This window comes from Haloquadratum walsbyi J07HQW2 (assembly GCF_000415985.1).
In the GTDB taxonomy this organism is placed as follows: domain Archaea; phylum Halobacteriota; class Halobacteria; order Halobacteriales; family Haloferacaceae; genus Haloquadratum; species Haloquadratum walsbyi_B.
This window is the reverse complement of the sequence record NZ_KE356561.1, coordinates 1,773,843-1,831,513: the sequence shown is the minus strand read 5'-3', so window position 1 is coordinate 1,831,513 and position 57,671 is coordinate 1,773,843. Positions and strand designations below refer to the sequence as shown.

The window sequence follows — 57,671 nt, the reverse complement described above, 5'->3', positions numbered from 1 at the left end:
GGCACCAAATGTCTCTCCTGATTCATAACCCATCCCGACAATAACGGGCACATCTCTCAATGCCGGCTCGCGCAGACGCTCACAAGATACATAAAAGCAGTCCATATCGACGTGAAGGATAACCCGACTTGATGTATCTTCGGAAGTATCAGTACCAGGAAGTGTCTTACCGCGCATTCGAAATCCGAGTCAGATGTCGAATGATATCTTTTCTCAGCATCTATATTATATGATTTGCTTTACTGCTCAACGAGATATTCAATATACGATATGATACTTCAATAAAACTATCGTCATCTTAGGATATCGACGGCAATGTCATTGATATTTTCTCATGGAATAATATGAGAATATCACCACAGGCATAATCACTCACAACAGCCCAAGTGCCTATCATTCAGTTCTAATATCCAGCTATCTACGCACATATCGATACATTTGCTTTCATACTCGGACGATTACTGATCACGGAATATCTTAGATTAAACCGTGCGACGACCGGTAGCATCATACTTCCACCGAAACCATCGACCGTATGGACATCAGTATCTCACGCTCACGCATCCATGGACGAATTCGTGCACCTCCATCAAAAAGTTATACGCATCGAGCTATCCTTGCCGCAGGATACGGTGAGCATGCAGTTATTACCGATCCACTGATTAGCGCAGATACACGAGCAACAATACGCGCAGTTGAAGCATTTGGTGGAACTGTGGACCATGTGGATGAAGATCGCATTGAGATTACTGGGTTCAATGGACGCCCACAGACCCCAACGGATATTCTCAACTGCGAAAATTCAGGAACAACAACACGACTCGTTGCTGCTTGTGGTGCGCTTGCAGATGGATTATGTGTCCTCACCGGTGATGCATCGCTTCGGTCGCGTCCACATGGTCCATTGCTTGAGGCTATTGAGACACTCAATGGACGCGGAGAGTCAACCCGACGGAATGGACAAGCGCCAATCGTCGTCGGTGATGCGCTCCAGGGTGGTGTGGTTACTATCCCTGGTGATATCTCATCACAGTATATTACTGCGTTATTGATGGCAGGCGCTGTGACCGAGGATGGTATCAAAATCACTCTCAAGACCGAATTAAAATCCGCTCCATACGTCGATATTACGATTGAACTGCTGTCAGCATTTGATATCACCGTTAACCGGACCAGTGATGGATTTGCGGTCCCTGGCGGGCAGTCATATGTGCTAGCTGACGGCAACTATGCGGTTCCCGGTGATTTCTCATCAATTTCATATCTGATCGCCGCTGGTGCTGTCGCCGCCACAGCTGATAATACTGTGATTATCGAAGGAGCTCACCCAAGTGCACAGGGTGATAGTGCGATTGTCGAGATTGTTCAATCAATGGGTGGACAGGTAACGTGGGATCATGATGCTGGTGAACTCACCGTCCCAGCAGCGTCATTGAATGGAACTAAAATTGATGTTGGCGATACGCCTGATCTTCTTCCAACGGTCGCAACACTTGGTGCTATTGCTGATGGCGACACCGTAATTGAAAATTGCGAACACGTTCGATATAAGGAAACAGACCGTGTGAGCGCGATGGCAACTGAACTCGACGCGATGGGTGCCTCGATAACCGAAGAGCATGCCCGATTAATTATCCATGGTGGTGACACAACGCTTACTGGAACCCGTGTTGACGGGCATAGAGACCACCGCATTGTCATGGCACTGGCAATTGCTGCACTCGTTGCAGAGGGTGAAACAACAATTACTGGTGGTGAACACGTTGACGTATCATTTCCGTCATTTTTTGAATCACTATCAACTCTTGGAGCGAGCATCCAAACAGAACAATAAGGTCAATTAAACCGGGTTATTCCCCTGGTGATGAGGTTATGATTGATGTAGTTGAAGAGATAATGTGACTGAGAGAGCTTTAATAATGGTTTCAGAGAAATTCTCAGCGCTCACATCCGATCTCAGGATGGGTCACTCAGTCAGTATCTCCAATGTATATATGCCCGGAAATCAAATTATCACATAATGAATGGCAATCAATTTGGCCGTATGTTTCAGGTCACGACGTATGGTGAAAGCCATGGTGATGCGATGGGTGTGACCGTCTCTGGCTGCCCGGCTGGGCTTGAGCTCGAAGAAGCAGACATTCAAGCTGAGCTCGATCGTCGAAAGCCAGGACAGTCGATGATTACTACTTCGCGAGGTGAGCCCGATGCAGTCGAGATCAATTCTGGCGTGCAGGATGGATATACGACGGGAACACCAATCGGGATGGTTATTGAGAACAAAGACGCCCGATCTGGAAAATATGAACCATATGTCACCGCTCCCCGACCAAGCCACGGTGACTTTACATACTCAGCAAAATTCGGAACACGAAACTGGGGTGGCGGCGGTCGTTCATCAGCACGTGAGACGGTTAATTGGGTCGCTGCTGGTGCAATCGCACAAAAAATCCTCACGACATATGGGGTGGATGTAAAGGCTCACGTTAACCAAATCGGAGATATCAAAGCACCACCAGTAACGTTCGAGGAGATGATTGAAAACACCGAAGAAAGCGAGGTTCGGTGTGCACACCCAGAGACCGCTGAGATGATGCGTGAACAGATAGATGAGTATCAAACCGAGGGTGACTCAATTGGTGGGTCGATTTACTTTGAAGCTCGTGGTGTCCCAGCAGGACTTGGTGCACCTCGATTTGATTCTCTTTCTTCTCGTCTTGGCAAAGCGATGTTTTCGATTCCAGCAACCACAAGTGTCGAATATGGTCTTGGACACGAAGCACGCGAATGGCGAGGGTCAGACCGGAATGAAGATTGGGAATTTGACGATGATGGTAACCCAATACCGGAAGGAAACACACATGGAGGATTACAGGGTGGGATCACCACTGGACAACCAATATACGGTGAGGCAACATGGCATGCGCCGACATCAATCCCAAAGGAACAACAAACCGTCGACTGGGAAACGGGCGAGAAAAAAGACATTCAGGTTGTGGGGCGTCATGACCCTGTACTCCCACCACGGGCAGTCCCAGTTGTTGAAGCAATATTGAATATTACTATCCTTGATTTCATGCTTCTTGATGGTCGGATCAATCCTGATCGACTTGATGATAACCCAGGGCAATATGAAACTGAATATCATCCATCAAGTCCTCAAAATAACTAGCTCTATTCTAACTCTCTAGATTATTATATTTCGAACGGTAGCTGAGAGACTTCTGTAAGGATAAGCCTATACTATACACAATAATTACGGCATTACAATATGGTATAAAAACTAAAATTGAATCAATCATTGTCTGTTGATTCCATCATTATTTTTCCTTGGTAATGTATAGCAAAGCCTTTAATCGATTCATACTCGAATATTAACTACTGGTCCATGCGGGCCGTGAGCTTAAATTATGACTGACGACGAACTCATCTGGCGAATCGCAGGTGGCTCCGGCGATGGAATCGCCTCGACAAGTCAGAATTTCGCGAAGGCCCTGATGCGCGCAGGGTTACATGTATTCACACACCGTCACTATCCGTCACGTATCCGCGGTGGTCACACGTATACAGAAGTACGAGTCTCTGCGGACTCTGTGACATCACGTGGTGATGGATATAATTTCCTGTTGGCACTCGGCGATTCATTCGCTCGAAATCCACAGGAAGATGCATATTATGGCGTAGAAGAAGTCAAGCCTCTCTCAGAAAATCTTGATGATCTCCACGAAGGTGGTGTCATCGTGTATGACACAGGGTTGCTTGACGCCGATGATATCCCTAATTTTGAGGAACGCGTTGAAGCAAACAATTGGCATGTTTATGATGTAAACCTCCGAGAGATTGCCCGTGAGCACGGGCGCGAAGTAATGCGTAATACAGCCGGTGTTGCAATCACATGTGCAATTGCTGATATCGACCCGGGAATTATCAAAGATATGATGGCTGATGCGATGCCTGAGAAGATCTTTGAGCCAAATATGGATGTCTTCGATGACGCATATGAGACCGTTGACTCAGAATTTGATGCTGACGTTCCTGATATCACAGTCCCAACAGGAAGTCATGATGAAGAACAGGTTCTTGTTTCGGGGTCAGACGCAATCGCATACGGTGCTATTGACGAGGGCTGTCGGTTCATCTCTGGATACCCAATGACACCGTGGACAGAAGTTTTCACCATTATGTCACAGAACCTTCCAGAGATTGGAGGTGTCTCAGAGCAGGTTGAAGACGAAATTGCTGCGGCAGCACTTGCAATTGGTGCATCACACGCTGGAGTCAAAGCAATGTCAGGGTCCTCTGGTGGTGGCTTTGCATTGATGTCTGAACCGCTTGGACTTGCTGAGATGACTGAAACACCGGTCGTGCTCATCGAAGCGATGCGAGCTGGTCCGTCCACAGGAATGCCGACAAAACCAGAACAAGGTGATCTTGAACACGTCTTATACACCTCACAGGGAGACTCACATCGTATTGTTTTCGCTCCTGCTGACTCTGAGGAAGCATACCACCAGACGCGGCGTGCATTCCAAATTGCATATGAGTATCAGATTCCTTCAATTATTCTTTATGATCAAAAAAATGGTGGTGAACTGCAGAATCTCGATGCCACTGTCTTTGATGAGGAACCAAACCCAGATCTTGGATCAACGCTTACAGAGGCAGAATTAGAGGATGCACCTCACGATCCGTCTGGGAAATATAATCGCTTCCAGCATGCCGGCGAAAACGGAGTTAGTCCACGATCACTACCTGGACAGGAGGGTGGTCGATACCTTGCGACAGGGAATGAACACATGCCTGCAGGTCATATTTCAGAGGATCCAGATAATCGAGTTAACCAAGTCGACCGTCGAATGGAGAAACTCGAAGCGATTCGTGAGGACCTCGAAAATGATGGGCAGACGCGAAATACCCATTACGGTCCAGAGAAAGCGCAGTACGGTATTTTAACATTTGGATCTCAACAAGGAACGGTCAGAGAAGCAATCGATGATCTTGATACCGAAGGGTATCATGTCAAGATGCTCGGCGTTTCTGAACTTGCTCCATACCCAGTCGAAGAAGTATCATCATTCATAGAAAGCGTCGATGAAGTGTTGGTTGTTGAAATGAATGCTTCCGCGCAGTTCCGTGGACTGACCCAGAAAGAGCTTGGTCGGTACGGCGAGAAGCTTTCGAGCCTACTTAAGTACAATGGCAATCCGTTTGAACCCGCGGAAATCGTTGATGGGTTCATTAATAGTATCGTCGAAGATCGAACCCTTCGTGGTAACGAAACTAAATATATTCCAGCAGCGAGTGACTAATTATGAGTGCATTTAGTGCAATTGGTGAAGAACAGGAGCATGACCGTAATGAATACACCCCCGGACTTGAGCCACAGGCTACATGGTGTCCTGGCTGTGGTGATTTTGGCGTTCTTAAGGCGTTAAAGGGTGCTGCAGCCGAACTTGGACTCGCCCCCGAAGAGATGCTCGTCTGTACAGGAATCGGCTGTTCAGGCAAGTTGAATAGTTATTTTGAGAGTTATGGATTCCATACAATCCATGGGCGATCATTGCCAGTTGCTCGAGCAGCAAAAATGGCGAATGATGGTCTTACCATTATTGCGGCAGGTGGCGACGGTGATGGATATGGTATTGGTGGCAACCACTTTATGCACACCGCTCGTGAGAACCACGATATGACATATATTGTGTTCAATAACGAGATCTTTGGCTTAACGAAGGGACAAACGTCTCCAACGTCACCAAAGGGACATAAATCGAAAACACAACCACATGGATCTGCGAAGGACCCAATTCGTCCACTCTCGATGGCTCTGAACGCAGGCGCATCATATGTTGCTCGAACTGCTGCAGTTAATCCAAATCAAGCTCGTGATATTATCGTCGAAGCAATCGAGCATGATGGGTTTTCACATATCGATTTCTTGACACAGTGCCCGACGTGGAATAAGGATGCAAAGCAATATGTTCCATATATCGATATTAACGATTCCGACGATTATGACGTCGATGTGACGGACCGCTCAAAAGCCTCACAGCTGATGTTTGAGACTGAAAATGCACTTCATGAGGGAACTGTTCTCACTGGTCGATATTACACCGACAGTAAGCGCCCATCATATCAACAAGAGAAAAGACAGACTGGTGAACTGCCAGAAGAACCACTCGCAGAGAAATACTTCGATGATGATTATGAGTGGGACCGAGTGTACGACAAATTCCTTGATAAACATAAGTAAATAACTGTCTGTTGTTCAGATAGTCTGATGTTGGTTTTTTGATTCGGAAGTTATTTTTTTCAGCACCCGAAATATGAATGTATGGAAGTCACCTCAACAGAGGGTCGTATCCTTGACGTTCTCGAAGATGATGCACAGGCATCATATTCGGAAATCGCTAAGCGAGCAGACGTTTCAAAGCCAACGGTCCGGAAATATATCCGAAAGATGGAAGAAGAGGGTGTAATCGTTGGATACTCCGCAGACGTTGATCCGAAAAAGCTCTCTGAAACTTCAATTGCCGTTGTTGGTCTTGATGTCGCCTCAGAACTGTACGTTGAGGTGACGCGGACACTGAAAAATCTTGATTCAGTCGAATCACTATATACATCTTCAGGCGATCATATGTTAATAGCGGAGGTCCGAGCGCCGGACGGTGACGCACTTGGAGATGTGATTTCTGAGTCGGTGCTTAATGTTGATGGTGTCACTGCAGCACATCCATCATTCCTGCAGGAGCGACTCAAATAATATCTGCTAATAAACCAATAACTAAATAATATAGTACAAATATAAATAGACTATGCACGCTCGCGTGCGATCCCCTGTTGTTCTCTACAGATAGCAAGGCGAGGCGAGTCCCTCGGGGCTGGGGCTTTGATACCGATGTGACCCAAGAGGATGAAGCCGACATACACCGTTATGACGTCGTCTGACAGATAGACATAGACAGCCACAGACAGCCAGAGACCCTCACAGACGAATTCCCGCTCTTCAGTCAATGCTGACTACGAGAGCGTGGGCTTGGAAATGCGACTCCTCTCACAATCGACCACTGGCGGTGCGACGGGGACGGGAGTTGTCGGGTCATGGTCATGATGGTGGAGCGATCGACTCCCATTCCCACGGACACAGCACAGCGGCTGTTCGGGTGTCAAGTCAACTTACTTCCAGCCGACTCCTCACCGAAAAAGAAAATCTCGGGAGGACTGAAACTCGCCCACGCCTGCGGGTGTGGTGTGACGTTGACTCCAAAACGGCGAAGCCTCGGCTTGGGGCTTGTCCCCGGAGGTACTTCACTATCTGATCTTGTTATTATTCTGCATCACTTAGCTGTGATATGCCAGCTAATGCGCAGATAATTATCATTCGGAGTGTCACGGTCACAGACACTATGATAGCATATGTCTGCCTAAATACCCTGAATGCTTTCTCTTTAACACAACATATACTAAACTAATACGTCCGATTCACTCACAACGCTCCTCACGGACGCATACATATCATGAACGCAAATACAGATACAAATTCGAACGACGACTCCAGCACAAACACACAATCTACTTCCGATCCTGACTTCTCAGCTCTCGATGCATATCTTGACGAGATAGATGCTGATGGCTATCTCGTCAACGCGGATGGGTCAAGTTCTACACAGCGATATCTCTCTGGATTTGACGCGCCTGACCCATTTATCACAGTTTATACGCCTGACACAACAGCGCTCCTTGTTTCTGCATTGGAGTATGGAAGAGCACAAACAGAGAGTCGAGCAGACGACGTTTCGCGACTTGCAGATTATGATTATCGATCAATTGCAAGCGAATACGATGCTACGACCGCCAAAGCACGCGTCACTGCAGAGTGGCTTCAAGAACACGATGTGAAATCCGTTGTGACGCCAGAACGCTTCCCGATCGGACCTGCTGATAATCTCCGTGAACACGACCTTTCGGTTAGTGCTGAGAGTGATGATGTAGTCACGACAATTCGTGCACAAAAAACGAAAACAGAGATTGAGCATATTCGAGACGCACAAACAGCAAATGAGGCAGCAATGGAAACTGCAGCAACGCTCATTGATTCGGCGACCGTCGATGACGAGATTCTATATTACGATAATGAGATACTTAGCAGTGAGCGAATAAAGCAAGCAATTGAAACGACATTATTGCGACATGAGTGTGCGCTTGATGAAACGATCGTCGCCTGTGGCTCTGATGCGGCTGACCCACATAATCGTGGTCATGGACCGCTTCATGTCGACGAACCAATTGTAGTCGATATTTTCCCGCGATCAAAAGAAACGCATTATCATGCAGATATGACTCGGACATTTCTGAAAGGAACACCTGATGAGACGCTCAGTAACTGGTTTGAACTCACACAAGACGCACTTACAACAGCGATTGACGCGATTGAACCTGGTGTTACTGGTAAATCAATTCATAATACTGTCTGTGACATATATGAAGACGCCGGCATATCCACACTTCGGTCCGATCCTACCGCAGAAACTGGCTTTATTCACTCAACAGGTCACGGTGTTGGTTTAGATGTTCACGAACTCCCTCGTGTCAGCCCTGATGGAGGCGAACTCAAGCCTGGACATGTGATTACTGTGGAGCCGGGGATATACGATCCTGCCGTCGGAGGGCTTCGAATTGAGGATCTCGTAGTCGTCACCGAGTCTGGCGCAGAGAACTTGACAACATACCCGATTACACCACTTGGGGCGCAGTAATTTCTAATTAATAGTGCCCCACAAGTTTCGACGACGGGTTTTCTGATCCACTGGAAGGGATGAACTCTGATATTTAGTGCAATATGTGCTGATGCATACTGAGCAATACAAACCGTGATAACCACAAATCAATTGTGGCTGAACTAGGGCGCACTCGCTTACGGGTCAAGAAATCATCAAAACTATAGACCCTTACAGTGAGGCTGTTTAATTCGCCTCAGAGTCATTAGCTTTTATTATCAACTTTGGATGGACACATTCTAGCAATGATGAACGGGTGCATATTTGTGTCAACTACTCGCTTAATTCGGTATTGTTATTTCTCATAATCCAATCGATTCATCGAACTATTTTTGCCGACAGCAACACATAGATTATGACAATGGAGATACTCGTGGTCGGCGCTGGTGAGATGGGTCGCTGGATAGCTCAAACGCTTCTCCAGTCGTTTGATGTCACCTTCGTCGATCGTGACGACGCAATTGCAGTAGCAGCAGCAGAGACAATTCAGCAGAATATAGACTATATTTCATCCGATAGAACCGTCCAGGCTATCACAGGCGAGACGACGGCAACATTCTCAGCTGTTTGTCTTGCTGTTCCAATCACTGTAATTGAATCTGTAATTATCAATCGCGCAGCGCAAGCAGAGCAAGCAATCTTTGATATCACCGGAGTGATGCAGACACCAGTTGAAATGATGCAGACACACTGTCAACATCTTGAGCGGTACAGTCTGCACCCACTATTCGCAGCTGAAAACGCACCAGGAAACATTGCTTTTGTTCCCGATGCCCCTGGTCCGGTTACTGATACTATCATTGACACGATTGCTAAAGCAGGCAATCACATATTTGAAACTACCCCAGATGAACATGATAGGGCAATGCAGACCGTCCAAGCAAATGCACATGCGGCTGTGCTTGCATACGCCATTGCCGCTTCGAATGTGCGTGATGAATTTGCAACGCCTGTTTCGCGTGCACTTGATGACATTGTTACGACTGTGACCAATGGGACTCCCCGTGTGTATCAAGAAATACAGACAACGTTCCAAGGCGCTGATGAGGTTGCAACAGCTGCTCGTCGCCTCGCTGATGCCGATCCTGAAACGTTTGAACAGCTATACATCCAGGCGGGTGAACACATATGATTGATCGTGAGGCTGTCCGAACGAATGCAAAATATCTCCGTAATATCCGCCCTATTGACCCAAATGAAATTTATGAATACATCGAGGACCGACCACACCCAGCAGTTGTTCGCGAAACCCTTCGTGAAGAGGCGTTTGACCTTGGATTGAGAGAACGGGCTGATGGGACATTCGTCCCTGCTCCGACGGATCCTATTCCGGATCCAATGTGGCAACCAGATGTGGTTCCTCGTCGATATGACGATGTCATTGCTGATCATCTTGTGGATCAATTCGGTCCTGAATGGTATCGCGGTGACTCCGGTATGACGTTGCGGTCAACAATTCGCCGGCTTAAAATGGATTATTATCAGCAAAATCCCGTCGAATATGATCAAACCGTCGCGCTTGGATATGCAATATATCATTTTGCTGATTATTATGCGGCAATCGGGTACATTCTTGATGATTTACTTGAACAAGGATGTCTCTCACAAACCCTTCGTATCCTTGATGTCGGAGCGGGAGCCGGTGGTCCAGCAGTTGGTATCCACGATTATCTCCCAGAAAGTAGCCTGGTTGAGTATCACGCTGTCGAACCGTCCGCCGGGGTCAATATACTCACAGATATCCTCGGCAAAACTCGGCGGAATTTCCGAACAACAGTCCATCGTAAGTCTGCAGAGTCATTTAATCCTACTAGCATTGAGTCCATAGACGATGAGCGTCCATTTGACTTGATTCTCTTTGCAAACGTTTTGAACGAACTTGATGATCCATACGTTGTTGCCAAACAGTACTTATCTGCGATTACCAGTGATGGGTCATTCATTGGACTCGCCCCAGCTGATAAGCACACCAGCATTAATCTTCGACATATTGAGCGAATGCTAACAGGTGGGTCATCAACAAATGTGACGTCAGAGCATAATGATGAGTATGTGCGATCTGATATAGTAAATGACCTTCCAGCAGCCACGGCGTCTGATGAGGATATAGACGCGACGGTTTATGCTCCAACACTTCGATTATGGTCTAGGAAAACACCATCAGACCGCGGGTGGTCATTTGATCGTTGTCCGATGATTACAGCACCACCGACACAACAGCGACTTGATGATGCACCACGAACAGTGGATGCATCTGAAACAGCAGTGTCCGAGCAGGCAACTGGTAATTCAGAGACTGCTGGTGACGGGACCTTCCGTAATGAAACCGTTCAGTTCTCATACACGATTATCCGGCGGGATGGAACCACCCGAGCACCCGTTTCCGCTAACCCTCAACGACACGCTACAATGGAAGCAATGGAGACACACGTTACAAACCGGATTGATCTTTTAGCGGTGAAATTGAGTCATGACCTTACTGAGTCACACACACAGCATTCTGATCAGCATAGACGTGGGCAAAGCTATCCAAGTGCAGGAGCTTCTGGCAATGATAATCCTGTGTTCAAAATCGGCGATGGAAGTCAGACAACCGATCATTATGCAGTTGTAACAGTTAGAGACACTCTCACAAAATCGCTTTTCACCGCAGAGTATGGTGCTGTACTCTCATTCGAGAACGTCCTTTGTCTTTGGAATGACGATAAGGGTGCTTACAATCTTGTTGTCGATGATAGCTCTGTAGTTGATATCATCGCTTGACATCTTCTCACGCCTGAAAACATTGAGATCTGATCCTATAATCTGTGCACTACTACCCATGTCTGTGCTAAAGTCTGCAGAAGAATTCCTAGCCCACACTCATAAACACACACTGGCATTCTCGTTGGATATGACTGAGAACTCAGAACATCATAATTAACCGGAGCGTGCGGTACATCTTTTCACTCGCCGTACAGAGTATCAGTATGAGCGAGTCTCTTTCGATTCTCCTGACAAATGATGACGGTATTGATGCTGTCGGCATTCAAGCATTATACCAATCATTCACCGACATTGCAGAAGTTACTGTTGTTGCCCCGACAGACGATCAAAGTGCGGTTGGTCGGCAATTATCTTCAGACGTTACGATTCATGAACACGACTGGGGATATGGAATCGATGGTACCCCAGCGGACTGCGTTGTTGCCGGTGTAGAGGTGCTTTGTCCAGGTGTTGATCTTGTCGTTGCTGGATGTAACAAAGGTGCCAATATCGGTGAGTATGTTCTGGGTCGCTCTGGAACTGTCAGCGCAGCTGTTGAATCAACCTTTTTTGATGTTCCGGCAATGGCAGTGTCGATGTATATTCCCGGCGGTGGCGACATTCCATGGCATGAGCAGGCAACAGAAGTATCAGCATTTGCTGATGCGAGTCAAGTAAGTACATACCTTGCTCGACATGCATTCGATGCTGGTGTGTTTGAGCAAGCAGATTATCTCAATATCAATGCTCCAGTGGCATCAAATGGCGACCCGGCAACCCTCGAAATCACACGTCCTTCGAGGATTTATGATATGACGGCTGAACATGATGACAATGGGACAATAACACTACATGATCGTGTCTGGGAGCGAATGCGAACGAATGATATTCCCGACCCAACCGGAACGGATCGCCGTGCTGTCGTCGATGGACATGTCTCAGTATCACCGTTGACAGCTCCACACACAACAGAACATCATGAGGCACTTGATGCGCTTGCATCCACATATCTTGACTCCGTTTGACATCCTCTCCGCCCTAAAGGGCAGGATCGGGGTTTGAGCCTTATATCTTCCATGAACTTCATCTCACATAAACGGCTACGTTTCATTATCTGTGCGTTGTATTGTCGCCGCGCGATGTGAATAAACAAAATCACGCACAAGCTTCCCAGCGAGACTCGCTGTCTGCCCATCATCGCGATCAGTGACCTCAACAATATCAAACCCAACTGCTGAGCCTGCAGCGGTTCGAACAATTTCTCTTGCATTCTGCGGTGTAATTCCACCAGGCTCGGGTGTCCCAGTCCCAGGTGCAAATCCTGGATCAACCGCATCGATATCTACACTGAGATAACTCGATCGATCACCAATCCACGTGCTCACATCGAATCCTGCGGTAATATCCGCTGGTGATACAATAGTCACATCCGGGGCTGTTGCACGTTCCCATTCAGCCTCTGAACCGGCTCGAGCGCCGATGATAATCACCTCTTCAATCGTATCCATCTCGGTAATATGATGCGTTACTGTCGCATGACTGTCCGTATTCCCATCGTATGTCTGACGTAAATCGAGATGTGCATCGAGACAGACGAATACATCTGGCGTCACCGCATCAACACCTGCCCGGGAAATAGTATGTTCTCCTCCAAGTAACACTGGAAGCGCATCATCACGGGTGATGGTAGTAAGTTCACCATTGAGCCACTCAAGATACTCTGTGGTATCATTCCATGCACGCACATCACCTTCATCAATAACGTCACACGCAGAAAAGTGCAGGTCGGTCCGCCGATCATAGTCATCAAATGGACGAGCGAACTGTCGGATACGATCGGGACCAAATCGAGTTCCTGGAAGAAACGATGTTGAGACGTCCAATGGCGCTCCAATAACGACATATGCAGCATCGTCACGCTCAATGGACTCTCTGCTCCCAGGGAACATTACAAGGATCTATGATTAGACAATTTTTCGCTGTCCTTCATATTCAAGATACTCTATTTCATCATCAGGCGACATATCTTGATTTTCAGGAATCCGCATTGTGAAGGTCTGATACGTGCTTAGATCCATTATCTGTGCATCAGACCCAGTTACTGAGACAACTTGTCCCTGCTTCCGCTCAATAATTGGGACCCATACCTTCGCATCAACCGGCTGTGAAAGTGACCGTTTGCGATCATCAAAAACCCCATTCCCTTCAACTCGAGCCTTTGCACTTCCGTGCTTACCAGGTTTTGCCGTACTGTACGCGTTAATCTCACACGGAGATTCATCCATCATTACGTAACTGCCTTCTTGCAGTTCGCGGACCTGCTTCTGCTCTCTCGGCATAGACTACGGTACTGGTCTAGCCGGTATAAACGGTTTGGAACCAGCGTCAATATTACCATCAGTATAATATGATAATTAGTATTCGACAACATATATCGATAAGATGACGGTTGTGATCTTACAGCGGACATACCGCCATATCATACATGCACAACATCAACTGCGAGTATCTCATTCACGACCGCGGCGTTCTCGCATACTCTGTCGTGTAAATTGTGGCTTTGCCTGAACCCCACGTTTTGATCGAAATGACCGATATAACGCAATGATTACAGGAAGCGTCAATACTGCTGCAACAGCCGCTGGAATTACACTTGACTGATCGAAGGCATAAAGAATCGCTGTTGAGAGTGCTCCCACGGCGACAAATAGCCCATACACAATTCGTCTTGCAAGTCGGTCTATGACACTATTGTCATCTTGAAGTCGAACATCCACAGAAAGATTATCGCGCTCAATCCGGTCAAGCACCCCGTTGAGCTTCGGTGGCACTTCAACAAGTGCCCGTGCCGTATCCTGTGTTTGTGTGCCTGCATCCGAAATGAGCTTTCGGGCTGTCTCTTCATAATATCCTTCTGATTCAATATACTCCGTCGCAACAGAAATAAAATCAAAATCCGGATCAAGTGTTACACAAACACCCTCAACGACTGTTGCTACACGAAGAACCAACGCAAGGTTACGTGGAAGTCTCAGTGGGAATTCATATATTGTTGATTCAACCTGATCAACGATTTGCTGTACACGATACTGCTCAATGTCCTCACCGCGGGCATCAGCAATTGCTAGTTGCATGATATTTCCCATTACTTCCCGATCTGCCTCTGGTGAGAGTGTCCCCATCTCAATAAGTGCATCAAGAATTCCATCAATATCCTGATTCGCAACAGCAACATAGAACTCGATTATCTTGTCCTGAATAAACGGATCAACAGTCCCTGACATCCCGAAGTCATAGAAAATGATTTTACCGGTTTCAGCCACCGCTAAATTCCCCGGGTGTGGGTCGGCATGGAACACTCCATCTCCAATAATCATCTGCAAATACACTTCTTGAAGCGTTTCAGCTAATTTCGTGCGGTTAAGCCCCGTTTCATCCAGTTCCTCGATATTATTGATTTTTGTTCCTGGAAGGTACTCCATTGTTAGCACGCGGGATCCTGAGCGTGATTCGACTGCCTCAGGGATTCGGATATCCTCAACTGACATGAAATTTGACCGAATCTGTTGTAAGATCTGGCGTTCACGGTCATAATCCATTTCCTGGCGAATCGTTTTTGCAAACTCATCGGCAAGATTTTCGAGTGAAAATGCACGACCTTGCCCAATAAATCGTCTAACAATTGGTAATGACCATCTCACAACCCGGAGGTCCGCTTCAACGAGTGCTTCAATTCCGGGACGTCGGATCTTCACCGCGACAGGATCGCCATTGTACTCAGCTGTGTACACCTGCCCGAGGCTTGCTCCACTGATTGGCTCACGATCAAAATTATCATAGATTTCATCAACCGGGCCTAGTTCGTCCTCAATAACGACTTTTGACTCCGCCCACGGCGCCGGTGGTACATCATCTTGGAGACTTGAGAGAACCTCGATATACTCTGTAGGGAGAACGTCTGGGCGCGTCGATAACAGTTGCCCAAGCTTGATGAATGTCGGACCAAGTGTTAGTAATGATTCAAGTAATATCTCAGCGCGTGCTGTCTGCGTCTCGGCGTCAGCACTCCGTGTTCCACCAAAAATGACATATTTCCGTCTATCGCGAGTGTAAGCAACGATTAGCGGGAGGAATTGTCGAATGACAATGAGAAACCGCCAGTACGCTCGAAGATTCACCGCCGTGACCACTCCATCACGTCTTAGACGCCCTCAGGAGACGAGATAGGGATTGTCTGATCTGGAGCAGCATCTCGTTTAGGTAGTGTGATCTCTAAGACTCCACGGTCCATTTCTGCAGACGCACCAGAACCTGTTGCATCAGGTGGGAGCGGAAGATCAACATCTAAAAACAGCGATCGCTCCTCACGGATATAACGAAAGTCTTCGCCTGACGGAAGATTCTTTTGGCGCCGCGCTTCAACAGAGAGCCGCCCTCGGTCGGCGCTGAGCGTTGTTGTGTCAGCTGTCACGCCTGGGAGATCAAGGACGACAAGATACGCGTCCGCAGACTCCAATAGATCGGCGAAAACTGCGGACGGAAGTTCCTGCAACGCATCCCGCAATGGTGACATACATGAATCCAGCATCGGGAGGTCGAAAAAGCCGGCGGTTGACGGCGACGTGAGAGTATGACTCCACCTATGTTGTCACATAGTGCTCTGGTGGTATTCTTAGTGAGTTATCTAGGTGTTCATCATGTCGTAATGTAAGCTACACTCAGATTTAATCGACCCGTCATATTACATTTGGATCTGATATGTCGGGAGAAACTTTTCTACGCGCACCCAGAATATCATCTATGGATGGTACTGATGCCACTGACGCCGCGAACGCCTCTAATCGCCGGTCGTCAGGATTCAAAACCCGAACACAGGTTGCAGAAGCCCGTCGTCAGCTATTAGAGGATATCAGCCCTCATGAGCGGATTGATGATTTATCACTTGGACGGGTAGATAGTCGTGTTCTTGCAGAATCTATCACTGCGACACGAGCAGTCCCAAACTATGAACGTGCTGCGATGGACGGATGGGCTGTTCAGGCGCGTGATACGTTCGGTGCCGGTGATCGTTCACCCAAAGTGCTTCAAGTAGCTGATGACACAGCTGAGTCAGTCCCAGACACACCGGTCGGTCCTGGTGAGGCAGTTCGTGTACACACTGGAAGCGCACTTCCAGATGGGGCAGATGCGGTCGTGATGATAGAGCAGGTGACACAAGTCGGGACCGAAATCGAGGTGTTTGATGCGGTTACTAAGCACGAGAATGTTGCATCTGTCGGTGAGGATGTTTCAAAGGCACAATCACTCTATGATCCAGGTCATCAACTCCGACCCTCAGATCTTGGACTATTGAAATCAGTTGGACACGATCGTGTTTCAGTGTATGAACGCCCGACTGTTGGGGTTATTCCGACTGGTGAGGAGCTCGTTCAATCCGACCCTGGTCCCGGCGAGGTCATTGAGACAAATGGATTGACTGTTTCTCATCTTGCCAACCGGTGGGGTGGTATTACGACATACCGAAATGTTGTTACGGATAACCCAGCCGCACTCCGTGCAGCTATCCAACGGGATTTGACAAAGGATGTTGTTGTGACGACGGGCGGATCTTCAGTAGGGACAAGAGACCTTGTCCCGGAGATTGTTGATACTCTCGGATCAGTGTCTGTGCACGGTGTGGCACTCAAACCCGGTCATCCAGTTGCACTTGGCGTTGTGGAAGGCACTCCAGTGATTATGTTGCCTGGATATCCTGTTGCAGCAATTGTCAATGCGGTGCAGTTCCTTCGACCGATTTTGAAGTATATGGGGCATCTTCCGTGTGAGTCACCTCCAACAACATCGGCTCAGCTCTCACAGAAAATCCCGAGTGAGCCAGGAGTGCGAACGTTCGCCCGGGTTCAACTGGAAGCAACCGTTACTGACACAGACACTGATACCGACGCTGACATTGATAATGCCACATCAACGATAGCGACACCCACGCGGACATCTGGATCGGGAGTGCTTTCATCGGTTGCACTTGCAGACGGCTGGGTAATCGTCCCTGAATCGCGGGAAGGGCTCAGCGCCGGTGAGACAGTGTCTGTTGAACAGTGGGAGTGGTCAACGTGAGTGACCGACGAGAATTTCGTGATCTTGCTTCTCCAGATACCGTCCGTAAAATCATTGATGATCTACCAATCGCAGCACTGTCTGAAACAGTCTCATTGACATCGGCTCGTGGTCGTGTGCTCGCAGAGCGCGTTGATGCTGATATTGACGTCCCAGGATTTGATCGAGCGAGTATGGACGGATATGCCGTCCGTGGTCAGGATACCTTTGGTGCCAGTGAAGCTGCCCCCATTGATCTCGAGCGTGTCGGTGCTGTTCATGCTGGGGAAGCACCAGATATCACAGTTGGATCAGGAGAAGCTGCAGAAATATCAACGGGTGCAGTAATGCCTTCAGGCGCTGATGCCGTCGTAATTGTCGAACGAACACAGGAACATGATGATGGGTCGGCGGTGCGCGTGCGTGATGCGGTCGCACCAGGCGACAATGTAATGATTGCTGGGACTGATGTCGCTGCTGGGACACGGGCATTAGGACCGGGAACACAACTCACCCCACGAGAAATCGGGCTCCTCTCGGCGCTTGGTGTTGAATCGGTGCCTGTTCGTGGACGTCCAACCGTTGGAATTGTTTCAACAGGTGATGAACTTGTCAGACCAGGGTCACCACTGGACACCAGCTGTGGGCAAATATATGATGTGAATAGTTACACTATTGCTGCGGGTGTTGAGGAAGCCGGTGGTGAGACGAAATTATACCCACACACTGGTGATGACTACGACGAGATGGAACGGCTCCTCATTGAGGCAGCCGGCGAATGCGACCTTGTGCTATCCTCTGGGTCGACATCTGCATCGGCAGTTGATGTGATTTATAATGTCATTGAATCACGTGGGAACCTGCGACTTCACGGTGTTGCGGTCAAACCAGGAAAGCCGATGCTTGTTGGCGAACTCGATGGAAGTGCATACATTGGCCTTCCAGGATACCCTGTTTCAGCACTCACAATCTTCCGGACGTTTGTTGCCCCTGCGATTCGATCGGCTGCTGGACAATCGGACCCACAAACGGCGACAATTACGGGGACAATGGCTGTTGAGGAACGGTATACCGAAGGGCGATTGCGATTCATGCCTGTTGGTACTGTCAGTAATGTTGAGGGTGAGACACTCGTATACCCCGTTGATAAGGGATCAGGAGCAACAACATCACTCGTTGAGGCTGACGGCGTTGTTGCTGTTGACCCCAATACAGAGTATCTCGCCGCAGGAGAGTCTGTCACCGTTGAGTTATTCTCACCAGATGTCCGACCACCGACATTGTTTGGCATTGGTGAGGATGATCCTGTCTTCTCCCGGATTCTTGATAACTTATCTAACCCCCGATACCTTGCTATCGGAAGTCGTGAGGGGCGACGACGACTCCGCAATGGTATCCCAGATATTGCCGTTATTGCTGGGGAAGGTAATCGGTCTCTTGATACTGTTTCTCTCGGATCATGGACGAGAGAATGGGGACTTCTTGTCTTAACCGGAAATTCTGCCAATATCGAAGAGCTGGCCGACATCATCCAGATGGATCAGCGATTTATTAATCGTCGAGCTGACTCAGGACTACGACGTGAGCTTGATACAGCCGTCGAGTCACTTGCAGATGATCGTGACGTCTCTCGGCGAAAGCTCATACAATCAATTCAAGGGTACGAACGGGGGGCAAAAGGTGTTGAAAGTCCTGCACGAGCGGTTATACAAGGGAATGCAGACGTTGGATTAGGTCTCCGTATATCAGCGGCTGAACGTGGTCTTGAATTCATTCCGGTTGGTATACAGCAAGTCACTGTAGAGGCTAATCCAGACCGTGTCGAAAAACCAGGTGTTCAGGAACTATCGAATGCTCTTGACTCTAATACAACAAATATTGACTCATACCCAGGATATGAACACTGACACCTATATCTAGCTGTTTATCACACAGATAGATTATTCAGTTTTTCACTACTGAATAGAATTTTGATGTCGTATCAGATCGAGTGAGTCAACGCGATAATCACCAAGCACACACCGACCACGTTGTTCTGGTGAGTGGCGTTCAATATGGAGCCCTGCGAGTCCAGCATTCCATGCAGCTCCAACATCACTGGGTGCATCGCCAGCAAGCACCCCAGCTGTAGGCTTTGATGGGTCTTGTCCAAGCGATTCAATTGCATGATATACCGGATCTGGATCAGGTTTCCATCCTAACTCAGGTGTACAGGTCACGAAGGTATCGAACCAGTCTCCGATGTCAAGATAGTCAACCACCGGTTCAGCAAGGAACGATTGACAGTGTGTCACAACTCCAATAGGGATATTCGCCGCATGTAATTCGTTGAGAAGCACTGCTGCATCGTCGTGGAGATATGTCGCTTCTGCTCGGGCAGTTGGATTTTCGACCTCGTGGAGAGCCGACCAAAAAGTATCTGTGTCTATCCCTAAAGATTGAACCTGCGCATTCCGCGACTCACCAAGACCATGCCAGAGTTGTTCAACTTCATTATCACTAAATGACATCCCGAGTTGGTTGCCGACACGGTCGAACACAGAGCGGGTATACTCCCATTCGACATCAACAATCGTTCCATCGAAATCAAACAGCCAAAAGTCATACTCAGTAGCAATAACCTGTGATTCAGACCGTTCGGTTGCTGTGTATGTAGATGAATCCCGATTTAGCTCTGTGCCATCCTTATCCACAGTAACCTCAAATTCTGTCTCACTCATCATTATCTAGAGTGCGCTATCATGTAATTTCTTAAACGCAATTTAGTATGCCTCGTCAAATCGTGCCGCAAGATCAGTATCGTTCTCAGTAATGCCACCGGCATCGTGAGTCGTGAGACGAATTTCAACCTCACCATATCGAAGACTGATCTCTGGATGATGAAATGCATCTTCAGCGATCTCACCAACTGTTGATACAAACTCAACACCAGAAAGGTACGCATCAAAATCAAATACTCGGACGATTTCATCCCCATCGCGCTCCCATTCTGGTGGTAGGGCGGTTTCGATTTCCTCATCAGACAATAATGTACTCATACAATAAATTTATCTACGATATGCCACCTCAATAATCGTTCGGCTATCATGCAAAGCGAATCTCTGACAAGTAAATTGTGTCAGATACTAACTACTACACCGCTTTGATGAGTAACCTCTGTAACTCAACCATCAGAAATCTTCTCTGCGATGTGATTTGGAACATCATCAGGAAGGTCATCACCCGAAATGTCGCCACGCTCGGCTGCTCGTGGGATATCATCAGGACGATCCGGCTGCGGTGCACTGCCACCGAAATCAGGGTCGAAAAGCGTCATAGCGGTTTGAATCGTCGTCCAATCATCCTCAGCAGCCGCATCCCGGAGACTCTTTGTCGGTGCTGCAAGTAACTGATTAATTAATGTATCCGCCATTGATGTGATTGTCTCACGCTGGCTATCGGTTAATGTGCCCTGTGTCTCCAGTTTTTCAAGCGCTGTTTCAACCTCGTGACGTTTGATATGCTCTGCAGCTTCATACATTTCACTGATTGCCTCATCAGCCCGCTGACGCTTATATGACTCCAGAAGTCGGTCAAACTCCTTATCAATCATCGCATCAACTTCTCGTGCAGCAGCCTGTCGAGATGCCTCTGTTTCCTGTGTGATTGACTCGAGAGCATCAATATCCCGAACAATGGCGTTCCCAATATCGGCAGCCGCTGGATGCACGTTTCGTGGCTGTGCAAGATCAATGATAAATGTCTCACCGGTACCATCAATATCTGCGGGCTTGATGAGATACTCTGCATAGCCTGTCGCGGTCATGATAATTGAAGCCTCATTGATGACTTCTTGCAGAGAATCAAGTGATACCGCATGAGATGCAGTATTAATCGTATCAGCAACTGACTCAGCGTTCTCGATAGTTCGATTTGCGATGACAATCTCAGATACATCAGTCGATCCAAGTGACTCAGCGACTAATGAACCCATTTCACCAGCACCAACAACCAGTGCCTTCCGACCCTTGAGTCCGATTGACTGTTCGGCTAGTCGGACAGCTGCGGATCCGATTGAGACTGCACCTTCATTAATCGAGGTTTCATTTCGTGCTCGTTCACCAACATGAATTGCTTTTGTCACACCAGCATCCAGCATAGGACCGAGTGCACCAATCCCACGGGCTATCTCAACCGCGCGTTTGAATTGTCCGAGAATCTGATCCTCACCTAATACGAGCGATTCAAGTCCGGTTGCTACTCGGAGTAAATGTCGGAGACTTTCCTCATGAGACATTTCAATGACGGCACCATCACGCACGCTGGGTGCAAAATTCGCGAGTGCACGTCGACCTGCAACTGCGCCATCGGCAACAACGTACGCTTCTGACCGATTACATGTTTGAATAGCGAATGATTCGGTGATTCCTTGACGTGTGAGAAGCGTCTCCATAATACTTTGACTATCTCTCTCACCTGCGAGTTCAATCTCTTCAACGCTCGCACGGTTGTGGGAAACTCGCACACCACAGATGACCCCCTTATTCATCGTTCATCTCCCATTATCTTACGTACCACGCGCGTTGCCTCTTGACGTGGATTAATTTCCTCTGTACGTAAACCCTTCCAAACGTCTGGGTCCCGAACGACCGCACGAATCGCATCACGACGAACTGATGGACTACAGTCACGTTCTCGGAGTTCGGCACGAAGGTCGGCAGTGAGGGTCGCCATTGCACCAGCGGATGTAATATCAGTCTCTATTTGCTCTCGAAGATATTTGGCGAGCGCTGGGCTTCGACCGCCAGTTGAAATGGCAACCTGAACGGGACTGTCTTCGACGGTTGCTGGAATCATGACATCATATGCCGTATGTGAGCCGCGATCGTCGTCGGAATTTGCCTCTGATCGGTCGGCGCGGTTGAGAAGAACTTTATTTTCGTGTGTGATACTCGCAATGCTATCGTTAAGTCCATTATCATCTGTTGCAGTGACAACAAGTGCTGGATCCGCTCGTGCAATCCACTCACGGACATCTGGTGGTGATGGTGCGGCGCGAACCAGTTCTGCAGTAGCAAAGTTGTCCTCAGCGAATGCTGGACTAATGACGATGACGGTCGCCTCAGAACTAAATCGGCGTGCTTTCCGAGCCCCGATAGGACCGCCACCAAAGATCAGAATTCTTTGTTCAGTAAAGTCGTGATATACTGGGATCATTCCCTTCTAAACTGTCCTTTCTATATTTTCCTAACAATCAATGTTGAATTATCATACTTTTTCTGAATCATCCATACTCATACATATGATATTCTCTGTTAGGCTGTATTTGCAGTCGCGCGTTCATCGAGTCGAATACCCGTTTTCTTTAGAATCTGTGTTGAAAACAGTGAGTCCCAATCATCATCAGTAACTTCCCAATGTTTGCTCATCCTCTCACGGATCATCTGGATTCGTCTTTCACTTTCCTCAACAGAACGACCATGCGTCATCGCAAAGAAATTATATGACCATACATCCTCGTGTCGCGGTCGATGATAGCAATGTGTCACAAATGGGAGTGAGGCAATCGCCGGACCAACCGCCTCAAGCTGAGTATCGGGGACATCCCAAACCGTCATGCCATTCTCGGTGTATCCAAGTGAGTAATGATTCGGAACCACGCCGACTCGCCGAATCTTGCCTTCGCGATTAAACCGAGCAATCGTCTCAATTACCCATGATGGATCCGCATCAATGGCGTCAGCAACATCGCGATATGGTGTTTTGGTAACCGGTAATCCTTCTTGAATCTCAACAATTAGATCCCGCTCTGCGGGCGTCAGCGTCTGTCGATCTATTGGTTCTGGCGTTGGACCAATATTTGAACAATCAATATCACCATCTTCGATAGGACCATCAACGAGGAACTTTGCCTCAACACGAAATTCCTGTTGTTTTGGCATATTATATGTTTCCTGTCCTGTTTCTTGCTCAATTTCGTTGAGTACCCTCTCAACCTGCGTGGCATCTGCGACGCTCACGACAAACCACATATTGAGATGCGGGTGCTCACGTTCGTAATTATGTGCGACCTCATGATGATCGTTTACTGCCTCGGCAACTGCATCAAATCGACTCTGAGGGGCATGCATTGCGACTAATGTTGCTGTCCCTCCGATCTCTTCTGCATTTACCAGTGCACCAAAACGACTCAATACGCCATTATTATTGAGTGTCTGAATTCGATTTAATACCCCCTCTGGTGCAATATCGATGCCCCGATCCGCTAAAGCGGCTGCAGCAAATTCAAACGGCTGGTCAATGACTGGAAACCCACCCTGAAATCCATTGATAATAGCGCGATCTACTGTTGACAGCGTGATATCATCCGTCTTATCAGACTCTTCACCATCCTCAGCGGTATTGCTACGTTTATCCTCCTGTGTTTCAGTCATGTATAAATTTCAACGTTCAGTGGTCATAAACACACATACATCAATTAGTAATTCAAAATATAATATAAACGGAAAGTGATGCTATGATCAGCCGTAATTATGGAACTGTCGTCACATCAGTTACATGTTCAATTGATTCAAGATCATCTGCGACAGCTGCTTGCGCTGGTCCGGATTTATAATAGAATACAAGATCGAATGTTCCCTCTCGAAGGAGCTGTTGACATTCCCATACAAATGACTCATCGTCAATTGTCAGTCCTTGAAATTGATTTGAAGCAAATTCTGAGGAGTCATTCCCAGCATAAATGTATGTATCTCCCTTTCCAGCATGACCTGCGAGACAGTCATTAATTGTAACAGTGAGTTCTTGCATCTCAAGATCCTCCTCACCAGCGAGATTCGTATGCACGATTGCTCCTACGAGCTCAACATCTCCAGGCTTGATGAGAGCCATCGTTCGCTGATAAAGATCCTCATCTATAGAATCGGTCATGATAAGATGTACGAGTCCATAAAATAAGTATCACTCGCACTTCAACAGCACTCTGATTTCATACATGCTACCGTCAGATAGAGATATTCGAACCGTTAACCGAGTTTATTTTTCTTGCTGATATATTGCTCTGATAATATACTGATAAAGATTTCGTCTCATCCACTTCAGATGCTAGATTTCATTTTGAATCAGTACACATGAGAACATCGTTCTTCAAATGAATAAAACAGAAGACACATATGAATCAGTATCATTCCCTGTGAGTATGATTTGGCGTGTCCGTGGTGTTATACAGCGCGCCTATGAACGAGCGCTCCGGCGTCAAATAACAGAAGGACCAACACACGTTGCGATTATCCAAGATGGAAATCGCCGGTATGCCAGAAAACAGGGTGATGATCCGCATAAAGGTCATCATGAGGGCGCACAGACAACAGAACGAGTCCTCGAATGGTGTGAGGACCTTGGAATCGAAGAGTTGACGCTGTATGCATTTTCAACAGAGAATTTCAATCGTTCAGATGCAGAATTACAGCCACTTTTTGATCTTATTGAATCGAAACTATACGAGTTTGCCGACGCAGAACGAACACATGAAAACTGTGTCCGAATCGGCGCTATTGGGGACGTTGAGCGACTTCCACAGCGAGTCCAGACAGCTGTTAAATACGCCGAATCACAGACCGCTGGATACGATGATTTTCGTCTTAATATCGCATTAGCCTACGGTGGTCGCTCTGAACTCCTCCGTGCTGCTCGTAGTGTGGCACGCGATGTCGATGCCGGTGAACTTGAGCCATCCACAGTTGATGCCAAAACGGTCGAGAGTCGGCTCTCAAGACATACAACGCGCGATGTTGATTTGATTGTCCGAACAGGCGGCGATGAAAGAACGTCGAATTTCCTCCCATGGCATGCAAATGGAAATGAGGCAGCTGTGTACTTTTGTGCGCCGTATTGGCCTGAATTTTCAAAAACAGACTTCCTGCGAGGTCTTCGCACATATGAGTCGCGAGAAGAATCATGGCGACAATCACGCACTGAGCGTGCTGTTGCACTTGTCAGAGCTGTCGCTAAGACTGAGATTGAGGATGCACGTCAAGTCGCCGGACGACTCCGAAAGCAACTGTCTGCCACAGGCGCTCGTGAGGTAACCGCTGAACTCTCCAGACAACGTGACTCTCCAGCCGATTCAACTGACAGTGCCGATTAACACATATTTCCATCAACAATCATCTACATTATTGACCAAACCGTCGCTGACGCTTTTGATAATCAATCACTGCGCGAAGATAATCCCGACGACGGAAGTCCCGCCAGTTCACATCTGTAAAATACAATTCTGAATACACTGATTGCCAAATAAGGAAATCAGAAAGTCGTTCAGCCCCAGTTTTGATGACCAAATCCGGTTCATCAGCAAAAACAAGTCGCTTCTCGATTGTATCTGCATCAACTGCGTCTGGATCGATTGATCCATCATCAACTGCTTCAGCAACCTGGCGAACAGCTGATGCAAATTCACGTTTACCACCTAACCCGATATTGACCTGTATTGGTGCATCCGCTGGTTCGGTATCACCGGGCTGGCGAACGACCACTGACCGTGGGGTAGTAAGATCGCGAAACTCACGGGCAAGCGTCGGGACCACTGCCTCGTCTAAAACACTCACTGAGATTGTTACCCGTGCTGCACTGTATTCAAATGCCCAATTAAAAAATCGTGAAAGCGTCTGATATGCGCCTTGTTCGAGCAAATCCTGTTCAGTGATGACTACAGCTACATGTGCTGGTGGCTTCGCATTATGAAATCGATGACGGAGTGAAAGATATCGATCGTAGAGCCCCACATATATACCAGTGACATGAGATGGTATATGTCTCAGGATTTATTCCAATTCGTGGTGCTCTCCGGTGAGATCGATCATATTCAGTTTAGATAACAATCAAATAAAATGCAAAAACCCGTGTCGGGACCATTAAGTACATGTCGCCGATAGCGGCGTATGTGCAACCCACGCTCCGGCGGGCTGGTGGATTTGCTCTTATCGGGACCTTGGCGGTCGCTGCTCCGGTGCTTGGTCAGGCGGCATTCGCACCTTTCGCTGGTGTTGGTATTATTGCTGCATTCCTGATCACTGATGGTCCGATTTTTGAGTTGTTTGCCCGTCCTGGCGACAGACAGGATGGTCGGCTGAATGGACTTGCCGGCTTTGCTCTCGCAGCTGCTGGACTCGCAATCTTATCAACAGAGCTTGGACTCCCGGTTTCGCTGTTTGTTGCATCAGTTCTTATCCTTGCATATGGAAATCTCGGAAAACGAATCATTGCTGAGACATCTGATGAGCCATTTGTGGGGACTGCTGGATTTGTTGTTACTGGAACATTTGCTGGTGTTGGTGGACAGTTTGCAACAGCGACCGTCATTGGAGCTCAACCAGCTATCCCCCGATATGTTTTCCTTGCAACTGCTGGCGCACTTGTTGCTGCGTTACTTCGTGAGATGCTTTTTGAACGTGATGACCCGCTTGTAATGCTAGCAAGTGGACTTCTATTATGGCTATTTGCGTATCTTGGTAGCGATGTTAATCCAGTTGAACTCAGTGCGGCACTGGCAGTCACAGCTGCTCTCGGGTTTGTTTCATATGCTCTTGGCACTGCATCGGTGGCTGGGATGCTCTCTGGGGTTCTTCTTAGTCTACTTGTAATCGTCCTTGGTGGATTTGGATGGTTTGCCGTTGTTATTAGCTTCTTTAGCATCGGTGCACTTTCAACGAAATATAAATACGATGAAAAGAAGAAAAGAGGAATTGCAGAGGAAAATGAAGGAGCACGTGGGACCGAAAATGTCCTTGGGAACGCTGCTATTGCACTCCTATGTGTTATTTGCTTTGCAGCAAGCGAATTAATTCCTGTTGATCCAGTGTTATTTCAATATGCGTTTGCCGGCTCAATTGCCGCTGCACTCAGTGACACACTTTCATCAGAGCTTGGTGGACTATATGACAATCCGCGGCTGATTACGACACTAACACCAGTGCCTCCAGGGACTGATGGTGGAGTGACATGGCAAGGAGAGGTATTTGGCATTCTTGGTGGTCTTATTATCGGTATTGTCTCCTTTGCGCTGTTTCCGTCAGTTGGTGCTACCGGTAGTATCGCAATCGGGCTTGCTGGGTTTCTTGGAATGACAGCTGACAGCATTCTTGGAGCAACAATCGAAGGTGATAATATTGGGAATGAAACGGTTAATTTAGCTGCAACATTTATTGGTGCAATCCTAAGTGTCGGCAGCGCAATTACTCTGCTGTGAGTACGTATCGTCCAGCCTGTTCTGAAGACTATTCACAGCTTATTACACTTCAGCAGTACCTTTTCTCACCGTCACCACAGTTACTTCAGCTGGTTGTGAAGACCCAGACAATTGGTAGTTGTCTTGTCTCAACCACACAGACAGCAGATATTATTGGATATGCACTTTGGCTCGGTGGTGCTGAGCAATCTGGTCTTAACACATCCGCTCTCATGCGTGAATCTACATTCAATACGAATGAGGGTTCTGACGTAGACACTGACTATATGAGTATGACCAATCGAAAAGCGACCGCCTATCTTGCAGAGTTGGTTATCCATCCTGCATATCGACGACAAAGACGTGGAATTCAGTTACTGAATGCACTCATGACTCAGCTTACCCCTGGAACCCGGCTCACACTCAACGTTGCTGTCAACAATACTCCGGCACGAAAATTGTATGAGAGCGCCGGATTCAATCCAGTACGTCGACGCGAGGAATTTTACCGAAGCGAAACAACTGACGAAATTAGTGATGTAGACGCAGTCATATACGCGAAGCTAGTGTGATCGATTATGTATAATAAAAATTTTAGCAATTCAAGATATATGATATGTCTCGTCCAACATACACTAATGAAATTTCTGTGTCTTTAGTGCTCAATATGAGTATCTATATATCAGATATCGGCACCGGAATCAAGAAATTCATCTGCTGTCCGTAACTGAAGACCAACAGGTCGCTTCACGAACTCGCCTGTCGATGCAGCGACAATCTGCTTAACGCCACGTTGTGAGGCGACATCAAGAAGCGACTGCGTGACATCTCCATCAGCAATGACACCGTGTGGGACGACATCAGCTGTCTCAACCGTATCAACGGCTGTCGTGACCGGTGCCTCTGCAAGCGTTGTATATTCTTCATCAACGAGTCGAACGCGCCCTGTATTGCCACCAACGACAATACGTGCATGATCACGCAATGAGTCGACTTCTCTGGACTCCTCAGCAGGAGTGTCAGGTTGTGATTCAATATCGCTTTGAGAATTACTGACAGAATCTTTAGTAATATCAGATTGACTTACATCTGCGTCTATATTCGTTTCTGTCTTGTTTCTACCTCCTGGTTCGTTAGGTGATTGTGATGGCTTTATGCCTGATGAGGCATTATCAACACCACTCAAATCATTTGCGATTGCCCCTGAATTGGTGGGAATCGATTCTGATTGGACCTGAGAACCATCATGTACTGCTGAGACTTGTTGATCATTGTCGTGTTCTTCGACATTATTTGGATTTATTCCAACCTCCGGGCGATTATTAGTTTCTACATCAGACGATTTTTTTTGCCCCACATCACTGTCGACTGACCTATCCGTGCGGTATTCTGATACTGATATGCTATTAGAGCGCATCTTTCCTTCGCCATCGGTAACCTTTGTCCCAGATGATGATTCCTCGCTATTGCCTGATTCAGTCTTGAGATCAATATCCGTATTGCCGGTGTTAGCAACACGAGAGTCACGATCTGCTTTCTGATCGGAGTCAACTTCCACTGCATCAATTGAGGTCTTTCCTCGAAGTACATCAAATACGGCTGCACGCTCAAGATCTTCTACAGACTTATCTTCAGGAGCGAATGCAACATAATCAACATCACCCACTTGAGTCAACTCACGGAGAATCAGATTACCGCCGCGGTCACCATCAAAGAAAGCGGTCGTCGTTCGATCATGTGTCAACTTGGCTATTGGATCTGGAATGTTGGTTCCTTCAACCCCAACTGCATTTTTGATACCGTACTGAAGGAGTGTCAAGACGTCAGCACGTCCCTCAACAATAATAACCGCATCAGAGTCGGAAACGTGTGGACCAGCGGGTAGACCGCCGTATTCATCGATCTCTTCGATTCGGACACTTTCTTTAACCTCTTCAAGAATTTCTGAGGAGGTCATTACACTCTCATCGAATGATTCAACAAGAAGTTCTTTTGCTCGTTCGACGACTGCACGACGCTTGGCTCGTCGAACATCCTCAATATTGGTAACTTCAACGGTTGCATCACATGGACCAACCCGAGTAATTGTCTCAAGTGAAGCAGCAAGAATGGCTGTTTGAACACGGTCAAGACTACTAGCGATCGTGACCTCGCCAAAGGACTGACCATTCTGTGAGTCGATATCGGCGTCAATGCGTCCAACCTTTGAGGATTGCTGAAGATCACGAAGATCGAGTTCGTCCCCGAGTAATCCTTCCGTCTGACCAAAGATTGCACCCACGACGTCGGAGCGCTCGACGATTCCGTCTGCAGTAATCGCGGCGTGAATAAGGTATTTATCTGAGTCGTTCATGATAATTCCCTCTGAGGGGTGGATGATGATATGGTGATGTCACATCTCTGTGACATGCCTACATACGGCTTGCTCGCGGCAAATACTTGTCGTATATCGTACACCACAGCATTCTCAGCGGATATTATCATATTAATTGAACATATCCATGCGCCATTTATTGAGATACCATTACCATTTGAAGAACATATCTTTTCAATAATGTCAATAGAAGCTTGAAGAACAATATTTAGGTATATCAATGAATTATACTTGTATATGAACCGCAGGTGGAGAGACTATGCGTGGATTGGAGTCTTCGCAGTCCTCGTTACATTCGCCATTCCATGGTTCCTATGGGGAAACACCGCAATCATAGGGGGTCTTCCTGTATGGTTATGGTGGCATATCGGGTGGATGTGTGCTGCGACGATTGCATTTTCAGCATTTACCCGCAGTGCATGGGATCGTGGTATGGATATTCCAATAACACAATCTGTATCACCTGATACTATGAGGGAGGATCGAACAGATGGCTGAATCGGCAATTAGTATTGAACTAGGCATTGTTGCTGCATATCTTGTTCTTGCTCTTGGTGTTGGAATTGTTGGCTACCGACTAACGGGCAGTGATGCCGAAGATTACTACCTTGCTAGTCGATCCCTCGGAACGATTGTACTGTTGTTTACAACCTTTGCAACGCTTCTTTCAGCGTTTACTTTCTTTGGCGGTCCAAATCTCACATACGGAGCTGGTCCCGAATGGATACTTGTCATGGGACTAATGGATGGGATTTTATTTGCAATCCTTTGGTATGTTATCGGCTATCGACAGTGGCTTGTTGGCGAACGCCACGGATATGTGACACTCGGTGAAATGCTCGGGGATCGCTTTGGTTCAGCACGACTGCGATATCTTGTTGCTGGTGTGTCCCTGTTTTGGTTGTTCCCGTATATTATGCTACAACAGATGGGTGCCGGCGAAGCACTTGTTGGACTCACTGCCGGCGCAGTGCCATACTGGGCGGGCGCAGCACTCATAACCGTCTTTATGATCATTTATGTTGCCGCATCAGGGCTTCGTGGGGTTGCATGGACCGACACACTTCAAGGTATCTTTATGCTTGGTGTCATCTGGATTGCTGTCGCATGGGTGCTGTCAAGTGCAGGCGGCATGAGTTCAGTTTCAACCGCACTTGCGACGTCAAAACCAGAGTTTCTCTCACTTGGTGGTGGACTGTACTCCCCACAATGGATGATTTCAACAGCAGTGACAATCGCCTTTGGCGTTACCATGTTCCCACAGATTAACCAGCGATTCTTTGTTGCAGAGAATGCAAAAGTCTTGAAACGTTCATTCACGCTGTGGCCGGTTCTTGTGTTGTTGCTTTTTGTCCCTGCGTTTCTACTTGGATCATGGGCTGCTGGATTAGGTGTTTCTGTCCCATCGGGATCAAATGTCATCCCCGTATTATTGACCGAGTACACCCCAGCATGGTTTGCTGCACTCGTTGTTGCCGGTGCTATGGCTGCGATGATGTCATCATCAGATTCGATGCTCCTTTCTGGGTCGTCATATCTTACTCGTGATATTTACCGACCACTGATCAATCCTACCGCGTCAACAACCCGAGAAGGCTGGATCGGTAGACTTGGAGTTGCTGGATTTGCACTTGCAACATTCATTGCCAGTCTATTCCGCCCTGGTACCCTTGTTGAGATCGGCGATACCGCATTTGGTGGATTCGCACAACTTACACTTCCGGTGTTGATTGCATTATATTGGTCACAGACAACGCGACAGGGAATGTTCGCTGGGATTGCTGGTGCTCAAGTATTCTATATCTTACATGTATTTATTCCTTCAACGATCATCAGCGGAGTTACTGTGTTTGGGTCAACGTATCTAACCTGGGACTTTGCACTGTATGGAATGGTTCTCTCACTTGTGTTGACTGTTGTTGTTTCCCTTATTACCACTGCTGGAGCGGATGAACAAACCGATGCATTTGCTGTTGGCTCACGGTCACAATCACGCGCGGATTGATTCTATACGGTTTCTTATTGTTTCTTTCATGTTAATAAATCAATATGACGTATGTGAGTAGACGGGTTCAACACCCAAACTCATACTCATAAGATCGTTATCATTTATGTATTGCAAGCAACTCCAATCCGTATTAGTTGAGAGCGCACCAACAACGGTAACACCATCTCTATCATATCAGGTTATATGCAGACACACGTGGTTCCTGTTGGATTCGACTACGATCGATTGATTGCCCCGCTGATACGAGATCAAGTGGATGTCGACCGCGTTATTCTGCTTGAAGGCGCAATTGGTAGTGAGTCAAATGTCGAATATTCTCAAAATCTCTCTGAAAAACTCGAAAAAGATTTTAAGAACCTATTAGGAGCCGACACGAACCGTGTCATTGTCACAGATGTCTACGATTATGATGCCGCATTTGAACAGGCATATGATCTCATCAACGATCAACTCAATATTGCCGAGGATGCAGAAGTGTGGGTGAACGTCTCAGCAATGCCCCGTCCGGTTTCGTTTGCATACGCTACTGCTGCCCATTCAATTATGGTTGAACGTCAGGCCGATAGAAATCGGATTCACACATATTATACAGCTCCTGAAAAGTATCTTGAGACCGAGCTTGCTGAGGAAGTGCGTGCTGCGAAGGAACTTCTTGATGATATTCTCAATGCCGGTGATGGTACAGAATTCGATGAGCGCATTCGTGAGCGGTATCAGACAGCTACTGATCTGCTTGAGGAATTCGATGAACGCGGGACAACGATTGGTGCCAAGCCGGTTGACGGTGGACATATCATTGAACTTCCGGTCGCTTCATTTCGGAATGTCAAGCCGTTCGAAGAAATCATTTTGTTTGAACTCGGTGAGTACGGGGAATTCGATTCGGTCTCAGAACTTGCTGAGACGCTCGCACGTGATATGAACGAAGAGTATACTGATTCGTTCCGGTCAAAAGTAATCTACAACGTTGACCGTCTCGGTCCCGGTGGAAAAGGGTATATCGAACAAGAAGACCGTGGAAAATCGTATCGAACTCGCCTTTCACACATTGGTCAACTTTGGGTACGGTCACATGCCGAGGATGATGATGTCCTTGCACAACAGGTCCGTGCAGAGACCGATACATACCAAAATTGAGATAATTTCTTCTTTCATAATGGTGAATTCACAGGTTGTATCACTCTGACCCTCGCTGAAATGTTGTCGATACTACCACTAAACGTAGTAGCAGCTATTCAGCACTTTTAATTTTGTAGATATGTGTTGACAGTGCAAAAAACGTTGCAATAACTGTGAGCGCAACCGCACCAGTAGCCGCGAGATGGAGTGCAGTTGTATTCCCGATAGTAGCTGTATCTGCGAGTGGAATTGCAGTATGGTGTGGGTCACCTATAATCGGAATGAAGTAATCGACAATATCGTTGAATCCGTACCATATGACTGCGACACCCACAGCCCGGACAGGAAAGTCTGCAATCCGATATAACACAAACGCTTCGGCAACCATTCCAAGATGACTAATGAGTAAAAATACGTATAATGGCGTTCTTGTAACAGATAAGAAGGCATCCGCAAATACAGTAAGCACGTATGGTGTCCATAGCCCAAGCTTCCAACATCCAAAGAAAGCAAGAGCAGCAAGATACTCATTTGTTTTTCCACGCCACCAACTAAGAAACGCAAGCGCGATGAATAACGTTGCAAGTGGACTATCAGGAACAAACGGCCACATGATGACTGGTTCGCTTGCAAACTGCCATGTAATAAGTGGGTCAGTTTGTGGGATCGGATGGAACCCATAGTACCAAAACCCAAATATTGTCCCAAGTATATTAATAACAATTATTACTGGAACCAACCGGAGCCCAAGATTCTCAAGCCACCTTGGCAATGGCGAGAGCCACCAGGGAAGACAATCTGTGCTTGGTAGTCCCCGATCGGATGTGAGTCGACGAAACGCATCGGATACAGCCATATGATACTCTGTGATTTGTGACCGAGATTTAGTGGTAGCTACAGCGTATACTCGGTAATGTTAGTATATAATCGCCTATCTGTAGCTCTATGGAATAAATCTCCCGCTTCTGTTCCCGAAAAGTAGATCCTCTACAGTTAGATCCACTCTACAATTGTATTCGTAGAATAGAACAGAATTCCACCACTCACACACTGAGATTAGTTCGGCGTTATCTGGTCGCTGGGTCAGTCCTCGCGCGTGCGCGCACGAGTGAGTCTGCTTAAGTGTGTTCGGTTATAATCGAACGTATGTCCGAAGAGACTGATCTTTCTGAATTACGCCGCGGTACGGAGCTAGTGAAACGCGGGTTCGCACGGATGCAAAAAGGTGGCGTGATTATGGATGTTGTTGACGCCGAACAGGCGCGAATTGCAGAGGACGCAGGTGCAGTCGCTGTGATGGCTCTTGAATCTGTTCCAGCAGATATTCGAAAACGTGGTGGCGTTGCTCGAATGCCTGACCCAGATATCGTTCCTGAAATTATTGATGAAGTTTCGATTCCGGCAATGGGAAAATCTCGAATCGGGCACACGAAAGAGGCGGAAATTCTTGAGGCTCTTGGAGTCGATATGATTGATGAAAGTGAAGTTCTCACGCCGGCTGATGATCGATATCACATCGATAAACGCCACTTTACCTCACCATTTGTCTGTGGTGCACGGAATCTCCAGGAAGCACTCCGCCGGATCGACGAAGGGGCAGCAATGATCCGGACGAAGGGTGAAGCTGGAACTGGTGATGTGAATCAAGCAGTTCGTCACCAGAGAAATATCAAAAGTTCAATCCGTGAACTCGTTGGAAAAAATCATGAAGAGCGTGAAAGATGGGCACGCGATCACGAAGCACCTGCGGAGCTTGTGCATGAGACCTCCGAAATGGGTCGTCTCCCTGTTGTGAACTTTGCAGCCGGTGGTATTGCAACCCCGGCAGACGCTGCGTTAATGATGCACCATGGCTGCGATGGTATTTTTGTCGGATCTGGTGTCTTCGGTGCTGAGAACCCACGCGCAATGGGTCGGGCGATTGTCGAAGCTGTCAATAACTGGGATGACCCTGAGGAACTCGCCCAGATTGCATCTAATCCTGGCAAGGGAATGAAAGGCGAAGCTAGCGCCGATCTACCTGAGGGCGAAAAACTTCAGACTCGAGGCGTATAGACAACTGCATTCGCATGACGAGCCCGCTGGAGGCAAGTTATATAAGAAGTGTCTGAGACATTGAAGGACACACAATACAATGTTGATACGGTGAAAACAAAGCGAAAAATGTTAAGTAAACTACACACTTTCACGACGAATAAGTCTCTTTGAGTTTGCATAGTCTGATATTACATGAAATTCTGATAGAAACCTCAGACCCAACTCCTGGCAAACTCGATTAGGCAAGCCGGTGTCACATCACTTGCCTCAGGAGTGACTGTATTGATTAGATATTCTCGGAATCTGAACGATGATGATGTTCACCAGCTGATTAATAACATTAAATTCAGAATAACGTTGCACCGGTACTTACACATGTTTGATACGCACGAGCTTTAACATCAGCAGTTTCAAACGCATCAACCATCGCTGCGGCGACGGCACGACGTCTTTTTGTATCACACACAGCCAGAATCGCAGGACCTGCCCCTGAAACGGTAACACCTGTTGCCCCAGCAGTCAGTGCTGCTTCACGAACAGTATCGTATCCGGTGACTAATTCTGCTCGTGCCGGCGTCACGACATGTTCATCCATCCCTGCTCCTACCAGCGCTGGGTTGCTTTGACACATCCCAACAGTGAGCGTTGCTGCAGACCCGACTGTATGAACGGCTTCCTCCATTGTTAGTGAGTCTGGAACGACTCGACGAGCATCTCGTGTCGAGACAGCAATCTCTGGGAGGCACGCAACAAGGGGGATCCTAGTATCAACGGTCGTAACAGTGTTATTTTGAGCAATAGTGAATCCGCCCAGCAGTGCTGGTGCGACATTATCTGCATGCGCTTCACCAGAAACGATTGCTTCGCCTTCAGCAGCGATTGGAACAAGTTCTGTCCGCGATAGCTCCCGGTCATATAGTCCATTGAGTGCAACGGCTGCGGCTGCTGCACTGGCAGCTGATGACCCAAGTCCTGAGGATGGTCGCACACCCTTATCGATTTGAATTTGTGCAGGAGCATCGAGTGCCTTTGCGACAGCACCGACAACATTCGAACGGGGGTCCTCTGGAATGTACTGACTTCCAACGCCAGTTACCTCAATTGTTGTCTTTTCAGCGCGTTCAACGCGAATAATGTCAGCGGGACGATCAAGTGCAACGCCAAAAACGTCAAACCCGCTACCAAGGTTCGCACTTGTCGCAGGCGCCCTGACCGTCTCCATACGAATCAGATTGCCAAACTGCGGATAAAAAGGTAGCGAACGAGCAAGCAAAACCGGTGCCGCCGCTTGACTATATGAAATTCATTTGTACAATATACCTGTAACTGATTACTATGACTGTCTGAAAATCACGTCATAGAGATTACATAGTACAGTAATAACGTCAGACACAGTGCTCATTTAAGCGCAACACACTTTGTAGACAATTGAATAATAACTACTATGATTGGTGTCGTCGGCGGTGGCATTGCTGGATTAGCTGCGGCATATCGACTGCAACAGGCAGGACATGAAGTGCAGGTGTTCGAAGCCACAGAGACAGTTGGTGGGCTTGCAGCTGTGTATGAAACAGCCGGTGACGAGATTGAACGATTTTATCATCATCTCTCAAAATCCGAGAAAACAATCGTCGAGCTTGCAGAGGAACTGGGATTAGGAGATCGTGTTGAGTGGCGAATCGGCACAAACGGATATTACATTGATGACACCGTTCATCCACTCAATACCCCTTTGGAGATTCTTAGGTACCCACATCTAAGCCTATATGATACATTCAGGCTTGGATTATTGACCCTTGGTGTCGATATTCGCAACGGGATTCCAGATTTGGATGCGTATGATGATCTTGAGGCGTATGAGCACATGACTGTCAAGGAGTTTGTTGAGAAACATACCACTGCAGGCGTATACGAGAACTTTGTTGATCCATTGCTTGATGGAAAATACGGTGACCGGAAACACGACGTTTCAGCCGCATGGTTCCTTGGACGTGTTCGATTCCGCGGTGAGCGCGACCCGCTACAGGGAGAGGTACTTGGTTACTTCGATGGTGGGTTTGGAGTATTACTTGATGCGCTCATTGACGCTGTTGGTCGTGAGAACATCATGACAAATGCCTCTGTGAGCGATCTTAGCGTCAACTCAAAGACCGACGCTGTGAATGCACTCACAGTTACCGATACTGCAGGATCAAATAATAATATAGAGACAACCTATCCGGTTGATGCGACTGTCGTTGCAACGATGCCACATGTGCTGGAGTCACTGACGGGCTATACTTGTGACATTGACTTTCAGGGAGCAGTTTGTGGGCTTATTAGTATGGATGAATCCCTGCTAGATACATATTGGTTAAACATTGGACATGATGCACCATTTGGAGCCCTTGTTGAGCATACAAATTTTGTCGATCCTGAGAGGTACGGTGGTGACCATCTGATGTATGTCGCCGCATACGTTCAGGACCAAACAGAGGATCTCTGGCAGGCAGATGATGAAATTGTAGAAGAACGATGGCTCGCGGAGATTGAATCGATGTTCCCACAGTTTCATCGAGAGAGCATCAATAGCGTCCGTATTTCGCGGAATCCTCATGCGGCACCGATATATGAACGTGGATATCTTGATTTGGTTATCCCATATGATATCGGGGAGGCAGTGGGTAACGGTATTTACTATGCTGGAATGGCTTCAGCAGCACAGTATCCGGAGCGCTCGCTGAACGGCGGCGTCGTTGCTGGATATGAGGCAGCTGACTGTATTATTGAATCCTTTGATGAAAATGAGAATATGATCAAGGGCAGCCTCAGCTCAGATGATACACAAAAACACAGGGCAAGTACAGAATCGTCTGCAGTACGACCAGACGGTGGCTCATAATATCATTCTGTTAGCATGAGGTGAATTGAGTTACGTAAGATAATATAGCAACTATCATATTTTGTATATGTCCAAATGCATACACAGCGCAATTATTTCCTCATAAAGGATCTTAATCCGGTATGTTACTTACACAGATCAGCAGCCGATCAGTCAACGCTGCCTATATGATAGACCAATCTACGAATGAATAAAACAGGAATATTGCACTCTGTGAGTGGCACAGATCATGCTTCGGTTGTCTCATCGGCGTCAGTATCAATATCTTGGAATCCAGGTGCATCTTCAACATTGATGTTGTCTGGCTCCGATTGTCCACCAATAGTAAGTTCACCAGATTCAGTTTCAACATATATATCATCAGCGAACCCGCCCTCGGCATGTGGATGTTCTGGACTATCAAGCCGCTCTAGAGTTGATGCTGCTACAGCGATGTCTTGGGTTTTAAAATCACCAAGCGGATTTGCGATATCAATATCATATCGATCAAAGAATGTCTCATACCGCTTATAATGTGATTCAAGCTCATCTGCAGGAAACTCCATCATTTCCGTCCAGCCGTGATTATAAAAGTCGAAATTCGCTTGAATATGCGTGACTTCCCGGGCTTCTGCCTCGGTAAACCCCTCCTGAAGTGCACGAACGTATGTCTCAAACGTACAGTCAAAGAATGCCTCAAGATGTGGCTCTCGTTCCTCACGATACTCAGGATCGGCCTTCTTAGCAAAGATACTGACATGGAGAGCTACGAGCTTTTCAGTCGCGATATCACCAATAATGGGCATTGTGAGTGCCTTTTTTGCTGCAAAGTGTCGAATGTTCTGACGGATTTTCATCACAGATGAATTAGTTTGAGCAATATTTAATTCTTACATGCTAAATCTCCTTCCTCAAGGAACGAGGCGAAGCCGAGTAAGTAATATACTATGATTTATTTATTCGATTGTATATCTCTTTTTACCCTGAGTATATGTGTGATATCGTAATTGAGCCACTGCCGTTGAGAAACCACAACAGTTCAAATGAATGAATTGAATTGCTAAAGAGAATGTAATAGGTTGGTATGAGTATTAATATCGTTCTTAATACCTGTGCACTCCTGATAGCAATTCACTTTTAATCTCCACACAAACGATTTTGTATATGACCCAGTCGTACGTTATTATTGGTGACGGTGTTGCAGGAAGCTCTGCCGCTGAGACACTTCGCGAGGAGGCACCTGAAGCTACCATCACGGTTCTCACCGATGAGGGCGAGTCGTTATATAATCGAATTCTGATCAAAGAGTATGCGAAAGGGAAGTTACCAGCAGCACCAATCTCGATCCACGATGAGTCATGGTACGATGACCGAGATATTAATCTTGAATTGAACACACTCGTTGTTGATATCGATGTCACCGGACATACAATTGAGACACATCACGGTGACACATACGACTGGGACAAACTCCTTGTTGCGACAGGCGGGACGCCAACGCAATTACCAGTTGACAATGCTGATATGGATGGAATCCATCATTTCTGGACATTCCAAGATGCCCGAGAAATTAAATCAAACATTGAGTCTGCGCATAGTTCTGTCGTTGTCGGAGCAGGATTACTCGGGATAGATCTTGCAGCCATTACCGCTGCCCAGAACGTTGAAGGAAAATACCTGATGCGTGGGGACCGCTGGTGGCGATATGCACTCTCTGAGCAGGGTGCATCGATTATCCATGATGCACTCTGTGAGCGCAACGTTGAGCCTGTCTTCCAGTCAGGAGTTGATCGATTTGAGGTCGATGATACTGGGCACGTAACCGCAGCTGTTGACCCGAATGGTGATCAATATGATGCTGATTTCGTTGGCATCGCAATTGGACTGAACTTCAATACTGAGATTCTCCAAAATACCCCTATCGAGTGTGACGATGGCATTATTGTCGATGAATACATGCAGACAAATCATGAGGATGTCTTTGCTGCAGGTGATATCACACGGTTCTATGACCGAATCCTCGGAGAGCGTGGACGGAATGGTGCGTGGGGATCCGCAAAGGAACAAGGCGCAATCGCAGCGAAGAATATGGTCGAATACAACTCAGAGCCATTTGAGTGGGTCTCAACCTATTCGATCACTCACTTTGATTTCCCATTTCTCTCCTTTGGGCATCCAACCCTCGGTGATGACACTGCCGAAAGAAAGCACTCTGATACTGAGTGGCGACGGTTAGCGTTCAAAGATGGGCGGATTGTCGGTGGTGTTCTCATCGGTGATCTCTCCCCACAGTCAAAATACAAACAACTGATGCGAGAACGTCGCATTGTCTCTGGTCAACGTGATATATTGATGAAAGAAGACTTCGAAGTTGACGATCTTGAGCCAATGGAGGCGGTTGTAGAGTAATTCATCTGAAATTAAATCAACATAATCATACAGACACGCCGCTGATCGTCATTTAAATTGCAGAATATATTGATCATTCTTACTCTGTAGCGCTGATGAGTGCGACTGAAATCAGATACTAGTGAGGGACCTCGGGGACAAGCCCCGAGCCACTCGACTTGTTCATCTGTAGATTTTATATAAAATCAATCCAGTGAGATTGGACCGATGCAATTTTTGATGACTGCGTAATAATATCGGCATGAGCAACACCACATACGATAAATATCTAATAAACGGGAGTCAAAATACTCGCTCAGATATCCGCACTGATGGAGGAACGCCGGGTGGTGATGCAGATATGACACTCGCATTTGAGCTAGAAGCATTGCGTGCACTTGCAGATCCGAACGCTGTATTCAGTGATACGCGACAATGGACTGAATATGTTGGCGTTGTAAGTGAAAAGCCAACATATGTTGTAACAAACTTCACTCGGAAGCATCGAGTCAGACAAGACTTCTTCTCGGGACCACGTGGAGTTGAGGCGAGCCTTGAGAATGTCAAACAGCAGTTTGAAACGACCCGTCACGTCCTGGTAAGTAATAATCAAACTGATGCCGATGTTGCTGAAAATGTCGACTGGGAATTTCTCCCACTTGAAGATGCAGCGTCTGCTGCTGAGTGGGAACTCGCTGAGAATACAGAGACAGATGATCCATTCGAATCGAGTGAACGCGATGACTGGCCGTAATCCCACGGATAGTTATTTTCAACAGATATCCCGTAACACTATTTCACGACTACTATGACGATAATTTATACATTCGCCTCATGTTCAGATGCGTGCATATAGTATCATTCATTAGTCCAATTATTTGATATTATCATATATCATTTCTGTTGATTTTGCGTATGGAGATATTCGTTTTTGTAGAACGAAAGCATTAATCGAATACCGTTCTAGGGTCTCATCGATGAGTCACCAGTTGCCTGATGTTCAGGCAAGTCGTCCCGACGTCACCGTCGGATTGAGTCAGGTTGGAGTCACAGACGTTGATAAACTCGTGAAAATTGAGCGCGAGGGAAAGAACCCACTTGTATTAATGGCTGAATTCGAGGTATTTGTTGATCTCCCGAGCGGTCGAAAGGGAATCGATATGAGCCGAAATATGCAAGTAATTGATGAGACGCTTGAGGCGGCTGTTTCGGGATCAGTATCTCGTGTCGAGGATATGTGCGGTGACGTCGCAGAGCGATTATTAGAAAAACATGAGTATACGACAACTGCGACAGTCGAGATGACCGCAGACCTTGTTATACATGAAGACACTCCAGCGAGTGAACTTCCAACACAGAATACAGTCTCGATTATTGCCAGCGCGACTGCGACTGATGAGGGAACCCGCGAGGAAATTGGCGCAGAGGTGGTTGGGATGACAGTCTGTCCGTGTTCGCAGGGAATGTCGGCATCTAGAGCTCGTGATGTGATGCGTGATCTTGATATTGAGGATGAAACGATTGAAACATTCCTCGAGCAGGTTCCACAGCCAGGGCATTCACAGCGTGGGCATGCAACACTCACAGTTACAGCTGATGGATCCCCGGATGTTGACTTGATTGAACTTGCCGACATCGCTCGCGATGCGATGTCCGCACGAATATATAATCTGGCAAAACGTCCAGATGAGGACTATATGACATACCATGCACATGCTGATGCAAAATTTGTCGAAGACTGTGTTCGTTCAATGGCTGAGCAAGTTGTTGACACATTTGACCATCTCGATAATGACGCTGTTGTGCGAATGAAACAATCAAATGATGAATCGATTCATCAACATAATGCACATGCTGAACGCGAGGTTTCACTCAAGCAATTGCGAACAGAAGTTAGCACATCATAGTAACTAGTTATTGTTCTATCTACTGCATATACGAATGTGGCAATTTCGAGCGTGAATAATCAAGAGACCGTGTAATTATAATCTCAGTATGATATACTCTGCAGAATGTATAAAAGTAGACCACTGAGTTAAAATTTAGATAATTCTCTTACAATCTGAGAGCCTGGTCTAAAATGATAAAATTATCCGCGCGCTCTGTGGAGCTGGAGCGGGTATGAATAAGTGTAGGTAAGTAAGAATAATCACTTTTTGATCTCCAATCTTTAATGTGTGAGCACTGACACTGTTTTCATCAGTTCATCCGGCGTGGTCGTGGTCGCGGTCTCGGTCTCGGTCTCGGTCTCGGTTTCTGACCCATGAATGAGATGAGGTGTATCATCTTGGATATCGGCATTGGGTACTACAATTGCTTCATGATCAGCAATACGCAACACAGCACAGTGAAGATCTGACCCTACCTCAACACCCATTCTTAGAAGAATTACTACTCGTGTTGCTCGTGCTGTGACCGCTCTATACCCAGCAACTTGCACACCTAATCGCTCACGGGCACCTGCGAACGCTGCAAGTGCGTCTGTTGCAACTGTAATATATTGTTGAGTATCACTTACGATTCCAAGATTCACCAATGCATCTGCCATTTTGACGGTTCCATCAAGTGGTTACAGTGGATGATCAAGCAATCCGGAACCAGCTGTTGGACCATCTCGAAACCCTCCGGTAGTATCAGTATCATAAAGTTAGTCAATTGCAGTGTCGGCAATGGGGGTGGCCATCGACATAGGATTATTTGTAAGCTCATTCACATCCTGTCCAAGCGCCCGACGTGCGGTAACGAATACGTTGATAATGCGAGCATGGTCTTCTAACAACAACAACATGGGCTCGGAAGAATCTATGTCTCCGTCTCTGAGCTAAAAGTCGTATCATCAGATATATGTGATTCATTCAACACTCCATCGTAATCAGCATGAAACACAGCCCCACTACTGATGATGAACGCTGACTCAACTGCCATGAGCACACGACGACCGTATTCATGTGCTTCCTCATCGTCATTATACGCGCCCAGTGTCAACAGTGCATCTGCCATGAGAGCGTTTGACCCCACATACATTGTTGGATCACAACGAGAATCGGCAGTCGCGTCTGATTCCTCTTTATTCGTATCACTCTCCAATTGTGGGGCAATATCTTTTGCAAACGCGTGACTGTTCCACAGTTGATCAACTAGGAACTGTTGTGTACCATATGCCGGGTCAAGCAGCGTTTCCTCACCGGTATACAGCTATCCGTTTGCGAATGCACGAATCAACAGCATTCGTATAAAGAATCTTTTTTACGAAGTGTTGACCAATCGCGGTTGTCAGTGTATCGATAGAATCCATCCGTTCCATGATCATACAGCGATTCTGCAGTTACATGAAGTGTCTCAATTGCTTGATTTCGCTCACGCTTGAGAGCGAACTCGATTGGTCGTGAAAGTGGGAATTTTGCACTATCTTCCCACCCTACGAATTGATCATTCCATTTTGACTCGAGTTGTCCGGCAATACGGTCATCGACCGTTCCCACCGGTGTCGGGTCGTCTGTAAGTGGTTATAGAATTCGACCGGCATCAGCACCTCGTTCGGTCCAAACAGACCGGACAGAATCAGTAACTTGTCGTATACCACCAGCACCTGTGAGGGGTTTTCCTGTTGATGTACAGAAAACAGTCGATGGGAATTCACCCATATTGTATCGCTCACGAACCCGCGGATGACGATCAATATCGACACAAATTGTAATGAACCCGTTATTAATATTGGCGGCAATATGTGGCTCAGCGTGCGTCTCCATATCCATCTCCTGACAACCGTCACACCAAGTTGCCGTCAATGAGAGAAGCACCGGTGTATCACTCGCCTGTGCTTTGGCAAATGCCTCATCACCCCACTGCCGCCACTCAACGCGGGTCGGATCGTCAATCACAACATAATATCAGTGATGACACGTATTAAGAAATTGAGGTATCAATCACAGTACGATACAATATTAAAAATATATACTCAAGATTGATATCGACACAAGGGCTATCAATGCTGATTGGGTATTCATTATATGAAGACTCGATGGGTGATCGTAGCTCTACTATCGATTCCACTCGTTGATACATTGCTTCTTGTGCCGATTGCGACAACCATCGGTCTCCTTGCCACAGTGCTTATTGTCGTCTTGACTGGGCTCTTCGGGATGGTGCTTGTCCGTGCTGAGGGTCGGACAACAATACAGCGAATCCAACAGAAGATTGCACAGGGAACGCTCCCGACGAATGAATTAATTGATGGAGGATTGCTCATTGCTGCTGGTGCATTCTTACTGACACCTGGGATTGTTACTGACGTAATTGGATTCGCAAGTGCAATTCCTGTTACACGATATCCGATTCGCATTCTCGCGAAACGGTATATCGTCACGCCGATACTTGATCAACGAACGAATGATTTCATATCCGGTAATGTATATGTGAATGGCTTCCCAGATGATGATACAATAAATCTTGATCCAGAGGAGTATGGGCATCCTGATGAAGATCGATAGTGAATCAGCTTATGCAGATAATATTGCTGCCCATCTCGATGCAGTGCATTGATTTTGATACGACTGGAAAACCGCTGAAAGGAAACGCTTAAACACATCATTACGCTAGCATCACATGCGCTCCGCTGGGCCAATAGCTCAGTCAGGTTGAGCGCTCGGCTGATAACCGGGAGGTCCACGGTTCAAATCCGTGTTGGCCCACCTCCTTTCCAACTATTCATACTGTAGTTGGAGTCCGGGTCGTAACTCCCCAGCCAACTAATTTCGTTACATACCGATTACCGGTGGGACTGTTAATGCCGAGCTTTTATTCAAACGTGGATCAATATGACCACGTGCATGACCCGATTGAATCGAGTAATTCAGGAGTTATCAACGGTAACTCACGAGTATACGTATGAGCACCGACAGTACAACAGATGACAATTCGGGCGATACTGGCACTGGAACTGACACTGATGCCAATCGTACTGACGACACCGTCAAGACACTCAACACGGTTGATCAAACCGACGTAGGTCTCTTCGAGTTGACGCGGAGTAAATTATTATTAGGAGCGTTATTGTTGAGCGGCATTGCTGGGTCAGGACTTGCACGACGAGCTCTCGCTGAGGCGGGATACAATGATCTTGGAGTTATCATCTACACACTCGGATATGCTGGAATGGTCTTTGCGGTGTGGTTTGGGTGGATACGTCCACTTGATATTACGGGTCCAACCGGACGGTGAGACTGCTCTGAAGAACGGAAGTTTAATGAACAGGTCACATAGAAAACCAGATTACCGATGTTCCCTCTACAGCTTGTCGATAGCTTCTTGCTCAACTACAACGTCGGGCAGGCGTTATTGCTTGGATTTGTGCTTGCCACTGTCGGCGCACTTCCATTGAAGTCCCAGCGACTAGTCGCAGCAAACACTACCCTCTTTGGTCTTATCTTTATTCTCACACCACAGGCACTTGTGCCGATACATTATCTTTTCTTAGGTATTGCACTGTTACTTGTCGGTCCTCTGTTATACACAACTGCAAGTGAGTGACGGGACCTGAGGTGGCTGTAAACCAACCCGCTGCTGTGATTCTCCGATTACAATCGAAGTCAGAACTGAGACCTCATGAGTAAAAATAGTGATTAATACAGTTAGCTGTCCAAATAAGGGTTTTTAACAGCTGTGGATACAATATAATAGTATGACACAACCGCGGGTTCCCAGTGGGGGTGGTGAAACTATTGACTTAGCTTGTGGTGAGACAACTGCTGTCCGCCAACTTGACCTCGGAATGCGTGAGTTTGAGTGCGACTGTGGGGAGCAGCATGCTGTTGTGATGGATATCCACCCTGCAGAGCGCTTTCTTCCAGAGTTCCTTGTCGAAGTGCTTAGAGAGGCAGTAGAAACGACCAGCGAGGATATGCCAGAGTTCGGTACCGCCCATCTTCTTGGGATTGTACTTGAGGAATTTCCTGATCGTGTCGCCGTTGTTGATGTAAGCAATGACGGCGAGGTAGGTGCAGGGATTGTCTGGGTTACTGACTTTGATTCTCGCCGATTACACGAAGTCGTTGTTGAGTTGGTGATTGAGTTAATGGACCATGCTGTTAGTCACGGTGAAGATTCTATTGCAACACAGTTTGAATCACAGATGCATGAGTTTGATATCGGCGAATTTGTCGATCAATATCGTGAGCAACGTGAATTCTCTGAAGCTGACGCGATGTAATAGCTACAATTCATTATAGAAGATAGAGAATCCAATACTTATTTTATATCACTAGATTACGAATTTCGCAACCCGACTTCGCATCTCGTAGCATTTCGCCGGGCTTATTACGATGTGCAGACTGTACCGCAGTGATGACTGACGAGGACGCAGATACTAACATACGGACTGATACCGATAGCGCTGACATCGCATCAGCCGACCGGACGATCCTACTTATCGGTAGTGGTCCAATTCAAATTGGGCAGGCAGCTGAGTTTGATTATTCTGGCGCACAGGCCTGTCGGGCGCTTCAGGAAGAGGGCGCACGGGTTGTCCTCGTCAACTCGAATCCTGCAACAATCATGACCGATCCGGAGATGGCTGATCGAGTATATATCGAGCCAATTACGACCACGGCAATCGCGGAGATTATTCGCACTGAACAACCAGACGGTGTGATTGCTGGACTCGGTGGACAGACTGGTTTGAATGTCACAGCGGAACTTGCAGAAGAAGGTGTTCTTGAAACTCACAATGTTGAGATTATGGGGACACCACTTGAGACAATATATGCAACAGAAGATCGCGACCTATTTCGTCAGCGAATGGAGCGGATTGGACAGCCAGTACCGCAATCGAGGACAATCTCTCTGACAGAGGGTGAGGCTGTCCAATCGCTCACCGAATCAGATCTCAGAGATCGAGTATATGATGCTGTTGAGGCAGTCGGTGGGCTCCCAGTTATTGCACGTACCACATACACCCTTGGTGGATCTGGGTCAGGTGTTGTTGCTGAAATGAATGAACTGGTCGAACGTGTCCGCAAGGGATTACGACTCTCTCGTAACAGTGAGGTGTTAATCACCGAATCGATTGCTGGGTGGGTAGAGCTTGAGTATGAGGTAATGCGTGATGCTGACGATTCAACGATTATTATCTGTAATATGGAGAACCTCGATCCGATGGGGATCCATACTGGTGAATCAATTGTAGTGACTCCATCGCAGGTTATCCCAGATGAAGGACATCAGGCAATGCGTAATGCTGCACTCGATGTCATTCGAGAACTTGGAATTCAGGGTGGTTGTAATATTCAGTTCGCGTGGCATGATGATGGAACGCCAGGCGGGGAGTACCGTGTTGTTGAAGTAAATCCTCGAGTCTCTCGGTCCTCAGCGCTTGCTTCGAAAGCGACTGGATATCCAATCGCCCGCGTTACAGCAAAAGTGGCACTTGGCAAACGACTCCATGAGATTGAAAATGAGATAACCGGTGAAACGACCGCTGCGTTCGAGCCTGCAATCGACTATATCGTCACGAAGGTTCCACGCTGGCCTAAGGATAAATTTGACAATGTTGACTTTGAGCTCTCAACAGCCATGAAATCGACCGGCGAGGCAATGGCTATCGGTCGCACGTTTGAAGAATCACTATTAAAGGCATTGCGCTCATCCGAGTATGACCCAGCAGCCGATCTTGAAACACTCAGTGACATAGAACTCAAATCAGAGTATCTTGACAGACCAACGCCAGACCGTGCATATGCAATCTTTGAGGGGTTCAATCGTGAGTATTCCGTCGACACAGTTGCTGAGTTGACGGGCATCAAACAATGGTATCTTGAGCGATTTCAACGTGTGTCAACCGCACTAAAATCCGCACAAAATGGTGAACTTACAACCGCTGCAACGACTGGTATCACAAACACTGAAATTGCGGAGACAGCAGATGAAGCAATTGACGCGGTTGAGAGAACTGTTCCTGGACGAACATACAAGCAAGTCGATACTTGTGCTGGCGAGTTCGCTGCACAAACACCATATTATTACTCTTCACGAAAACCAGAATTTGCCTCGGGTTCTGGACCGTATGAAGGTGCTGCAGCAGCCGGGGAACTTCGCGTTGACCGTGATGTCGAAAGTGTCGTTGTCGTCGGTGGTGGTCCAATCAGAATCGGACAGGGCGTTGAATTTGATTACTGTTCGGTACATGCAGTCCGTGCTCTCAGGGAACTTGGAATCGGTGCACATGTTATCAATAATAATCCAGAAACTGTCTCGACGGATTATGACACGTCCGATGGACTCTTTTTTGAACCAATTACTGCTGAGGAGGTCGCAGATGTTGCTGAGGCAACCAACGCTGATGGGGTAATGGTGCAGTTTGGCGGACAAACTTCAGTTAATATCGGACAGCCACTTGAAAATGAACTTGACCGCCGCGGACTTGATTGTGATATTCTTGGCACGAGTGTTGACGCGATGGACCTTGCTGAAGATCGTGACCGATTTAATCGCTTGATGGGTGACCTTGGCATCAAACAACCCATTGGTGGGTCAGCAACAAGTGAGTCTGAGGCGCTTACGCTCGCGAATGAACTTGGATACCCTGTCCTTGTTCGCCCTTCATATGTGCTTGGAGGACGCGCAATGGATGTTGTTCACTCTGATGCAGAGTTACAGGAGTACATCGAGGAGGCAGTTCGTGTTTCACCTGATAAGCCTATCCTTATTGATCAGTTCCTTGCTGATGCGATTGAGCTTGATGTTGACGCTGTTTCTGATGGTGAGCGGACAATCATTGGCGGTGTTATGGAGCATGTCGAGAGTGCCGGGGTCCACTCAGGTGACTCTGCATGTATGATTCCACCGCGTTCATTGAGCACTGAAACGATGTCTCGTGTCCGCGCTGTTACAGAGGATATTGCTACTGCACTGGACACAGTTGGATTATTAAACGTACAATTAGCTGTCAAGGATAACGATGTGTATGTTCTTGAGGCAAATCCACGATCATCACGCACCGTGCCATTCGTTTCAAAGGCAACAGGCGTTCCAGTCGCGAAACTCGCAGCGAAAGTGATGGCTGGTGAGTCACTTACCACACTAGATACCACCGAGCAGATTCCAGCAGAAACCAGTGTCAAAGAAGTCGTCTTACCGTTTGATCGATTACCAGGGTCAGACCCACGACTCGGTCCTGAGATGAAATCGACTGGTGAGGTGATGGGAACTGCCTCAACCTTTGGAAAAGCCTATGATAAAGCACAAAACTCAGTTGGAAAATCAATTCCGTCTGCAGGAACCGCCTGGGTCGATCTCTCAGATGAGGAGTTCCCAGACCCTGATAGTGATGATGGTACTGCATTACGAGATGGATATGATGCATGCTTTGAACTCGCGACGTTCCCGGAGAGTGATAGCACAGAGGCTCTTATCAGTGCGCTTCGACAGGGTGAAATTGATATTGTCATTTCCCGCGATCGCGGTCCACTTGAGATTTGCGTCGAAGAAGAAATCACATACTTCTCGACGACTGCATCAGCCTTTGCGGCACTTGAAGCGATTGATACCAAAGATGACCCGATTGATGTTGATCCAGTCTCTGACCGGCCAACAATGACCAGCAAGTGGGGATAAAATCTCCGCCATAGGAGCGGCTAGATTCAATGTGGATACTCGTTTTGAGCGTAGTTGCAGCGACTGTTGAATTGAACCAATCGTCACGATCAAGATGAAATCTGATGTGGTTTTGTGATTATCCTGAAGCTGCTCTGTCTCACGTTTTATGTTACATTTCTGGTACATTTGAGAGCACACCCATAGCCAAGATTAGTGACAGCCACGACCGTCGAACAGTCCAAATAAAATCTATCTGTGTCAATTAAGACGCAACTTTGCACGTATGAAGTTTTTATTATACAGAAAATACAATTGCAGTAAGAACTGATATTCGATGAGTTAGTTTATTGATTACAAACTGACTCATATGCAGCATCAATCGCACTACCGGTATCTGTATCGAGGTCAACACCAGCTTCTATTGCATATACTGCCGCTGCTGCTTCAACAGAAATCCCAAGGTGGCGCTGTCGTTCGTTGATTTCAGCAACCACCTTGCGTTTCTCATGTCCGGCGGTAACAAGTGCATCAAGTAACTGCTCAAATGCTGATTGTTCTCGAAGAATTGACTCATCAGGTTCGTATGAGTCAGGAATCGAAATAGTCGCTGGGTCGAACTCTGCAATAACTTTATCACCAGACTGAGAAAGTAATCCCCGGCTAGCAGCGATAGTAATCAACCGCTGGACCTGGTCAGGTGAAAACCAGTTGCGGTCAAGTGAAAGTGCAACGACAAATGACCCCTCACCGAGACGTGTTTTCCCACGTTGTTTAAATGGGACAGCAACAGCGATTTTAAGACTCATACTAATATTGTGTGTGCAAATGATATAAACTACTCAACTGCATCTATCAATGCCAGAGATAGCTATCCCGTGAAGCAATTTTTATCCCACGATTAAATTGTATTCGCTGATGCACTCATCTAAATCGTCACGGTTATTATATTAATTTTATTGATATACCCTATTTGACGTCTCTCAGCAAATCATATATAAACGTACAGATTGCTGCTTTTGGAATAATGTGCAATTAATACCGAGCATACGTGTAATGCGAGTCATTGAAGTATTCACCGAGAGTGTTTATTTACATGAAAGACCAAGGACGATCAACGCGGAAACGAACTGGTGGGCGACTTCATAACGTAGGTAAAAAGAAGCGACACCAACTCGGGCGTGAGGCTGCAGAAACAACGGTCGATGACCCACGATTCCAAGTTATCGATGCGCGTGGGTCCGAAAATAAACTCCGAGCATTATCAACAAATATTGCACAAGTCGCAGATGGCGGTGAGGTGTCTACGGAAGAGATTGAAAATGTTGTTGATAATCCTGCGAATGTTAATTATATTCGACGAAATATTATCACAAAGGGAGCAATCATTAAAACCTCTGCAGGGCAAGCACGTGTGACGTCTCGACCAGGACAAACGGGTCAAGTTAGCGCCGTACTTGTTGAAGACAACTGACGTATTGCGTCATATTCTAATCTCAGTATAGACTTGTATATTATTGGTGGGGTAACTCCTGCGGTTTCAATAATTTTCGATATCATAGTTCAATACATACGTATGTGAGTATATCACGAAAATCAGTTTTTGATATCGAATTAATGCCTTCGCCCATCGGGTGTCATATACAGCAGTTACTGCATGATACTGAGGGTGAGCGTCAATGCAGATATCTGCTATACTCGACAAAATATCAGTGATTACCGCTTTTAGACGCTACTAGGTGACTCATCAAATTTTGCTCATCGAATAGAATACGGAATTGACGATGAATGATATTGATCTCGTTTAATCCACCTAAGGGTGTTCTCAGCGTATCGCCGACGATCAGCGGTGAAATCACAAATAGAAAGTTCAAAAAAACATCAAAAATTCAGCCCAATCTTATGAGCGTGACATTAGTGAGATGAGGCGAAGTACAACGAGGAATTCCAGCAGAGTGATAAATTATGTATTAACTAGAGCAATCTTAGGGCGTTGGCGCTGCTTTTTGTAGTGCCGTTTCGGCAATATTTCCACCATAATCCGCACTTCGAGAGACCGAGTCAACAATTAATCCAAGTAACTGTGCGCGAGAGGGGTCAAGTTCTCTAAGCAATTCATCGATCTGTCGTGCACGCTCATCGATCTGTTGTACTGACTCGCGTGTATCATTCGCAAGGTTCGTTGCTTCATCACTATCAGCAGTGAACAGTGCATCCATCGCATCATCAACAATCGAATGTGATTCTTCACGCAGTTCCATGAGCGAACCAACTACCTCCTCAGGAACCGGCTCATCGAATCTCAATGTCAAGTGTCCTATCTTCGTGGCATGGTCGGCAATACGCTCTAATTGTCGAGCAGCCGACTGATAGCCGAAGCAAATCTCTCTTTCAAGACCTAATTCTTCTGCGGCTTTAGGTGTCCGGAGTGTCGACCGAAAGATCCGAGAGACAACCATCCAAAGACGATCAACATCATCATCTCGTTGAATAATATCACGAGCCATATCAGAATCAAGCGTCGCGACTGCGTCTATTGCATCCTCAAGCATTGATAACGCAATCAACCGCATCCGTGTGACGGCATTATGAATAGATAACTCAGAGGAGTCGAGTAGATCTCGTACGACGATTCGATCACGTGTTTCTTCAAGTACCTCTAGGCCAACAAGACTTTGCGTTGCCTCTCTAACCGTTCGCCGTTGTGTTGTTGTGATTCGATTACTGGTGAGTGAAATAATATCGAATCCACTAACATACATTGTCATCACTGCCCGTCTTAATTCCTCACCAGCGAGATCAGTCACCTCAAGACTCCCACGTGTTCGCTCTTCTTCAGTTGTCGGAGCCAGGAGTAATGAATCACCTTCTGGATAGAACTCTACGACACTTCCAGCAGAAATATCATTATTGTTTGCCCACTCTTTTGGAATCGAGACTGTGAATGTTGAACCACCGGTGACTTGCACCTTCCGGGTCTCTACCATATCTCATTATGCTTTCCATGCCACAATAAATCTGATCATATATATATACTATCATATTGAAATATGATCTGACTTCATATAGTCGTATCGACGACTAAATTTGATCAGAATATATATTTATATGCCATGACTGACGCAATCTCCGATGTATAACTGATTGATAATTAATATTTATTTTGTTTCCCTGCACTGAGCTGGATTACTACACAATATTGCCGATATAATAACAAATAGTCAAAATACATATATACAGTCTGAGACTGTCAGGAGCAGTGCACAATATGTGTTCAGTGTTGATCACACTGAACTATTGATAAGTGACATATATACCCATACATTGATATATATTCGTAGTAGTATGCCTCGAGAATCATATCAAAAGTTAATCTCGCAGTTGCGTGAAGATGTCCTATATATGAGTGAATTAGTGTCTAATCACCTACGATCAGGGCTAGATGCGCTCGAGCAGAAAGATGAGGAGCTTGCGATGGAGATCATCGAACGCGATGAGGATGTCAATACAATGTATCTTGAAATTGAACAGCAATGTATCAAACTTATTGCACTTCAACAACCGGTTGCATCTGATCTCCGGATAATTGCAGCCTCATTTAAAATCATAACTGATCTTGAGCGAATCGGCGATCTAGCAACAAATCTCGCAGAGTATGCCTCGGTTGCCGACCGTGATGTCTTTCCAGAGGTTGACATTCAGCATATCGGAGATGAGATAGATAAAATGTTGACACAAGCAATGCAAGCATATGCGGACGAAGATGCAGAGCGCTGTCGGGCTGTTGCGGCGAGTAATAACAATGTTGATGAACTGTGTGAGGCTGCAAGCTCTCATACAGCAGAATATCGCCGCTGACATTGCTTTTACTCCGGAGTCATATGTTCAAGACATATCACGGCTACTTCTGTCCATCCGTGATCTTGAACGCGTCGGCGACCACGGTGTTAATATCACTGCTCGATCACTGTATATGATTAAAAACGATGACAAACTGCTGTATTAATACCGTCACGATACTACTATGAAAATAATCTATGGCTGGGATCAGTACTACTCATACCGTGTCAGTATATATTTGACTCAGCTAACAATATATTCAATCAATGGTTAAGACACAAGTAAACGATGGATATCGGATTGCGGAATTACTTGCTTCTGAGATAACTGGACATGAAGGAATATTGGCACCATTGTCGGTTGGTGACGCCGACCCTGACGTTACCCCGACTGAAGATGGTGCACTCACATATCATATCTTACATGCTGCCAATGACGATGACGTCGCAGCTGTATACGCTCATCCTAAACATATTCGTGTCGTGATTGAAACGGCAACTGCAGCGGCACCCGCCGCTAAAGCCGTTGCTGATACTGATATCCGTCTTTGTTCAGACTCTCCTGTACAGTCGTCAGAAAGACCAGCTATGATTATTACCAGTGGCGCCGAAATCAAACGATTTCTCCCAGTGCTTGAGTCTCTTGCTACAGCCATCATAGCAGAGAATACTGATTGATATTAGCTATTGATTTCTAAGTACCGTCGGTAACTGCGAGCAAAGCTCCGTCCGGGGAATGTGTACGGCAGCCTCCGGCGTGGGGTCCGGACCACCGTCATATATTACCTGAATTGGAGTTAACCCGGCGTTAGCCGCACCCGATATATCAGCGTCGACATCATCACCGACATATGCAGTCTTACCCGCTGTTACACCAAGTGCATCAGTGAGCGCCTCGAATGCAGCAGGATCTGGCTTTCCAGCGGACAATTCACCGGTTACCAAGGCAACATCAAATAACTCGCTCAACGTGAGCGTTTGAAGCTTATCTCGCTGTGCTAATTGTGGTCCATTCGTGAGAAGACCAACGTGATATTCTTTGGTGAGTGTCCGTAAAAATGGCTTAACACCACTGAGCGGAACCAAAGCATCAGCAATTTCATGCCGATATGCATCTGCGAGTGCTTTCGCATCGACATCGGTCTCACGACCAGCGAGTAGATCAGCAAATATTGGCGTTCGTGTTTCGCTGGTCAAATGTCGTCCATGAGCCTCAAGATACGCCTCTCGAGTGATCTGTGGGGCGCCAACGCTTGCAATTGCTTCAGCAAGGATTGTTGCCCGATCACGCGTTGGAATAGCAAGCGTCTCATCGAGGTCAAACCCGACCGCGGTGAGTGTCACATTTTAATTTATGATATCGGTCGGTATTATCTTTCTCACTCACTTTGTTCACAACTAATCACGCATGATAATCGAATTATGAGATAAAGAATCACATGATACAGTACATCATACGATGACATCGATAGGGGATGTACTTTTGCCGATTGCGATGTATACATATAATGTGACGCTTGACCCTGTCCACGTTGATGGAATCGCCAACATCGCTGCATACTTAGCACGGCACGTGGACGACACAGATCACACTGATCTTGCTGCGAATATCTGGGAGAACTTCCTTGACCCACTCGCTGATACAACTGGTCGTGCCGTCTGTGAACCTATTTCTGAGCAGCGACTTCGAGTGGCAGCTGTTGATGATATTGCTCTTGCTGAGACACCATTTGAGACCGTCCATGGACTTGATGCCGGGACAATCAATCCGACAACTTTCAAAAATGGATTAGTCCTTGATCTCGCGCAGGCAGCTCTTGCAGCCGTCCCCTCTGATTTAGATCTTCATCGTCATCGAAGCATTGTTGCAACGACACACCTGACCGATACAGTCGTTTCGCTTGATGAACCATGGCAATCACTCGATGAAGGGTACTGTCGGTGGCGGATTATGCAAGCTCCACGAGTTGATCGTTACAGCGAAGGCGTCGTTCATGCACTTGCACTCTATCTCGCTGAAAGTTCACATGCACTCGAACATGCCGAGGCCGTCTCTGAGTTGCTGATATTGGATGGACCTCTTTATCCGGTCGAGTTGCTCAATTGGCAAGACCGCAATGCTACATTTCAAACGCTTTCAACAGAGACAAAACCGCGCTCAATCGTTGCGAACTATTTTCGACTTGTTGAGTCGTTTGTCGAGCGAGATATTCCGCTCTGTGGCTTCATTAAAAATCCAGCATCCAAACGAATAATTGGAACTCTCCGTGACCGCGACATTGATGTTCCATGGGCAGATGATACAGCGCTTTTTACACAGCTCCTTGAACGCCGGAATCAGGGTCCGACTGATAATGATAAAAGCGGTATCAAAGAACAACGAACGGATGAAATAACATTTACCAGCTGGTTCATTTCTCGAAACGGTGCCAATGCGACTGTTGCTGCTGATGGTGACGCATATGGTCTAGATCGACATCTTGACCCACTCTGTTATGAAACCTGCTTTTGTGTTATTTATGAACCACAACATGACATCCTCTACCGGCTTGAAATGCCATATGCATTCGCTAGTGATGATGCAACACGAGCTGCTGTTACACAGCAGGTCGTAAGCGAGGTTGCGGCACGCCGCGGTCCACCAGCTGCGATTGCAAAAGCAGATGAACTGGCTCGAATTAGCACTGATGAGAAGACATCACTCCGAAAACAGTTTGCAGAGTCACTTGACGTCGATGAAGTGAAACGCTATGATGATGTCCGTTGGGAAGAAGCTGAATAAGTTCTAGCGGTACCGGTATTAGTTGATGAATCATTATTAGTGTTTTATGACAGCTACCCCACCCTACTTCGCCCGGGACACCCTCGTTCGGTGATGGTGGGGCTCGGCTTGTCAGTGGTCTCTTCCTCTAACCGAACCCACCCTTGCGGATGGAGCGGTCTGAGAGTGTATCTCTCAATTTGGTGTCTTCGACCCTGACCTGACTTCACTTCAGAGCATATTGACTGATGCTCCTCCCACGAGACGGCTGATGGTCTTGAAGCAGAGACAGCTCTGCAACATTCCTTGCCGCGTTGTAGTCCACGTGACTCTGATTTCCCCATCTCTGGCGCTCGAATTCATCTTGACGACGGTTATCGTCTCGAACACCTCCACACTCGTTGCACCGCTTCGAACTGTTCTTTGGAGTCACCGTATCCATGAACACTCCTCTCTCTTCGGTCTCGTATTCGACACACTGTTTGAGCTTGTGGCACGCCCACATTGCGTGCCAATCGGCATGGGGGAGTCGCTCTCGAATCCCAATTCTGTCAAGCTCCTCGAGAATTATCCCGCCGCAACCGTGCTCAACAGCTTCGTCGACAATCACAGTCGCAACCGTGTGCAGCATGTTTCGTACGACGTACTTATCTTCCGGACCACTCACTTGCTGGAGCGTGCGGTGTGCTGATTGCGTGCCACACCCTTGGAGGTCGCCACGGGTTTTCTCGAACTCCCTGCGGACGTTATTGAGCTTGCCTGCACTGACAAGGCGCCATGCTGGTGACGGTAATCTGACTCACACCAAGGTCAACAATTAAATCCGTTCCGTTCTGCGTCGTTACCTTTTCGTCGGGTTTCTCTGCACGATACCCAAGATG

At 47.0% G+C, this 57,671-nt stretch carries 56 protein-coding genes, 1 tRNA gene and 1 pseudogene (2 of these 58 cut by a window edge); 32 read left to right on the top strand and 26 right to left on the bottom strand.

From position 1 onward, the window contains the following. On the bottom strand, window positions 1–177 hold part of the coding region annotated (dinB, locus tag J07HQW2_RS08515) for a DNA polymerase IV (protein ID WP_021055047.1) (this coding region is incomplete at its 3' end). The annotated region extends 1,115 nt beyond the left edge of the window; 177 of 1,292 annotated nt are visible. A gap of 358 nt (window positions 178–535) precedes the next feature. On the opposite strand from dinB, the gene aroA reads away from it, so the two are divergent. From aroA to surE, 9 genes are all read left to right on the top strand, one after another. Continuing rightward, window positions 536–1,834: a 3-phosphoshikimate 1-carboxyvinyltransferase gene (aroA, locus tag J07HQW2_RS08510; RefSeq protein WP_021055046.1), complete on the top strand. Its 1,299-nt coding sequence runs from the start codon at window positions 536–538 to the stop codon at window positions 1,832–1,834. Between the two features lie 186 nt (window positions 1,835–2,020). Beyond that, window positions 2,021–3,172, top strand: coding sequence for a chorismate synthase (gene aroC / locus J07HQW2_RS08505; protein ID WP_021055045.1), 1,152 nt, complete (start codon window positions 2,021–2,023; stop codon window positions 3,170–3,172). Between the two features lie 238 nt (window positions 3,173–3,410). Continuing rightward, entirely contained in the window at window positions 3,411–5,309 is a 1,899-nt protein-coding gene (locus tag J07HQW2_RS08500) for a 2-oxoacid:acceptor oxidoreductase subunit alpha (protein ID WP_021055044.1), read from the top strand. A 2-nt stretch (window positions 5,310–5,311) separates the two neighbouring features. Beyond that, a complete protein-coding gene (locus tag J07HQW2_RS08495) occupies window positions 5,312–6,250 on the top strand; it encodes a thiamine pyrophosphate-dependent enzyme (protein ID WP_021055043.1) in 939 nt (312 codons plus the stop codon). Window positions 6,251–6,331: 81 nt separating this feature from the next. Continuing rightward, complete coding sequence (gene lrpA1 / locus J07HQW2_RS08490; protein WP_021055042.1) at window positions 6,332–6,760, top strand: HTH-type transcriptional regulator LrpA1; 429 nt, start codon at window positions 6,332–6,334, stop codon at window positions 6,758–6,760. Between the two features lie 754 nt (window positions 6,761–7,514). Continuing rightward, the gene (locus tag J07HQW2_RS08485) at window positions 7,515–8,753 is read left to right on the top strand and encodes a M24 family metallopeptidase (protein WP_021055041.1); all 1,239 of its coding nucleotides are present in this window, start codon (window positions 7,515–7,517) and stop codon (window positions 8,751–8,753) included. A 382-nt stretch (window positions 8,754–9,135) separates the two neighbouring features. Further along, entirely contained in the window at window positions 9,136–9,906 is a 771-nt protein-coding gene (locus tag J07HQW2_RS08480) for a 3-hydroxyacyl-CoA dehydrogenase NAD-binding domain-containing protein (RefSeq protein ID WP_048075206.1), read from the top strand. Further along, window positions 9,903–11,537 (top strand): DUF8157 domain-containing protein, encoded by a 1,635-nt coding sequence (locus J07HQW2_RS08475; protein ID WP_021055039.1) that lies wholly within the window; start codon window positions 9,903–9,905, stop codon window positions 11,535–11,537. Before J07HQW2_RS08480 ends, J07HQW2_RS08475 begins: the two co-directional genes overlap by 4 nt. Before the next feature lie 206 nt (window positions 11,538–11,743). Further along, entirely contained in the window at window positions 11,744–12,544 is an 801-nt protein-coding gene (gene surE / locus J07HQW2_RS08470) for a 5'/3'-nucleotidase SurE (RefSeq protein ID WP_021055038.1), read from the top strand. Between the two features lie 75 nt (window positions 12,545–12,619). On the opposite strand, the gene speB is transcribed toward surE, so the two are convergent. From speB to J07HQW2_RS08450, 4 genes are all read right to left on the bottom strand, one after another. Further along, entirely contained in the window at window positions 12,620–13,468 is an 849-nt protein-coding gene (speB, locus tag J07HQW2_RS08465; protein WP_021055037.1) for an agmatinase, read from the bottom strand. A 15-nt stretch (window positions 13,469–13,483) separates the two neighbouring features. Further along, window positions 13,484–13,858, bottom strand: a complete 375-nt coding sequence (locus J07HQW2_RS08460; RefSeq protein WP_021055036.1) for a translation initiation factor IF-5A — start codon at window positions 13,856–13,858, stop codon at window positions 13,484–13,486. Between the two features lie 171 nt (window positions 13,859–14,029). Then, window positions 14,030–15,709, bottom strand: a complete 1,680-nt coding sequence (locus tag J07HQW2_RS08455) for an ABC1 kinase family protein (protein ID WP_021055035.1) — start codon at window positions 15,707–15,709, stop codon at window positions 14,030–14,032. A gap of 11 nt (window positions 15,710–15,720) precedes the next feature. Continuing rightward, window positions 15,721–16,092, bottom strand: a complete 372-nt coding sequence (locus J07HQW2_RS08450; RefSeq protein WP_021055034.1) for an Hsp20/alpha crystallin family protein — start codon at window positions 16,090–16,092, stop codon at window positions 15,721–15,723. Between the two features lie 227 nt (window positions 16,093–16,319). Between J07HQW2_RS08450 and glp the strand changes: the two genes are divergently transcribed. Continuing rightward, a complete protein-coding gene (glp, locus tag J07HQW2_RS08445; protein WP_021055033.1) occupies window positions 16,320–17,633 on the top strand; it encodes a molybdopterin molybdotransferase MoeA in 1,314 nt (437 codons plus the stop codon). Then, window positions 17,630–19,519 carry a molybdopterin biosynthesis protein gene (locus J07HQW2_RS08440; protein ID WP_021055032.1) on the top strand — a complete coding sequence of 630 codons (1,890 nt, stop codon included), beginning with the start codon at window positions 17,630–17,632 and terminating at the stop codon, window positions 19,517–19,519. The genes glp and J07HQW2_RS08440 overlap by 4 nt, the downstream gene beginning before the upstream one ends. Before the next feature lie 48 nt (window positions 19,520–19,567). Here J07HQW2_RS08440 and J07HQW2_RS08435 read toward each other — a convergent pair whose 3' ends face one another. From J07HQW2_RS08435 to J07HQW2_RS08410, 6 genes are all read right to left on the bottom strand, one after another. Next, window positions 19,568–20,332 (bottom strand): HAD family hydrolase, encoded by a 765-nt coding sequence (locus tag J07HQW2_RS08435; protein ID WP_021055031.1) that lies wholly within the window; start codon window positions 20,330–20,332, stop codon window positions 19,568–19,570. Window positions 20,333–20,374: 42 nt separating this feature from the next. Continuing rightward, window positions 20,375–20,650, bottom strand: a complete 276-nt coding sequence (locus J07HQW2_RS08430; RefSeq protein WP_021055030.1) for a 4a-hydroxytetrahydrobiopterin dehydratase — start codon at window positions 20,648–20,650, stop codon at window positions 20,375–20,377. 125 nt (window positions 20,651–20,775) lie between these two features. After that, complete coding sequence (hemA, locus tag J07HQW2_RS08425; RefSeq protein WP_021055029.1) at window positions 20,776–22,140, bottom strand: glutamyl-tRNA reductase; 1,365 nt, start codon at window positions 22,138–22,140, stop codon at window positions 20,776–20,778. Beyond that, window positions 22,137–22,808, bottom strand: coding sequence for a precorrin-2 dehydrogenase/sirohydrochlorin ferrochelatase family protein (locus tag J07HQW2_RS08420; protein WP_021055028.1), 672 nt, complete (start codon window positions 22,806–22,808; stop codon window positions 22,137–22,139). The genes hemA and J07HQW2_RS08420 overlap by 4 nt, the downstream gene beginning before the upstream one ends. A 98-nt stretch (window positions 22,809–22,906) precedes the next feature. Next, window positions 22,907–24,025, bottom strand: coding sequence for a siroheme decarboxylase subunit beta (locus J07HQW2_RS08415; protein ID WP_021055027.1), 1,119 nt, complete (start codon window positions 24,023–24,025; stop codon window positions 22,907–22,909). 97 nt (window positions 24,026–24,122) lie between these two features. After that, entirely contained in the window at window positions 24,123–24,521 is a 399-nt protein-coding gene (locus J07HQW2_RS08410; RefSeq protein ID WP_021055026.1) for a DUF5778 family protein, read from the bottom strand. 268 nt (window positions 24,522–24,789) lie between these two features. Between J07HQW2_RS08410 and uppS the strand changes: the two genes are divergently transcribed. Beyond that, window positions 24,790–25,737, top strand: coding sequence for a polyprenyl diphosphate synthase (uppS, locus tag J07HQW2_RS08405; RefSeq protein WP_048075565.1), 948 nt, complete (start codon window positions 24,790–24,792; stop codon window positions 25,735–25,737). A 28-nt stretch (window positions 25,738–25,765) separates the two neighbouring features. Here the strand turns inward: uppS and J07HQW2_RS08400 are convergent, their stop codons facing one another. After that, window positions 25,766–26,374 (bottom strand): undecaprenyl diphosphate synthase family protein, encoded by a 609-nt coding sequence (locus tag J07HQW2_RS08400; RefSeq protein WP_021055024.1) that lies wholly within the window; start codon window positions 26,372–26,374, stop codon window positions 25,766–25,768. Window positions 26,375–26,532: 158 nt separating this feature from the next. Between J07HQW2_RS08400 and J07HQW2_RS08395 the strand changes: the two genes are divergently transcribed. Next, complete coding sequence (locus tag J07HQW2_RS08395) at window positions 26,533–27,837, top strand: DUF92 domain-containing protein (protein ID WP_303704031.1); 1,305 nt, start codon at window positions 26,533–26,535, stop codon at window positions 27,835–27,837. Then, window positions 27,834–28,388 carry a GNAT family N-acetyltransferase gene (locus J07HQW2_RS08390; protein WP_021055022.1) on the top strand — a complete coding sequence of 185 codons (555 nt, stop codon included), beginning with the start codon at window positions 27,834–27,836 and terminating at the stop codon, window positions 28,386–28,388. Before J07HQW2_RS08395 ends, J07HQW2_RS08390 begins: the two co-directional genes overlap by 4 nt. Window positions 28,389–28,498: 110 nt before the next feature. Here J07HQW2_RS08390 and dnaG read toward each other — a convergent pair whose 3' ends face one another. Then, window positions 28,499–30,169: a DNA primase DnaG gene (gene dnaG / locus J07HQW2_RS08385; RefSeq protein ID WP_021055021.1), complete on the bottom strand. Its 1,671-nt coding sequence runs from the start codon at window positions 30,167–30,169 to the stop codon at window positions 28,499–28,501. A 258-nt stretch (window positions 30,170–30,427) separates the two neighbouring features. Between dnaG and J07HQW2_RS08375 the strand changes: the two genes are divergently transcribed. The 3 genes from J07HQW2_RS08375 (at window position 30,428) to J07HQW2_RS08365 (ending at window position 33,335) form a co-directional block, all read left to right on the top strand. Then, window positions 30,428–30,688: a DUF3311 domain-containing protein gene (locus tag J07HQW2_RS08375; RefSeq protein WP_021055019.1), complete on the top strand. Its 261-nt coding sequence runs from the start codon at window positions 30,428–30,430 to the stop codon at window positions 30,686–30,688. Then, window positions 30,681–32,195, top strand: coding sequence for a sodium:solute symporter family protein (locus J07HQW2_RS08370; RefSeq protein ID WP_021055018.1), 1,515 nt, complete (start codon window positions 30,681–30,683; stop codon window positions 32,193–32,195). Before J07HQW2_RS08375 ends, J07HQW2_RS08370 begins: the two co-directional genes overlap by 8 nt. 186 nt (window positions 32,196–32,381) lie before the next feature. Then, window positions 32,382–33,335, top strand: a complete 954-nt coding sequence (locus J07HQW2_RS08365) for an HFX_2341 family transcriptional regulator (RefSeq protein ID WP_021055017.1) — start codon at window positions 32,382–32,384, stop codon at window positions 33,333–33,335. A 94-nt stretch (window positions 33,336–33,429) separates the two neighbouring features. Here J07HQW2_RS08365 and J07HQW2_RS08360 read toward each other — a convergent pair whose 3' ends face one another. Continuing rightward, window positions 33,430–34,173 (bottom strand): DUF1405 domain-containing protein, encoded by a 744-nt coding sequence (locus J07HQW2_RS08360; protein WP_021055016.1) that lies wholly within the window; start codon window positions 34,171–34,173, stop codon window positions 33,430–33,432. A gap of 290 nt (window positions 34,174–34,463) precedes the next feature. On the opposite strand from J07HQW2_RS08360, the gene pdxS reads away from it, so the two are divergent. Then, window positions 34,464–35,372 (top strand): pyridoxal 5'-phosphate synthase lyase subunit PdxS, encoded by a 909-nt coding sequence (gene pdxS / locus J07HQW2_RS08355; RefSeq protein WP_021055015.1) that lies wholly within the window; start codon window positions 34,464–34,466, stop codon window positions 35,370–35,372. A gap of 328 nt (window positions 35,373–35,700) precedes the next feature. On the opposite strand, the gene J07HQW2_RS08350 is transcribed toward pdxS, so the two are convergent. Next, complete coding sequence (locus J07HQW2_RS08350; RefSeq protein ID WP_021055014.1) at window positions 35,701–36,576, bottom strand: homoserine kinase; 876 nt, start codon at window positions 36,574–36,576, stop codon at window positions 35,701–35,703. Between the two features lie 222 nt (window positions 36,577–36,798). Between J07HQW2_RS08350 and J07HQW2_RS08345 the strand changes: the two genes are divergently transcribed. Beyond that, window positions 36,799–38,235, top strand: a complete 1,437-nt coding sequence (locus tag J07HQW2_RS08345; RefSeq protein ID WP_021055013.1) for an NAD(P)/FAD-dependent oxidoreductase — start codon at window positions 36,799–36,801, stop codon at window positions 38,233–38,235. Between the two features lie 227 nt (window positions 38,236–38,462). Here J07HQW2_RS08345 and J07HQW2_RS08340 read toward each other — a convergent pair whose 3' ends face one another. Further along, a complete protein-coding gene (locus tag J07HQW2_RS08340; protein WP_021055012.1) occupies window positions 38,463–39,071 on the bottom strand; it encodes a DUF6149 family protein in 609 nt (202 codons plus the stop codon). Between the two features lie 307 nt (window positions 39,072–39,378). Between J07HQW2_RS08340 and J07HQW2_RS08335 the strand changes: the two genes are divergently transcribed. The 3 genes from J07HQW2_RS08335 to mptA all read left to right on the top strand — a co-directional run bounded on the left by J07HQW2_RS08335 (window position 39,379) and on the right by mptA (window position 42,509). After that, a complete protein-coding gene (locus J07HQW2_RS08335; RefSeq protein ID WP_021055011.1) occupies window positions 39,379–40,623 on the top strand; it encodes an NAD(P)/FAD-dependent oxidoreductase in 1,245 nt (414 codons plus the stop codon). Between the two features lie 340 nt (window positions 40,624–40,963). Then, a complete protein-coding gene (locus J07HQW2_RS08330) occupies window positions 40,964–41,356 on the top strand; it encodes a DUF7124 domain-containing protein (RefSeq protein WP_048075564.1) in 393 nt (130 codons plus the stop codon). Window positions 41,357–41,579: 223 nt separating this feature from the next. Beyond that, window positions 41,580–42,509, top strand: a complete 930-nt coding sequence (mptA, locus tag J07HQW2_RS08325; protein WP_021055009.1) for a GTP cyclohydrolase MptA — start codon at window positions 41,580–41,582, stop codon at window positions 42,507–42,509. Window positions 42,510–42,772: 263 nt separating this feature from the next. Here mptA and J07HQW2_RS08320 read toward each other — a convergent pair whose 3' ends face one another. From J07HQW2_RS08320 to J07HQW2_RS18160, 5 genes are all read right to left on the bottom strand, one after another. Further along, window positions 42,773–43,150, bottom strand: a complete 378-nt coding sequence (locus J07HQW2_RS08320) for a hypothetical protein (protein WP_021055008.1) — start codon at window positions 43,148–43,150, stop codon at window positions 42,773–42,775. Between the two features lie 99 nt (window positions 43,151–43,249). Next, complete coding sequence (locus J07HQW2_RS18175) at window positions 43,250–43,381, bottom strand: hypothetical protein (RefSeq protein WP_303704030.1); 132 nt, start codon at window positions 43,379–43,381, stop codon at window positions 43,250–43,252. Window positions 43,382–43,404: 23 nt separating this feature from the next. Further along, entirely contained in the window at window positions 43,405–43,689 is a 285-nt protein-coding gene (locus J07HQW2_RS18170) for a hypothetical protein (protein ID WP_021055006.1), read from the bottom strand. Window positions 43,690–43,820: 131 nt separating this feature from the next. Continuing rightward, the gene (locus J07HQW2_RS18165; RefSeq protein ID WP_021055005.1) at window positions 43,821–44,084 is read right to left on the bottom strand and encodes a hypothetical protein; all 264 of its coding nucleotides are present in this window, start codon (window positions 44,082–44,084) and stop codon (window positions 43,821–43,823) included. A 24-nt stretch (window positions 44,085–44,108) separates the two neighbouring features. Further along, the gene (locus tag J07HQW2_RS18160; RefSeq protein WP_021055004.1) at window positions 44,109–44,483 is read right to left on the bottom strand and encodes a DUF255 domain-containing protein; all 375 of its coding nucleotides are present in this window, start codon (window positions 44,481–44,483) and stop codon (window positions 44,109–44,111) included. 129 nt (window positions 44,484–44,612) lie between these two features. Between J07HQW2_RS18160 and J07HQW2_RS08310 the strand changes: the two genes are divergently transcribed. From J07HQW2_RS08310 to carB, 6 genes are all read left to right on the top strand, one after another. After that, window positions 44,613–45,092: an FxsA family protein gene (locus tag J07HQW2_RS08310; RefSeq protein ID WP_021055003.1), complete on the top strand. Its 480-nt coding sequence runs from the start codon at window positions 44,613–44,615 to the stop codon at window positions 45,090–45,092. A gap of 127 nt (window positions 45,093–45,219) precedes the next feature. Further along, window positions 45,220–45,293: transfer RNA gene (locus J07HQW2_RS08305), tRNA-Ile, on the top strand. Between the two features lie 328 nt (window positions 45,294–45,621). Next, window positions 45,622–45,822 carry a DUF7996 family protein gene (locus J07HQW2_RS08300; RefSeq protein ID WP_048075563.1) on the top strand — a complete coding sequence of 67 codons (201 nt, stop codon included), beginning with the start codon at window positions 45,622–45,624 and terminating at the stop codon, window positions 45,820–45,822. A gap of 57 nt (window positions 45,823–45,879) precedes the next feature. Next, on the top strand, window positions 45,880–46,131 hold the full coding sequence (locus tag J07HQW2_RS08295) for a DUF8006 family protein (protein ID WP_021055001.1): 252 nt from the start codon (window positions 45,880–45,882) through the stop codon (window positions 46,129–46,131). Between the two features lie 151 nt (window positions 46,132–46,282). After that, window positions 46,283–46,810, top strand: a complete 528-nt coding sequence (locus J07HQW2_RS08290) for a DUF5815 family protein (protein ID WP_021055000.1) — start codon at window positions 46,283–46,285, stop codon at window positions 46,808–46,810. 134 nt (window positions 46,811–46,944) lie between these two features. Next, window positions 46,945–50,211, top strand: coding sequence for a carbamoyl-phosphate synthase large subunit (carB, locus tag J07HQW2_RS08285; protein WP_021054999.1), 3,267 nt, complete (start codon window positions 46,945–46,947; stop codon window positions 50,209–50,211). Window positions 50,212–50,537: 326 nt separating this feature from the next. Here carB and J07HQW2_RS08280 read toward each other — a convergent pair whose 3' ends face one another. Beyond that, window positions 50,538–50,999, bottom strand: coding sequence for a DUF2240 family protein (locus tag J07HQW2_RS08280; protein ID WP_021054998.1), 462 nt, complete (start codon window positions 50,997–50,999; stop codon window positions 50,538–50,540). A gap of 287 nt (window positions 51,000–51,286) precedes the next feature. Here J07HQW2_RS08280 and J07HQW2_RS08275 point away from each other — a divergent pair, with 287 nt between their 5' ends. Beyond that, a complete protein-coding gene (locus J07HQW2_RS08275; protein ID WP_021054997.1) occupies window positions 51,287–51,664 on the top strand; it encodes a 30S ribosomal protein S8e in 378 nt (125 codons plus the stop codon). A 511-nt stretch (window positions 51,665–52,175) separates the two neighbouring features. Here the strand turns inward: J07HQW2_RS08275 and J07HQW2_RS08270 are convergent. Then, window positions 52,176–53,177 carry a phosphate uptake regulator PhoU gene (locus J07HQW2_RS08270; protein WP_021054996.1) on the bottom strand — a complete coding sequence of 334 codons (1,002 nt, stop codon included), beginning with the start codon at window positions 53,175–53,177 and terminating at the stop codon, window positions 52,176–52,178. 358 nt (window positions 53,178–53,535) lie between these two features. Here J07HQW2_RS08270 and phoU point away from each other — a divergent pair. Together phoU and J07HQW2_RS08260 are read left to right on the top strand one after the other, a co-directional pair. Then, window positions 53,536–54,196: pseudogene (phoU, locus tag J07HQW2_RS08265) on the top strand (phosphate signaling complex protein PhoU). A 100-nt stretch (window positions 54,197–54,296) separates the two neighbouring features. Continuing rightward, window positions 54,297–54,707, top strand: a complete 411-nt coding sequence (locus J07HQW2_RS08260; protein ID WP_021054993.1) for a DUF7993 family protein — start codon at window positions 54,297–54,299, stop codon at window positions 54,705–54,707. A 6-nt stretch (window positions 54,708–54,713) separates the two neighbouring features. Here J07HQW2_RS08260 and J07HQW2_RS08255 read toward each other — a convergent pair whose 3' ends face one another. Next, on the bottom strand, window positions 54,714–55,373 hold the full coding sequence (locus tag J07HQW2_RS08255; RefSeq protein WP_021054992.1) for an HAD family hydrolase: 660 nt from the start codon (window positions 55,371–55,373) through the stop codon (window positions 54,714–54,716). A gap of 166 nt (window positions 55,374–55,539) precedes the next feature. Here J07HQW2_RS08255 and J07HQW2_RS08250 point away from each other — a divergent pair, with 166 nt between their 5' ends. After that, complete coding sequence (locus J07HQW2_RS08250; protein WP_048075562.1) at window positions 55,540–56,811, top strand: DNA double-strand break repair nuclease NurA; 1,272 nt, start codon at window positions 55,540–55,542, stop codon at window positions 56,809–56,811. A gap of 205 nt (window positions 56,812–57,016) precedes the next feature. On the opposite strand, the gene J07HQW2_RS18155 is transcribed toward J07HQW2_RS08250, so the two are convergent. Together J07HQW2_RS18155 and J07HQW2_RS18150 are read right to left on the bottom strand one after the other, a co-directional pair. Next, a complete protein-coding gene (locus tag J07HQW2_RS18155) occupies window positions 57,017–57,457 on the bottom strand; it encodes a zinc ribbon domain-containing protein (protein ID WP_303704029.1) in 441 nt (146 codons plus the stop codon). 79 nt (window positions 57,458–57,536) lie between these two features. Continuing rightward, window positions 57,537–57,671, bottom strand: partial view of a hypothetical protein gene (locus tag J07HQW2_RS18150; RefSeq protein ID WP_303704028.1) — the 3' portion only. 66 nt of this gene lie beyond the right edge of the window; the window shows 135 of its 201 coding nt (coding positions 67–201); its start codon lies beyond the right edge, outside the window — the gene reads right to left on this strand; its stop codon occupies window positions 57,537–57,539.

Bases quoted from the DNA above. Each gene is read 5' to 3' on its own strand.
- aroA (WP_021055046.1), top strand. From the start codon at position 536: ATGGACATCAGTATCTCACGCTCACGCATCCATGGACGAATTCGTGCA.
- aroC (WP_021055045.1), top strand. From the start codon at position 2,021: ATGAATGGCAATCAATTTGGCCGTATGTTTCAGGTCACGACGTATGGT.
- J07HQW2_RS08500 (WP_021055044.1), top strand. From the start codon at position 3,411: ATGACTGACGACGAACTCATCTGGCGAATCGCAGGTGGCTCCGGCGAT.
- J07HQW2_RS08495 (WP_021055043.1), top strand. From the start codon at position 5,312: ATGAGTGCATTTAGTGCAATTGGTGAAGAACAGGAGCATGACCGTAAT.
- lrpA1 (WP_021055042.1), top strand. From the start codon at position 6,332: ATGGAAGTCACCTCAACAGAGGGTCGTATCCTTGACGTTCTCGAAGAT.
- J07HQW2_RS08485 (WP_021055041.1), top strand. From the start codon at position 7,515: ATGAACGCAAATACAGATACAAATTCGAACGACGACTCCAGCACAAAC.
- J07HQW2_RS08480 (WP_048075206.1), top strand. From the start codon at position 9,136: ATGGAGATACTCGTGGTCGGCGCTGGTGAGATGGGTCGCTGGATAGCT.
- J07HQW2_RS08475 (WP_021055039.1), top strand. From the start codon at position 9,903: ATGATTGATCGTGAGGCTGTCCGAACGAATGCAAAATATCTCCGTAAT.
- surE (WP_021055038.1), top strand. From the start codon at position 11,744: ATGAGCGAGTCTCTTTCGATTCTCCTGACAAATGATGACGGTATTGAT.
- speB (WP_021055037.1), bottom strand. From the start codon at position 13,468: ATGTTCCCTGGGAGCAGAGAGTCCATTGAGCGTGACGATGCTGCATAT.
- J07HQW2_RS08460 (WP_021055036.1), bottom strand. From the start codon at position 13,858: ATGCCGAGAGAGCAGAAGCAGGTCCGCGAACTGCAAGAAGGCAGTTAC.
- J07HQW2_RS08450 (WP_021055034.1), bottom strand. From the start codon at position 16,092: ATGTCACCATTGCGGGATGCGTTGCAGGAACTTCCGTCCGCAGTTTTC.
- glp (WP_021055033.1), top strand. From the start codon at position 16,320: ATGGATGGTACTGATGCCACTGACGCCGCGAACGCCTCTAATCGCCGG.
- J07HQW2_RS08435 (WP_021055031.1), bottom strand. From the start codon at position 20,332: ATGAGTGAGACAGAATTTGAGGTTACTGTGGATAAGGATGGCACAGAG.
- J07HQW2_RS08430 (WP_021055030.1), bottom strand. From the start codon at position 20,650: ATGAGTACATTATTGTCTGATGAGGAAATCGAAACCGCCCTACCACCA.
- hemA (WP_021055029.1), bottom strand. From the start codon at position 22,140: ATGAATAAGGGGGTCATCTGTGGTGTGCGAGTTTCCCACAACCGTGCG.
- J07HQW2_RS08420 (WP_021055028.1), bottom strand. From the start codon at position 22,808: ATGATCCCAGTATATCACGACTTTACTGAACAAAGAATTCTGATCTTT.
- J07HQW2_RS08415 (WP_021055027.1), bottom strand. From the start codon at position 24,025: ATGACTGAAACACAGGAGGATAAACGTAGCAATACCGCTGAGGATGGT.
- J07HQW2_RS08410 (WP_021055026.1), bottom strand. From the start codon at position 24,521: ATGACCGATTCTATAGATGAGGATCTTTATCAGCGAACGATGGCTCTC.
- uppS (WP_048075565.1), top strand. From the start codon at position 24,790: ATGATTTGGCGTGTCCGTGGTGTTATACAGCGCGCCTATGAACGAGCG.
- dnaG (WP_021055021.1), bottom strand. From the start codon at position 30,169: ATGAACGACTCAGATAAATACCTTATTCACGCCGCGATTACTGCAGAC.
- J07HQW2_RS08375 (WP_021055019.1), top strand. From the start codon at position 30,428: ATGAACCGCAGGTGGAGAGACTATGCGTGGATTGGAGTCTTCGCAGTC.
- J07HQW2_RS08370 (WP_021055018.1), top strand. From the start codon at position 30,681: ATGGCTGAATCGGCAATTAGTATTGAACTAGGCATTGTTGCTGCATAT.
- J07HQW2_RS08365 (WP_021055017.1), top strand. From the start codon at position 32,382: ATGCAGACACACGTGGTTCCTGTTGGATTCGACTACGATCGATTGATT.
- J07HQW2_RS08360 (WP_021055016.1), bottom strand. From the start codon at position 34,173: ATGGCTGTATCCGATGCGTTTCGTCGACTCACATCCGATCGGGGACTA.
- pdxS (WP_021055015.1), top strand. From the start codon at position 34,464: ATGTCCGAAGAGACTGATCTTTCTGAATTACGCCGCGGTACGGAGCTA.
- J07HQW2_RS08350 (WP_021055014.1), bottom strand. From the start codon at position 36,576: ATGGAGACGGTCAGGGCGCCTGCGACAAGTGCGAACCTTGGTAGCGGG.
- J07HQW2_RS08345 (WP_021055013.1), top strand. From the start codon at position 36,799: ATGATTGGTGTCGTCGGCGGTGGCATTGCTGGATTAGCTGCGGCATAT.
- J07HQW2_RS08340 (WP_021055012.1), bottom strand. From the start codon at position 39,071: ATGAAAATCCGTCAGAACATTCGACACTTTGCAGCAAAAAAGGCACTC.
- J07HQW2_RS08335 (WP_021055011.1), top strand. From the start codon at position 39,379: ATGACCCAGTCGTACGTTATTATTGGTGACGGTGTTGCAGGAAGCTCT.
- J07HQW2_RS08330 (WP_048075564.1), top strand. From the start codon at position 40,964: ATGACACTCGCATTTGAGCTAGAAGCATTGCGTGCACTTGCAGATCCG.
- mptA (WP_021055009.1), top strand. From the start codon at position 41,580: ATGAGTCACCAGTTGCCTGATGTTCAGGCAAGTCGTCCCGACGTCACC.
- J07HQW2_RS08320 (WP_021055008.1), bottom strand. From the start codon at position 43,150: ATGGCAGATGCATTGGTGAATCTTGGAATCGTAAGTGATACTCAACAA.
- J07HQW2_RS08310 (WP_021055003.1), top strand. From the start codon at position 44,613: ATGAAGACTCGATGGGTGATCGTAGCTCTACTATCGATTCCACTCGTT.
- J07HQW2_RS08295 (WP_021055001.1), top strand. From the start codon at position 45,880: ATGTTCCCTCTACAGCTTGTCGATAGCTTCTTGCTCAACTACAACGTC.
- J07HQW2_RS08290 (WP_021055000.1), top strand. From the start codon at position 46,283: ATGACACAACCGCGGGTTCCCAGTGGGGGTGGTGAAACTATTGACTTA.
- carB (WP_021054999.1), top strand. From the start codon at position 46,945: ATGACTGACGAGGACGCAGATACTAACATACGGACTGATACCGATAGC.
- J07HQW2_RS08280 (WP_021054998.1), bottom strand. From the start codon at position 50,999: ATGAGTCTTAAAATCGCTGTTGCTGTCCCATTTAAACAACGTGGGAAA.
- J07HQW2_RS08275 (WP_021054997.1), top strand. From the start codon at position 51,287: ATGAAAGACCAAGGACGATCAACGCGGAAACGAACTGGTGGGCGACTT.
- J07HQW2_RS08270 (WP_021054996.1), bottom strand. From the start codon at position 53,177: ATGGTAGAGACCCGGAAGGTGCAAGTCACCGGTGGTTCAACATTCACA.
- J07HQW2_RS08260 (WP_021054993.1), top strand. From the start codon at position 54,297: ATGGTTAAGACACAAGTAAACGATGGATATCGGATTGCGGAATTACTT.